At 41.2% G+C, this 57,671-nt stretch carries 57 protein-coding genes (2 of these 57 cut by a window edge); 27 read left to right on the top strand and 30 right to left on the bottom strand.

Annotated features, from left to right (window positions below):
- The 4 genes in view from CH352_RS13780 to CH352_RS13765 are tightly spaced (at most 48 nt apart) and all read left to right on the top strand, a layout consistent with a single transcriptional unit that may run on beyond the window.
- Window positions 1–743, top strand: the 3' portion of a protein-coding gene (locus tag CH352_RS13780; protein WP_100707717.1) for an MbnP family copper-binding protein. It extends 166 nt beyond the left edge of the window; the window shows 743 of its 909 coding nt (coding positions 167–909); its start codon lies beyond the left edge, outside the window; its stop codon occupies window positions 741–743.
- A gap of 48 nt (window positions 744–791) precedes the next feature.
- Window positions 792–1,940: a methanobactin export MATE transporter MbnM gene (locus CH352_RS13775; protein WP_100733516.1), complete on the top strand. Its 1,149-nt coding sequence runs from the start codon at window positions 792–794 to the stop codon at window positions 1,938–1,940.
- Window positions 1,941–1,954: 14 nt separating this feature from the next.
- On the top strand, window positions 1,955–2,824 hold the full coding sequence (locus CH352_RS13770; RefSeq protein ID WP_243396403.1) for a hypothetical protein: 870 nt from the start codon (window positions 1,955–1,957) through the stop codon (window positions 2,822–2,824).
- Window positions 2,815–3,846 carry an LIC11086 family outer membrane transporter gene (locus tag CH352_RS13765; RefSeq protein ID WP_100707720.1) on the top strand — a complete coding sequence of 344 codons (1,032 nt, stop codon included), beginning with the start codon at window positions 2,815–2,817 and terminating at the stop codon, window positions 3,844–3,846. The genes CH352_RS13770 and CH352_RS13765 overlap by 10 nt, the downstream gene beginning before the upstream one ends.
- 71 nt (window positions 3,847–3,917) lie before the next feature.
- Here the strand turns inward: CH352_RS13765 and CH352_RS13760 are convergent, their stop codons facing one another.
- Entirely contained in the window at window positions 3,918–4,199 is a 282-nt protein-coding gene (locus CH352_RS13760; protein ID WP_100707721.1) for an LIC_11321 family protein, read from the bottom strand.
- Between the two features lie 145 nt (window positions 4,200–4,344).
- On the opposite strand from CH352_RS13760, the gene CH352_RS13755 reads away from it, so the two are divergent.
- The gene (locus CH352_RS13755) at window positions 4,345–5,331 is read left to right on the top strand and encodes an LA_0442/LA_0875 N-terminal domain-containing protein (RefSeq protein ID WP_100707722.1); all 987 of its coding nucleotides are present in this window, start codon (window positions 4,345–4,347) and stop codon (window positions 5,329–5,331) included.
- On the opposite strand, the gene CH352_RS13750 is transcribed toward CH352_RS13755, so the two are convergent.
- From CH352_RS13750 to CH352_RS13740, 3 genes are all read right to left on the bottom strand, one after another.
- Window positions 5,328–6,308, bottom strand: coding sequence for a cysteine synthase A (locus CH352_RS13750; protein ID WP_100707818.1), 981 nt, complete (start codon window positions 6,306–6,308; stop codon window positions 5,328–5,330). The genes CH352_RS13755 and CH352_RS13750 overlap by 4 nt on opposite strands.
- A 168-nt stretch (window positions 6,309–6,476) precedes the next feature.
- Window positions 6,477–7,532: a class I fructose-bisphosphate aldolase gene (locus CH352_RS13745; protein WP_100707819.1), complete on the bottom strand. Its 1,056-nt coding sequence runs from the start codon at window positions 7,530–7,532 to the stop codon at window positions 6,477–6,479.
- Window positions 7,533–7,648: 116 nt separating this feature from the next.
- Window positions 7,649–9,142: an ATP-binding response regulator gene (locus CH352_RS13740; RefSeq protein WP_100707723.1), complete on the bottom strand. Its 1,494-nt coding sequence runs from the start codon at window positions 9,140–9,142 to the stop codon at window positions 7,649–7,651.
- Window positions 9,143–9,492: 350 nt separating this feature from the next.
- On the opposite strand from CH352_RS13740, the gene CH352_RS13735 reads away from it, so the two are divergent.
- From CH352_RS13735 to CH352_RS13730, 3 genes are all read left to right on the top strand, one after another.
- Complete coding sequence (locus CH352_RS13735; protein ID WP_020767934.1) at window positions 9,493–9,933, top strand: CBS domain-containing protein; 441 nt, start codon at window positions 9,493–9,495, stop codon at window positions 9,931–9,933.
- A gap of 235 nt (window positions 9,934–10,168) precedes the next feature.
- Window positions 10,169–10,345 (top strand): hypothetical protein, encoded by a 177-nt coding sequence (locus CH352_RS19055; protein ID WP_165780197.1) that lies wholly within the window; start codon window positions 10,169–10,171, stop codon window positions 10,343–10,345.
- A complete protein-coding gene (locus CH352_RS13730; RefSeq protein WP_100707724.1) occupies window positions 10,342–10,851 on the top strand; it encodes an LIC_12238 family plasminogen-binding lipoprotein in 510 nt (169 codons plus the stop codon). The genes CH352_RS19055 and CH352_RS13730 overlap by 4 nt, the downstream gene beginning before the upstream one ends.
- A gap of 32 nt (window positions 10,852–10,883) precedes the next feature.
- On the opposite strand, the gene CH352_RS13725 is transcribed toward CH352_RS13730, so the two are convergent.
- The 8 genes from CH352_RS13725 to CH352_RS13690 all read right to left on the bottom strand — a co-directional run bounded on the left by CH352_RS13725 (window position 10,884) and on the right by CH352_RS13690 (window position 17,847).
- Window positions 10,884–12,824, bottom strand: a complete 1,941-nt coding sequence (locus CH352_RS13725) for a tetratricopeptide repeat protein (protein WP_100707725.1) — start codon at window positions 12,822–12,824, stop codon at window positions 10,884–10,886.
- Window positions 12,821–13,285 carry a chemotaxis protein CheW gene (locus CH352_RS13720; protein ID WP_100707726.1) on the bottom strand — a complete coding sequence of 155 codons (465 nt, stop codon included), beginning with the start codon at window positions 13,283–13,285 and terminating at the stop codon, window positions 12,821–12,823. Before CH352_RS13720 ends, CH352_RS13725 begins: the two co-directional genes overlap by 4 nt.
- A 10-nt stretch (window positions 13,286–13,295) precedes the next feature.
- Window positions 13,296–14,027 carry a hypothetical protein gene (locus tag CH352_RS13715; RefSeq protein ID WP_100707727.1) on the bottom strand — a complete coding sequence of 244 codons (732 nt, stop codon included), beginning with the start codon at window positions 14,025–14,027 and terminating at the stop codon, window positions 13,296–13,298.
- 281 nt (window positions 14,028–14,308) lie between these two features.
- The gene (locus CH352_RS13710; protein WP_100707728.1) at window positions 14,309–15,370 is read right to left on the bottom strand and encodes a mannose-1-phosphate guanylyltransferase; all 1,062 of its coding nucleotides are present in this window, start codon (window positions 15,368–15,370) and stop codon (window positions 14,309–14,311) included.
- Complete coding sequence (locus CH352_RS13705) at window positions 15,371–16,246, bottom strand: hypothetical protein (RefSeq protein WP_100707729.1); 876 nt, start codon at window positions 16,244–16,246, stop codon at window positions 15,371–15,373.
- Window positions 16,247–16,498, bottom strand: coding sequence for an RNA chaperone Hfq (hfq, locus tag CH352_RS13700; RefSeq protein WP_100707730.1), 252 nt, complete (start codon window positions 16,496–16,498; stop codon window positions 16,247–16,249). It abuts the gene before it with no gap.
- A 6-nt stretch (window positions 16,499–16,504) separates the two neighbouring features.
- Window positions 16,505–17,386 carry a tRNA (adenosine(37)-N6)-dimethylallyltransferase MiaA gene (gene miaA / locus CH352_RS13695; RefSeq protein ID WP_165780200.1) on the bottom strand — a complete coding sequence of 294 codons (882 nt, stop codon included), beginning with the start codon at window positions 17,384–17,386 and terminating at the stop codon, window positions 16,505–16,507.
- Window positions 17,387–17,409: 23 nt separating this feature from the next.
- A complete protein-coding gene (locus CH352_RS13690) occupies window positions 17,410–17,847 on the bottom strand; it encodes a TIGR02300 family protein (RefSeq protein ID WP_100707732.1) in 438 nt (145 codons plus the stop codon).
- A 113-nt stretch (window positions 17,848–17,960) separates the two neighbouring features.
- On the opposite strand from CH352_RS13690, the gene CH352_RS13685 reads away from it, so the two are divergent.
- Window positions 17,961–18,707, top strand: coding sequence for a pyridoxine 5'-phosphate synthase (locus CH352_RS13685; RefSeq protein ID WP_100707820.1), 747 nt, complete (start codon window positions 17,961–17,963; stop codon window positions 18,705–18,707).
- On the opposite strand, the gene CH352_RS13680 is transcribed toward CH352_RS13685, so the two are convergent.
- Window positions 18,700–19,614 carry a hypothetical protein gene (locus tag CH352_RS13680; RefSeq protein WP_243396405.1) on the bottom strand — a complete coding sequence of 305 codons (915 nt, stop codon included), beginning with the start codon at window positions 19,612–19,614 and terminating at the stop codon, window positions 18,700–18,702. The two genes, CH352_RS13685 and CH352_RS13680, sit on opposite strands and share 8 nt — an antisense overlap.
- A 97-nt stretch (window positions 19,615–19,711) precedes the next feature.
- On the opposite strand from CH352_RS13680, the gene CH352_RS13675 reads away from it, so the two are divergent.
- Entirely contained in the window at window positions 19,712–21,532 is a 1,821-nt protein-coding gene (locus CH352_RS13675; RefSeq protein WP_100707733.1) for a S41 family peptidase, read from the top strand.
- 38 nt (window positions 21,533–21,570) lie between these two features.
- Complete coding sequence (nadB, locus tag CH352_RS13670) at window positions 21,571–23,187, top strand: L-aspartate oxidase (protein ID WP_100707734.1); 1,617 nt, start codon at window positions 21,571–21,573, stop codon at window positions 23,185–23,187.
- Here nadB and lsa25 (CH352_RS13665) read toward each other — a convergent pair whose 3' ends face one another.
- From lsa25 (CH352_RS13665) to CH352_RS13630, 8 genes are all read right to left on the bottom strand, one after another.
- A complete protein-coding gene (lsa25, locus tag CH352_RS13665; protein ID WP_100707735.1) occupies window positions 23,188–23,874 on the bottom strand; it encodes a surface adhesin Lsa25 in 687 nt (228 codons plus the stop codon). It abuts the gene before it with no gap.
- Window positions 23,875–23,884: 10 nt separating this feature from the next.
- Entirely contained in the window at window positions 23,885–25,402 is a 1,518-nt protein-coding gene (gene omp85, locus CH352_RS13660; protein ID WP_100707736.1) for an Omp85 family outer membrane protein, read from the bottom strand.
- A 242-nt stretch (window positions 25,403–25,644) separates the two neighbouring features.
- On the bottom strand, window positions 25,645–26,331 hold the full coding sequence (lsa25, locus tag CH352_RS13655; RefSeq protein WP_100707737.1) for a surface adhesin Lsa25: 687 nt from the start codon (window positions 26,329–26,331) through the stop codon (window positions 25,645–25,647).
- Between the two features lie 10 nt (window positions 26,332–26,341).
- Window positions 26,342–27,865: an Omp85 family outer membrane protein gene (gene omp85, locus CH352_RS13650; RefSeq protein ID WP_100707738.1), complete on the bottom strand. Its 1,524-nt coding sequence runs from the start codon at window positions 27,863–27,865 to the stop codon at window positions 26,342–26,344.
- A gap of 226 nt (window positions 27,866–28,091) precedes the next feature.
- On the bottom strand, window positions 28,092–28,571 hold the full coding sequence (locus CH352_RS13645) for an acyl-CoA carboxylase biotin carboxyl carrier protein subunit (protein ID WP_100707822.1): 480 nt from the start codon (window positions 28,569–28,571) through the stop codon (window positions 28,092–28,094).
- A complete protein-coding gene (locus CH352_RS13640) occupies window positions 28,568–30,043 on the bottom strand; it encodes an acetyl-CoA carboxylase biotin carboxylase subunit (RefSeq protein WP_100707739.1) in 1,476 nt (491 codons plus the stop codon). The genes CH352_RS13645 and CH352_RS13640 overlap by 4 nt, the downstream gene beginning before the upstream one ends.
- A complete protein-coding gene (locus tag CH352_RS13635) occupies window positions 30,040–30,837 on the bottom strand; it encodes a 1-acyl-sn-glycerol-3-phosphate acyltransferase (RefSeq protein ID WP_100707740.1) in 798 nt (265 codons plus the stop codon). The genes CH352_RS13640 and CH352_RS13635 overlap by 4 nt, the downstream gene beginning before the upstream one ends.
- 197 nt (window positions 30,838–31,034) lie before the next feature.
- A complete protein-coding gene (locus CH352_RS13630; protein WP_100707741.1) occupies window positions 31,035–32,144 on the bottom strand; it encodes an LIC11274 family protein in 1,110 nt (369 codons plus the stop codon).
- Between the two features lie 134 nt (window positions 32,145–32,278).
- On the opposite strand from CH352_RS13630, the gene CH352_RS13625 reads away from it, so the two are divergent.
- From CH352_RS13625 to CH352_RS13610, 4 genes are read left to right on the top strand one after another with little or no spacing between them, the layout of a single operon-like run.
- Window positions 32,279–33,160 carry a DUF2225 domain-containing protein gene (locus tag CH352_RS13625; RefSeq protein ID WP_100707742.1) on the top strand — a complete coding sequence of 294 codons (882 nt, stop codon included), beginning with the start codon at window positions 32,279–32,281 and terminating at the stop codon, window positions 33,158–33,160.
- Between the two features lie 58 nt (window positions 33,161–33,218).
- The gene (truA, locus tag CH352_RS13620; RefSeq protein ID WP_100707743.1) at window positions 33,219–34,046 is read left to right on the top strand and encodes a tRNA pseudouridine(38-40) synthase TruA; all 828 of its coding nucleotides are present in this window, start codon (window positions 33,219–33,221) and stop codon (window positions 34,044–34,046) included.
- Window positions 34,043–34,864, top strand: coding sequence for a hypothetical protein (locus CH352_RS13615; RefSeq protein WP_100707744.1), 822 nt, complete (start codon window positions 34,043–34,045; stop codon window positions 34,862–34,864). Before truA ends, CH352_RS13615 begins: the two co-directional genes overlap by 4 nt.
- Window positions 34,861–36,126 (top strand): LIC11270 family surface protein, encoded by a 1,266-nt coding sequence (locus tag CH352_RS13610; RefSeq protein WP_100707745.1) that lies wholly within the window; start codon window positions 34,861–34,863, stop codon window positions 36,124–36,126. The genes CH352_RS13615 and CH352_RS13610 overlap by 4 nt, the downstream gene beginning before the upstream one ends.
- Here CH352_RS13610 and CH352_RS13605 read toward each other — a convergent pair.
- The 4 genes from CH352_RS13605 to CH352_RS13590 are packed head-to-tail and all read right to left on the bottom strand — an operon-like array spanning window position 36,123 to window position 40,504.
- Window positions 36,123–37,118, bottom strand: a complete 996-nt coding sequence (locus CH352_RS13605; RefSeq protein WP_100707746.1) for an adenosine kinase — start codon at window positions 37,116–37,118, stop codon at window positions 36,123–36,125. The two genes, CH352_RS13610 and CH352_RS13605, sit on opposite strands and share 4 nt — an antisense overlap.
- Window positions 37,119–37,149: 31 nt before the next feature.
- Window positions 37,150–38,064 (bottom strand): 50S ribosomal protein L11 methyltransferase, encoded by a 915-nt coding sequence (locus tag CH352_RS13600; protein WP_100707747.1) that lies wholly within the window; start codon window positions 38,062–38,064, stop codon window positions 37,150–37,152.
- Window positions 38,061–38,828 carry a PrsW family glutamic-type intramembrane protease gene (locus CH352_RS13595; protein WP_100707748.1) on the bottom strand — a complete coding sequence of 256 codons (768 nt, stop codon included), beginning with the start codon at window positions 38,826–38,828 and terminating at the stop codon, window positions 38,061–38,063. The genes CH352_RS13600 and CH352_RS13595 overlap by 4 nt, the downstream gene beginning before the upstream one ends.
- On the bottom strand, window positions 38,825–40,504 hold the full coding sequence (locus CH352_RS13590) for a TonB C-terminal domain-containing protein (protein ID WP_100707823.1): 1,680 nt from the start codon (window positions 40,502–40,504) through the stop codon (window positions 38,825–38,827). Before CH352_RS13590 ends, CH352_RS13595 begins: the two co-directional genes overlap by 4 nt.
- Before the next feature lie 114 nt (window positions 40,505–40,618).
- On the opposite strand from CH352_RS13590, the gene CH352_RS13585 reads away from it, so the two are divergent.
- Complete coding sequence (locus tag CH352_RS13585; RefSeq protein ID WP_100707749.1) at window positions 40,619–42,016, top strand: glycine--tRNA ligase; 1,398 nt, start codon at window positions 40,619–40,621, stop codon at window positions 42,014–42,016.
- Between the two features lies 1 nt (window position 42,017).
- Here the strand turns inward: CH352_RS13585 and CH352_RS13580 are convergent, their stop codons facing one another.
- The gene (locus tag CH352_RS13580) at window positions 42,018–42,833 is read right to left on the bottom strand and encodes a hypothetical protein (RefSeq protein WP_100707750.1); all 816 of its coding nucleotides are present in this window, start codon (window positions 42,831–42,833) and stop codon (window positions 42,018–42,020) included.
- 128 nt (window positions 42,834–42,961) lie between these two features.
- Here CH352_RS13580 and CH352_RS13575 point away from each other — a divergent pair, with 128 nt between their 5' ends.
- A complete protein-coding gene (locus tag CH352_RS13575) occupies window positions 42,962–43,444 on the top strand; it encodes a GNAT family N-acetyltransferase (protein WP_165780198.1) in 483 nt (160 codons plus the stop codon).
- A 211-nt stretch (window positions 43,445–43,655) separates the two neighbouring features.
- Here the strand turns inward: CH352_RS13575 and CH352_RS13570 are convergent, their stop codons facing one another.
- Window positions 43,656–45,770, bottom strand: a complete 2,115-nt coding sequence (locus tag CH352_RS13570) for a sodium-translocating pyrophosphatase (RefSeq protein ID WP_100707752.1) — start codon at window positions 45,768–45,770, stop codon at window positions 43,656–43,658.
- Between the two features lie 101 nt (window positions 45,771–45,871).
- Here CH352_RS13570 and CH352_RS13565 point away from each other — a divergent pair, with 101 nt between their 5' ends.
- Window positions 45,872–47,053 (top strand): hypothetical protein, encoded by a 1,182-nt coding sequence (locus CH352_RS13565; RefSeq protein ID WP_100707753.1) that lies wholly within the window; start codon window positions 45,872–45,874, stop codon window positions 47,051–47,053.
- A gap of 78 nt (window positions 47,054–47,131) precedes the next feature.
- Window positions 47,132–47,686, top strand: coding sequence for a hypothetical protein (locus tag CH352_RS13560; RefSeq protein WP_100707754.1), 555 nt, complete (start codon window positions 47,132–47,134; stop codon window positions 47,684–47,686).
- A 1-nt stretch (window position 47,687) separates the two neighbouring features.
- Here the strand turns inward: CH352_RS13560 and CH352_RS13555 are convergent, their stop codons facing one another.
- Both CH352_RS13555 and CH352_RS13550 read right to left on the bottom strand, forming a co-directional pair.
- Window positions 47,688–48,824: a hypothetical protein gene (locus CH352_RS13555; RefSeq protein ID WP_207766714.1), complete on the bottom strand. Its 1,137-nt coding sequence runs from the start codon at window positions 48,822–48,824 to the stop codon at window positions 47,688–47,690.
- 163 nt (window positions 48,825–48,987) lie between these two features.
- Complete coding sequence (locus tag CH352_RS13550) at window positions 48,988–49,413, bottom strand: TRL domain-containing protein (protein ID WP_243396406.1); 426 nt, start codon at window positions 49,411–49,413, stop codon at window positions 48,988–48,990.
- Between the two features lie 383 nt (window positions 49,414–49,796).
- Between CH352_RS13550 and CH352_RS13545 the strand changes: the two genes are divergently transcribed.
- The 4 genes from CH352_RS13545 (at window position 49,797) to CH352_RS13530 (ending at window position 53,738) form a co-directional block, all read left to right on the top strand.
- On the top strand, window positions 49,797–50,291 hold the full coding sequence (locus CH352_RS13545) for a DUF3015 domain-containing protein (RefSeq protein ID WP_100707756.1): 495 nt from the start codon (window positions 49,797–49,799) through the stop codon (window positions 50,289–50,291).
- A gap of 11 nt (window positions 50,292–50,302) precedes the next feature.
- Window positions 50,303–50,782 (top strand): DUF3015 family protein, encoded by a 480-nt coding sequence (locus tag CH352_RS13540; RefSeq protein ID WP_100707757.1) that lies wholly within the window; start codon window positions 50,303–50,305, stop codon window positions 50,780–50,782.
- A gap of 189 nt (window positions 50,783–50,971) precedes the next feature.
- Entirely contained in the window at window positions 50,972–52,897 is a 1,926-nt protein-coding gene (locus CH352_RS13535) for an Lnb N-terminal periplasmic domain-containing protein (RefSeq protein ID WP_243396408.1), read from the top strand.
- On the top strand, window positions 52,863–53,738 hold the full coding sequence (locus CH352_RS13530) for an alpha/beta hydrolase (RefSeq protein ID WP_100707759.1): 876 nt from the start codon (window positions 52,863–52,865) through the stop codon (window positions 53,736–53,738). The genes CH352_RS13535 and CH352_RS13530 overlap by 35 nt, the downstream gene beginning before the upstream one ends.
- On the opposite strand, the gene CH352_RS13525 is transcribed toward CH352_RS13530, so the two are convergent.
- Window positions 53,735–54,274, bottom strand: a complete 540-nt coding sequence (locus tag CH352_RS13525; RefSeq protein WP_100707760.1) for a hypothetical protein — start codon at window positions 54,272–54,274, stop codon at window positions 53,735–53,737. The genes CH352_RS13530 and CH352_RS13525 overlap by 4 nt on opposite strands.
- On the opposite strand from CH352_RS13525, the gene CH352_RS13520 reads away from it, so the two are divergent.
- The 4 genes from CH352_RS13520 to CH352_RS13505 form a co-directional block, all read left to right on the top strand.
- Window positions 54,273–54,716, top strand: a complete 444-nt coding sequence (locus CH352_RS13520) for a hypothetical protein (protein ID WP_100707761.1) — start codon at window positions 54,273–54,275, stop codon at window positions 54,714–54,716. The two genes, CH352_RS13525 and CH352_RS13520, sit on opposite strands and share 2 nt — an antisense overlap.
- A 3-nt stretch (window positions 54,717–54,719) precedes the next feature.
- Window positions 54,720–56,063, top strand: a complete 1,344-nt coding sequence (locus CH352_RS13515; RefSeq protein WP_100707762.1) for a class I SAM-dependent RNA methyltransferase — start codon at window positions 54,720–54,722, stop codon at window positions 56,061–56,063.
- Between the two features lie 60 nt (window positions 56,064–56,123).
- Window positions 56,124–57,245: a SpoIID/LytB domain-containing protein gene (locus tag CH352_RS13510; RefSeq protein ID WP_100707763.1), complete on the top strand. Its 1,122-nt coding sequence runs from the start codon at window positions 56,124–56,126 to the stop codon at window positions 57,243–57,245.
- Between the two features lie 171 nt (window positions 57,246–57,416).
- Window positions 57,417–57,671, top strand: partial view of an ABC transporter ATP-binding protein gene (locus CH352_RS13505; RefSeq protein ID WP_100707764.1) — the start only. 453 nt of this gene lie beyond the right edge of the window; the window shows 255 of its 708 coding nt (coding positions 1–255); it begins with the start codon at window positions 57,417–57,419; the stop codon falls past the right edge of the window.

Below are 57,671 nucleotides of genomic sequence, written 5' to 3'. Positions count from 1 at the left end.
GAGATATTACAGGACATGGCGATTCTGTCGCAATCCAACATGTTGCGGGAGTAATGCCGATCGGGCTCAAGGATCTTAGATTCTATGTGTCAGAATTCGAATTGGTGGATCAGAACGATAATATTATTACTTTAGATGTTCCTAATACTGGCGTTTGGCAATACAGTGGAATCGCTCTTTTAGATTTCGAAAATGGAAAAGGAAGCTGCAGCGGAACTACCGAAACTAATAATTTTGTACAAGCTGCTGTAGAGAATAAAACCTACAAAACCCTTAGATTCACCTTGGGAGTTCCAGAAAGTTTAAATCATATCGATTATAGTGTGGCTCCTAGTCCGCTCAATGTTTCAGGGCTTGCTTGGAGCTGGACCATGGGATACAGATTTTTCGTTGGAGAATTTTTATCCAACGATCCTGCAACAGTCGGAAATGCAGCAGTTTTGCATATGGGTTCAGCAGGTTGTTCCGAGTCAGGAGGAGTTTATACCTGCACAAACTCCAACCGTGCCAGGATAGAATTAACTCCTACAGAAGGATTTAATCCATTCACCCAAAAGGTACAGTTTGACCTGAAAAAAGCTGTGACCGGCTGGGATATCAGCACTGGAAGCAAATCTTGCCATTCTATGGGAGCTATGGACAGCGGGACCTGCTCCTTAGTGTATCCGAATTTCGGTTTGGATTATTCAACCGGAAATGCCGGTTCTGCCACTCAGACAGCGTTTGGGATTATCTCCAAATAGGAACTATAACGATGGTTTCGGTCGATTTGGCCGAAGCCGGATTATTTTATGAACAGATATATTATATTTTCATTATTCTTCTTTCTATATTTCCAATGCGCACAATTGGGATTAGAGAAGGAAAAAAGTTCCGGATCGGAAGGGTTATATTTGCTGTTAGGCACAAGCACATCGGAAGGAACTCCTTATGTTTGGGATCTTCCTGCGGGATTTCCCACTCCGAAAGTCCCGAGTGATAATCCGATCACTTTGGAGAAAGTAGAGTTAGGTAAGTTTTTGTTTTATGATATAAGATTGTCAGAAAATGAAACCCAATCTTGCGGCAGTTGCCATAAACAAGAGAATGCGTTTACCGACGGACAGACTGTTTCTTTAGGTTCTACAGGCCAATCTCATCCAAGAAACGCACAACATCTTTCTAATGTGGTTTATAATCTCAGACAAACTTGGGCAAATCCACTGCTGAAAAAATTAGAAGATCAGGCAAGAGTTCCAATGTTTGGAGATAATCCTGTGGAACTTGGAATGAAGGACAGAGAAGATCTTTTGTTGGAAAGACTTTCGAATGATCCGGACTACACTTCTAAATTCAAGGCGGCATTCCCGAGCGATCAAAACCCTTTCAGTATATTAAATATTACAAAAGCTCTGTCCAGTTTCCAGAGGACATTTATTTCCGGAAATTCAGCTTATGATCGATATCAGGCCGGGGATTTTACCGCCTTAAGCGCTTCCGCGATCCGAGGTAAAAATCTATTTTTTGGAGAAAGAGCGGAATGTTTCCATTGTCATGGTGGTTTCAATTTTACGGACACGATCCTGCATACTGGAACCGTTTTCGAAGAAGTTACATTTCATAATAATGGATTGGATTCTTCAAGATTTGTAAGTCCGAATGGCGGGTTATACGAGTTCACCTTTCAGGAATCGGATCGTGGAAAATTCAGAGCCCCTTCTCTGCGTAATGTAGACCTCACTGCCCCATACATGCATGACGGTTCCATTCCGGATCTATTGTCTGTGATCAACCATTATGTAAACGGTGGAAGCGGAGATGGAACTAACAATCCAAACAGAGACGTTTTCGTAAGAAGTTTTTCCTTAAGTGAATCGGAAAAGCAGGACTTGGTGGAATTTTTAAAAAGCCTTACGGACACCGAATTCACGACCAATCCTAAATTCCAAGATCCGTTTTGAAATTTTAGAAAAATATGATGAAGAATAGAACAAAATCCAAATATATCTTACTTTTCCTATTTTCCTTTCAGGCATGCACCTATGGGACTTTAGGAAATTCGACAGAAGAAAGGTCCACGGAATTACAGGCGTTATTCCGTATCATGGACGAAAGAAGGGCGATCATTTCTCCCTGGTTGTATTACTCGGATGACCAAGGAGACTCTGATATCGGGTCTTTTATATTGACCGGAAGTTCTTCCTACCAGATACAACTCACCCAAAATGAAGTTGTCTTGGAAAGTATTTCCATGTTATTCAAAGCTCCTGAAAATTCTTTTTCAGTTTCCTCGTCCTTTGCGGACGGAAAGATCCATGCATTCCATTCTGGAGGTTCGGAAACTCCGACAACAGGAACCGGTTCCTACTCAAAAAAATATGGGATCACAGGAAGTTTTTCTCCAGGCGATATTTCAGTTTCCGATTTTACTACCCTAACGGGACCTGTGAAGAGACAAAGTTTATCACCTTTCCCTGCGGTTCCATACGGGACTTTGGAACATATTTATGGAGAATTTTCGGACCTTCTTCTTACATTCGAAATCTTTAATGGATCTACTACAAAAACGGTTCACGTAGAATTAAGAGAGGCGGAATTCCAAGTAGAGGCTTCCTGCGAATTGGAAATTCCTTATAAAAAGAATGTTCCTTTTTCCATAGGATTTAGAACGGACGGTTTACTCTCTCAGAGAGCTGGATCTTCCTTTTCTATCTTGGATGGGATCTTTGCACTCTCCGGTTCAGAGATCACGATCAACGATTTCGAAAATACGACGCTTTACTCCGAAATCCTCGAGAATTTGGATACAAGCGGCCAGGTCTTGGTATTATATTCATGTTTCTAATATTTCAAAAACATACACTTTCGTTCTTTATACGAATCTTTACATTTCTCTTCTTTATCTTTTTAGGAGGAGAAATTTTTGCCCACCATGCAGGAGAAGGACAGAATATGATCTCTTCCACAAGATTCGTGGATCCTTTTACCGGCAAAAGAGAGAAACCTTCCGATTATTTTCTGATCACTCAGGATTTTCAAAAAGGAACAATTGATAATTCTAATCTTCATACGACTACGGTTTTCGGTGAGCTTAACTTTGCGGGCGGTAAATTTGCGGCGAACTTCAGCGCTCCTTGGACCTATTATGAGCAGAAGGATAGAAGTGATGCTGCTCGTTACGGTAAGGCATTCGTGGGAGCCAAATGGAATCCTTTGATAGATACGGGCTGGCCATTCTTTATTATTTTAGAAGGTAGACTTGGTTTTCCTTCCGGTGGTGATACGGATAAATTCGCTGGTGGAGATTATTATTCAGGGATCGCGAATCTTACCCTAGGCGCTACTTGGAAACAATTCCTATTTGTACTTAGAGGTTCAGGTATTTTTCCACTTTCTAAGGATCATGCGAATTTGGATACTCAGTCAGGTCTTCCCTATTGGGCGCAAAGTTCAACAACTCAGAACACGGAAGAACATCCCGAGATCCAAAAGATCACACAATGGTTTGCATACGTTACTTATTTTTGGTCCAAGGATTTTAGCGTTTTCGGCGGACTTTTATACAGGACTCCTTATGTGAACGTGATCGGTGGTGGTAGCCTTTTGGAAGAAGATTCAGAAACCCAGAAAAAATTCCCGAAAGCATTCAAGGAAGCTAGTTTAGGTTTTAATTATACTCTTACAAAAGGAACTTATCTTACGATCGCGGGTCGTCTTCCATTAATTAGAGATCCTGAGATACGGCTTTATGATTATGCGATTACTACTTCTATTTCTTTTGAAATTCCGGAATGGAGAGATTCTTCAAAAAAATCGGAGAAAGAAGCGGAAGAATTCGAGTCTGAAGATGACTTAGAGAAGAAGTAGCTGCCGTTTTCACGCGAGGCGCCAAGACCGCGAAGGATTTTGGCTTTGTGATTTGCGAGGGACGCGGCCATTTAATCCCAGAGAGACTGGAAACATAGTGCTGAATTTTTTTCGAAACTCTGGAAGCCCGACTTAGCTACACATTCTTCCTCGGTGGAGGGAAAATAGTCGATCCCTCCTCCTTCGTATTTGATCCGGCAACACCCTTGGATCTTAGAAGGTTTTTCCTTTTTGGGTGATGGCTCTTGGTTCTTTGTATCTTTAGAAGGTTCAGGAGAAACTCCCGAGACAGAACTAGAGACCCAACAAAGACAACTAAATGCAAAAACCAAGATCGGAGTTCTGAAATTCATCCTAACTATTTTATCTATAGAATTAGTTTTCAAAGCAAGGAAAAATCCCTGAATTCAAAATCTGAAGTCGAGTTTTTACGTTGACTCGGCGGCCTTATGAAGGTGACAAAGGGAGAAAAGTTCAAAAGACCGAATAGGAATTCGAATGAAAAATCTCCGCTCAATTCTACTAGGATCAGTATCCGTTATCCTCATTACGATCGCATTCAGCCAAGTTTCGGCGGAAACGATCCTCTTAAAAAATGGTGAAAAAACCTATGGAACTGTAATCGATCAGTCTACAGACACGGTTACAATTCTGAAAGAAACCAAAAGGCAAACCTTAGCCAAGTCCCAGATCTTAAAGATTATCTTCAAGGATATCAAAGACGAGGCAGAACTTGCAAAATTATTCGACGCTGAAAAGAAAAAACTGAACAAAGACGGCAAGAAGCCAGAAAAAGAAGAACAATTGGACACTGTTCTTTTGGAACAGATGATCAAGGAAAACAGTTATAAGGCGGTGCAAAAACGTCTGGCATTGATCGAGAAGTACATAGACGAACAAGATTCTAGTTGGGAAGAATATATTTCCGCCAATCGAAATCCTTGGGAGCCAGTTTGGAAATCCGCAATTCTCCCTGGTTGGGGACTTTCCACAATGAAGCATGATAACTATGCCAGAGCCTATCAAATAGGAATCGGTCTATCTATCCTTGTTGCGATCGGTGGAAGCCAAGCTGCAACGGAACAGCATAATAAAGCGGAGAATCGACTGAGTAAAATTTTATTCGAAGATCCAGTTACTTACGCACAGATCCAAGGTTCAGGTATTACAGGCGCCTCAGTTCTCGTGACTAAACTGCAATCGGATAGTATTTCAGAATATAATTCCTTCAAGAGTAAAGAAAACCAATACGAGACTTATAGCAGAACCGGACTTTATATGGGTGTCGGTTTGTATTTAGTCCAATTGGCTCAGAGTTATTTCTTAGGCCAAAAATGGGCCACTCACAATATTATCCAAACTCCTTCCGGAGAAGCAGTTAAAGAAGGATTCAATTTTAAAAGTAATTATATGCCTATCGCAGCAGGTGGTGCGAGTAATCTTTGGGAATACCGCACCGACTTAAGGTATGTAAGCACTTTCTAAACTTCCGGAATAGAGTATCCTTTCGATTTCAACCAGTCCTGGTCATATAACCTGGACTGGTATCTCGCTCCACTGTCCGCAAGAATCGTAACGATTGTATGTCCAGGTCCAAGTTCTTTTGCTAGTTTTACCGCGGCACCTACATTGATCCCACTAGAACCTCCCACAAACAATCCGTCTTTACGGAGAAGTGTATAAATAAACTCTAAACATTCTGCGTCAGTGACTCGGATCGCATCATCAAAAGGTGCGTCTTTCATATTCTCTGTAATTCTACCGTTACCGATACCTTCCGTAAAAGAATTTCCTTCGGAGCTTAGTTCTCCCTTCTTTACAAAATTATAAATTGCTGATCCGTATGGTTCAGCTGCAATCGTTTTGATCTTAGGATTTTTTTCCTTTAAGAACATAGCTGTCCCGCTGAATGTTCCTCCTGTTCCTAAAGATGCAAGCCAAGCGTCCACTTTTCCTTCTGTTTGTCTCCAGATCTCAGGTCCTGTAGTATGATAATGCGCTAAACGGTTTGCGACGTTGTCGAATTGGTTGGCCCAAATCGCATTAGGAGTTTCTTCTGCGATACGAGCGGAAACTTTTACGTAGTTTCCAGGATCTTTATAAGGGACTGCAGGGACCGTTCTTACTTCCGCTCCAAGTGTTCTAAGTAGATCTATTTTTTCTTTGGATTGTGTGTCTGGGATCACGATCAGACATTTGTATCCTTTCGCATTGCAGATATGTACTAGGCCAATTCCCGTATTTCCCGCAGTGCCTTCGACCACTGTCCCTCCCGGTTTTAAGAATCCTTTCTTCTCCGCTTCTTCAATGATGAATAATGCTGCTCTGTCTTTTACCGAACCTCCAGGATTTAAGAATTCCGCCTTTCCTAAAATTTCACAACCTGTTAGATCCGAATAATAATTCAAACGGATCAGAGGAGTGTTCCCGATAGCATCCGCAAAACCTTTTTTGATCTCCATATGAACCTCTTTATTATAATGTTTTAATATATCCCAATAAAAAAAGGAAAGCAAACCCACTTTCGTGAATCCGCTTTCCCCCTCGAATTTTTCCGATTTTGTTTTTTGTATCGGAAAAATGATCTATGTTTGAAGCCCGTTTACTCGAGCGTCAAGAGCCAGAGTCTCTTACGCGATTGTTACATCCTTAGACAAATAAACATCCTGGATCGCGTTTAATAGGGCAACTCCGTCTTTCATCGGCTTTTGGAATGCCTTTCTTCCAGAGATAAGTCCCATTCCACCCGCTCTTTTATTGATAACTGCAGCTTTTACAGCATCACCAAGGTCATTAGAACCGGAAGGTCCACCGGAGTTGATCAGACCGATTTTACCCATGTAACAGTTTGCCACTTGGTATCTCGCCATATCGATCGGATGATCGGAAGAAAGATCAGTATACATCTTATCGTCTTTTTTACCGAATTTCAGATCTCTGAATCCGCCTAAATTGGTTTCAGGTAATTTTTGTTTTACGATATCTGCCTGGATAGTAGCAGCCAAATGGTTTGCTTGTCCGGTAAGGTCGGTAGCAATATGATAATCAGCCTTATCATTTTTGAATGCATCATTTCTAAGATAAGCCCAAAGAATTGTTACGAGTCCAAGTTCATGAGCTCTGTGGAAAGCTTCGGAGATCTCCTGGATTTGTCTGGAACTTTCGTCAGAACCGAAATAGATAGTAGCTCCAACTGCAGCTGCTCCCATATCGAATGCCTGCTCTACGTTTGCAAAGAGGATCTGGTCGAATTTGTTTGGATAGCTTAGAAGTTCGTTATGATTGATCTTTACTACAAAAGGAATTTTGTGAGCGTACTTGCGAGACACGAGTCCTAAAACTCCAAGAGTGGAAGCAACTGCGTTACATCCGCCTTCAATAGCGAGTTTTACGATGTTCTCCGGATCGAAATAAGCAGGGTTTTTAGCGAAAGAAGCACCCGCGCTGTGTTCGATCCCTTGGTCCACAGGAAGAATGGAAAGATATCCTGTTCCAGCAAGACGTCCAGTGTTGTAGATGGATTGGAAATTTTTAAGAACAGAGTTGTTTCTGTCAGTTTTAGCAAAAATTTCGTCAATGTAATTCGAACCAGGGATGGTCAGGGTTTCCTTGGGGATGGTTTTAGAGACATGATTTAAGAGAGAATCCGCTTCCGCACCTAATGCGCTCTTGATTTTATCTAACATTCCAGTTATACCTATTGGTTTTATCGATCTGATGACTAGTTTTGGGGCGAAGCCCAAAATTTCCATCGATTTTCGGCGAGAAATCCAGAGGCAAGGAAAGTCCTAAGGCTTGGTCACTATTTAGTCTGCACCGGAAGCCGAATATGGAAGTCAGTACCCGAGCTGGATTTTTGGACATCCAGTTTTCCCTGATTGGATTGGATGATCCCATAACAAACGGAAAGGCCCATCCCTATCCGCGAATCATCCGATTGTATCCTCTCGAAAGGTTGGAAAGCATTCTCAGGGTCTAATTCTCCATCCAAGGTTCCGGAAAGTCTGAGTACCAAATACTTTCCGGAATCAGTTTTAGTATCTTCCAATCCTGCGTTAAAATGGATTGTACTTCCTTTCAAGTCTGAGCCGACTCCATCCGCATAAAAATACAAAAGATAATATAATACTTCTTTAATTTGATTCTGTTTTAAGAATACATCAGGCAGATCGGCTGGAATATTCTTGGAAATTTCCAAGTTCTTAGACTTCAATAATTCGGAGATAATGCCCTCTACCCCCGCCAAAATATCATCCAGTTTACACCAAGTAGGTTCTTCGTTATCTGAACGGGAGAATGAGATCAAATTCCGGATAATACCCGAAATCCTTTCTCCTTGTTCTATAATGACTCTGGCGTAATTTCGAATATCAGCAGGAAGGTCCTTTTTGTTCCGGATAATATTTCCATAGTTGATCACACCCATAAGAGGATTATTGATCTCATGAGCGATACCTGCCGCCAATTTCTGGATGGATTCCAATCTTTTTTCGGATTGGATCACCTTCTCCATTTCTGAGATCCTTTTTTCGGATACGGATAAAAGGTCCAATTCGGAGAATGTTACGATACTTCCTACAATACGATTCGCCTCGTCTCTAATAGGAGAAACCCTGAAGCCTACTCTGATCTTTCGATCATCCTTTCTAACTAAGACCGCCGGGATGTATCTAAGGTTATGACCTAAATTATCAGGATGCTCTCCCGAGCCGATTTGGGTTTGGATAAAAGAAAGAACTACATCTCCCGGTTTTCCAAGAGCCTCTTGTAAGGTCCAGCCAGTCAACTCCTCTGCGGAATGATTTAGAAATATAATATTTCCTTCCGCATCTAAAGAAACAGCGCCTTCCGAAATACTTTGGATCACATTCTTAAATTCTTTTCCACTTTCCTTAACGATTCCCAAACGTTTTTGTTGGCGAAGTGCGATCTCTATTGAAGACTTAAGTTGGTGGTTCTGGAACGGTTTAGTAATATAAGCATAAGTAGAAGCAGCATCCATCGCTCTCATAAATGTGGAGTCGTCGGTATACGCGGTCATAAAAACGATCGGAACGTCTTTGATCCTTTGTATATGTTGTGCTGTTTGGATCCCATCCATATCCCCTTCGATGGAGATATCCATGAGAACTAGATCCGGATCAGTTTCCTTAAAAATAGATTGAGCGTCCAGACCGTTCGCAGCGACTCCCGCAACCTTATAGCCTAAATTTTGGAGAGTCTTTTGCAGGTTGAAAGATAGAAGCCACTCGTCTTCGACGATTAGAATATTCGGTTGTTCTGAAGAAGAACTCATGTTCGCTAATAACATATTCCTGAAGTGGTAAAAACTGCGGCTCTTAGAGTTATGCTCCCACGTTAGGAGTGAATTGGGAAATCCTTTTTTAGGAATATAATTGTTTCCGCAAAATTTTCAAAACTTCTCCTTTAATCTATTTTAGCATTTTGAGATCCAGGAAGAAATCACCGAATTTTTCAAAGTCGTATACAGTCCTATTTTAATGTTTTTTTTCCAATTTTAGTGCCCATTTTTCCGCGCATTCGACTAAAAGAACCAAAAGCTTGTCATAGTTCCGACCTCTTTTTTCCAAAAAAAGTCCTTGAATCGAAGCTCCCTCAAAACTAAACTTTGGGCCAGAGGTAGCCATGCTGGTAAAAGATATCTTGGAAAAAAAGGACCGAAAGATCCTCTCGGTGGAACCCAGTACTACCGTTTGGGAAGCGATCCGATTTATGACCAAGTATGATATAGGTTCCGTGATCGTGCTCAAAGAAGGGAAACTCGCCGGTATATTTACAGAAAGGGATTTACTTCATTTCGCCTCCACAGATCGGGAAGCAGTATTCGAGAAAACAGTGGCGGATCTAATGTCCACCACATTGACTACTATGCAACCGAACGACCAAGTGGATGAGGTTCTTTCCATTATGCTGAAAAAAAGGATCCGGCACATGCCCATTCTGGATGGGAACCGATTGGTGGGGATCGTCTCTATCGGAGATGCGGTAAAAGCCAAAATCGCAAAGACGGAAGAAGAGAATAAAAACTTAAAAAATTATATATATAGCGAATCCGGATTTATCTGATCCTTTTTATTCCTTCTGATATCGGGAATCCCCGCAACATCGAACCTTTTAGAAACGTATAGAAAAATGCCCACCTGGACTATATCCAGGGGGCAAGTGGCTCACATTCGGGTATTCCCGTTAATTCCTAAAAGGTAATACCATTACCCAAATCCGCAACTCTGTTTTTTGGAAATCGGGTTGCCGGAATCACTTTTCCGGCAAGTATAGACTAAAGCCAGGCCTCAAACAAGAGATGAAACTCCTTTTAATTATATTATTCGCATATTTAACCTATCGTTTTTTACAAAGGCTTATGTTTCCACAAAGAAGCGAAGGCTCCGGCTTTAGAGTGATATATCCAGACAGAGAATATTCTTCCGGAGAAAAAGATATTTCCGATAAGGGAAGAGTTGTAGAAAAGGGAGAATGATCCAAGGAATGAAGGTCCGGTTTTTCTATTTTATAATTTTATTATACTTCTTCTTTGTTTCTTGTTTGGGAATGAGCGGAGAATTCGGCTGGGCTTTGGTGGATGAGACCAAACAAAGTTTGCTGGAGAAAAAATTCACTACCGTCCAGGAATTCACTCTTACAAGAGAGAAACTGATCTTCCCCACTAACAAAACCCTGGTATATCTTTACAAATTTTCGAGAATTCCTAATCCGGAAGCAGAGATCTATGTGAGCCTTAGCAGATTCCAAGTGGGTTTTAACGAAATAGAAGTTAATCGTAAAAGGCCTGAACTTTCTAGCTCCAGTATCACCGGACGTTTCCAAGAACTGACCGCAGGCAAATATTTAGTCAAGGTCTCCTACGAAGGAGAAGTAATCGATCAGGTAGAATTCAGAGTAATAGAACCGGAAGAAAGGGAAGAAGAAAAAGAATCCGGCGACGATGTGGAAAAATACACTAAAGCCAAGAAAACTCTGAATTAAAAACCGCTTGTAGGAACTCCTACAAATCGATTCTAATAAGTATCTCCGGAAAGCGGATCTCTTGGATAGGGATCCCTCTGCATTCCGTCTTCTAAAATTTTATTGATCCTTTCTATATTTTTTAGAGCAAGATTGATCTCTGTTTGGTTTCCTACTTTCAGGATCTCTTCATTCATTTTTTTGGATTGTCCATAATCCTTTTCGAATTCGTATAATACGGATAATCTTTGCATTGCTCTTGGACCAGGAGATGTATCCAGCTTTGTACGGATAATATCCATTTTTTCTTTGGATTCTTCCATCTCCAGACTTTTGAGTCTATATTGCGCCATGTCTTGGTCGTTTGTTCTTTCTAAGAGACCTTTTTTGATCTGCAGTAATTCCTTTTTGCCTTGAGAATATTTCTCTTCTTCTAATCTCAAATTTTCTCTAAGTCTATCATAGGCTTGGATCGATCTTATAAGTTCTTCTTTTTCTTTAGGAGGTTTTTTCTCGTATCTATATAGTTTAGAGATCCCTAAATAAGCAAGGACCTCCATACGGATCCTTTCCTGTGAATCCGTAAAAGATAGATCGGAAGCAGTCGCTTTTTCCTGTTCTCTGATCTGCAGCCAATCTTCGTAGTATTTTTTGCCCGATTCTAAATTACCCAGTTTACTTTCGAAAAAATTCCCAAGTTCAAATGCATAGATCCCTTTTTTCTTAGGATCAGGTTCCGATAGGTAATATTTTTCGTAAAACTCCGCAGCCAAAACATATTGTTTGAGTTCCGTATGCAAAGAAGCGATCGCGCGATATACAAAAGCCATCTCTGCGGGAGCTTTATTTTCTTTTAAAGCAAGTGCCAGATATTTTAAGAAGAAGTCTAGAGATTTGGCTTTTTTACCGGAAGCCTTTAGTTCTTCGGCCAATGCTAAAACCACTTGGGAATATTCTGGGTCTAAACGAAATGCTAATTCAAGTAGCGCCGCATATGCAAAAAAATCGGTATTTCTTTTATAATCAAATAGGACGAAGATACCCTGCCCGCTTACCGAGGTTTTGTTGACTACTTTCAGTCTTTCTTTATTTTCATTCTCCGAATCTTTTACGAACTTTGCCAAAGTTAAGACCGTGTCCGCGTCTTCTCTGGACTTTCTTTTAAAAAATGGATAATAATTATTTTCGAATGAATCTTTATAAGCGTTAGCGGCCCTTTTAAGCGAATCATCCGCATTTTTTACACCTTGTTTTGCAATGCTGATATCGTTTGCAGTAACTTTGCGTGCATTACTTGGAGGATTTGATTCAAAGATCAGGTCCTTCTCCCTTGCGGAAGCAGCTTCTAAAAGATGGACTCTATCCTTTGCACTTTCCAGATCTACATTCGCTTTTTCTAATTCCTTTTTGGCCTTAGCATGTTGCCTAGCTCTTTCCACTTCGTTTGTATCGTATAATTCTCTCAGTCTTTCTTCTTTGGAGAATGATTCTTCTGTGTGAGAAAAGTCCCTGTATCTAAGTGCAGCCAAGGCTTCTTCTAACGCCTTGAAGTTCTGCTTCTTTTTAGAATATTCTTGGCTAAGTAACCAATGTAGCTCGAAAAGGATGGGAGAATCACGGAGTTGTTGGCCCCCTGTGATCTTGCCTAACATTTTTAAGATCAATAGACGAAGAGAGTTACGATCCGTTTTTTCAGTAAAGATACGGCCTAGTCTTCTTTCTTCTTCCGTTCTTTTCGGATCCACGAATTGAGCATAATAAGGATCCATGACCTGACGGATCGTTGTGATCGGATCAGAGGCAGCGTCGGAAGAATTAAGTAAGTTCTCCTTTAATGTGCGGAGATTTGCAGGAGGGATTACCTCATGAGGAAGTTTATAAATACCTGCAGGATCTAGTCTTTGGTCCTGCTCATCCGCCTCGGTTCGGACGTTTACTCCTAACCCAAAGACGATCAGGAGTATCACGCCCAGTTTCAGGCGGGTTTGTTTCATTTCGCTCCGGCACCCAACTCCGCTAATTCTTCTGATCCTAGAATTTTTTCGATATCGATCAGGATGATGAACCTATCGTCCTTTTTACCGACACCCGTAATATAACGGGAGGAAATTCCTTTGATAGAAGGAGGAGGAGGATTGATTGTTTCCGGAGGAAAGAGTGCTACGTTAGCTACCTTATCTACTATAATGCCGACGGATTCTCCGCCTATTTTTACCACGATTGCGCGGTCGTAATCTTGCTCGTGGGAATGGGGAATATTGAGTTTCACGCCTAGGTCTACCATCTTAACTACTTTGCCTCGGATATCCATGATACCTGCGAAGTAATTTTTGGACCTGGGAACCTTGACCAGGTTATGGATCTTGATGATCTCATCCACAAGAACGATTGGAAGAGCGTATTCTTCCTCTCCCAAGCTAAATAGAATGTACTGGTGTTCGATTTCGGCGGACATTCCCCCTCCTTTAGAAACGGGTGAATCCGTAGTAATAAAAATACGATCCAGAACCTAAAAAGATTACAACTTTCGAGAAAAGCGGATCGCGTTTCCTCAGTATCCAGTCCAATCCGCCAAAAAGCAAACCGAAAACAGCGAGCGAAAATCCGAGCAAATAAAAATCCATGTAAGCATACCAGATCCCGAGAGCAGATGCGAGACCTAAGGAATAGTCTTGTAGATCTCCCCAAATCCTTCTTTTGATCCTGGTCCATAAGGGCTCTTTTTGCTCCCTTTGGAAAAATCTTTTCCAGGATCTAGGATTGCGATCTATTCCGAAAATATGATCGTACTTGGTGGAAATTTCCCAAGGTTTCGGAGTCCTTCTTTCCGGTCCCCCTAAAGGTTCCGGAGAAACTCCATAAGCCCCACCCAAAATCTGCAAAGCGTCCTTGTCAGGAAGAGAGGACAATAAGTCCCTAAAAGGTGCGAACCTAGAATAAAGTGGATAAGATCTACCTGTGGTTAGGTCGGTCTCTTTTAGGATGGATCCATCCCGAATCGTGGAAACATAAATGCGGCCATTCTCTCCGGCGACTTCCAAAGTTAGCCTGATCTTACGATCATGAAAATGAAAGTCGGCTTGGAGAATGTCTCCATCCGGAGTTTTAGCTTGGTAGGATTTCGTATATCCTTTGGCTGGAGGAAACTCAGGTTTCCACCAACGTCTTAAAAGAGAATAGTCCTGGAAGGAGGCCATACAGCAACATGATCGGCCAATTTCGAATTTTGCTTTAGGCTTTGATAGTTGCTAATTTCGATTCGGGAGAGTTCCCGATGAGGATGGCGGGCGTAAAAGACCGGGTCTTCGATTCGATTTCCCGGTCTTTAGATATTATAAGAATATCTTATTTGCCTTTCTTCTTATGACGATTCTGTCTTCTTTTTTTCTTCCTCTTATGAGTCGCGATCTTTCTTCGCTTTCTTTTTTTACCGGAAGGCATTCGGTTCTCCTGATTTTGTTCCTAACCTGCCAGGAAATTATTCAGTGTACTTTTGTAAACCTTTATTTTTACGGATCTCGGCAACCATATTCTTGATATCACCTATACCTTCTTTAGAAGCGATGAAGAGAACATCTTCCTCTTCAACAACTACGATATCCTGGACTCCGAGTAGTGCGGTGAATTCTTTTCTAGTTTGAGTGACGTTATTTCCGGATTTATAAAATAGAATTTCTTTACCGATATGGCGATTGCCTTGGTTATCTCCGGGCAATACTCTCTCCAACGATAGCCAAGAACCAACATCGTCCCATGAGAAGCTTGCCTCCACCATTCTGATACGAGCGCTCTTTTCCATGATAGCTATATCAACAGGTTCGGAAGGAAGAAGTTTGAATGCTTCTCCCAGATCTCCCATCTTCTTGAATGGAAATCTATCCTTAAGAGGTTTTAGTATTTTAGGAGAATGTTTTTCAAACTCGTCCAGGATCAGACTAGTCTTCCAAAGAAAGATGCCCGGATTCCAATAGAAGTTTGCTTTTTTAATATACTTGATCGCCGTTTTTACATCCGGCTTTTCGAAGAATGATTTTACTTCGAATCCGTGTTTAGTCGGTTTCCCTGAAGCGATATAACCATAGCCTACTTCAGGACGATTCGGTTTGATACCGAGCAGAACTAAATGTTCGTCTGCTTCTTTCAAAGCCTTTTGGATACTCTTAGCAAATTCTTTGTCTGAATTTACCCAAGCATCCGCAGATAATACCACCTGAACCGGATCTCCGAATTTTTCTTTAAAATATAAAGACGCGAGAGCTATGATTGGTGCGGTGTTTTTTCCTTCAGGCTCTATGATAAAATTATTTTCAGGGAAACTTCTTTCCTGAGCTAAGATCGCTTTTTTTAAAGTAGCGTTTGTTCCGATAAAAACTCTATCAGGACTTGTGATCGTATAAGCACGATTTAAAGTCTCTTTTAGAAGAGTATTTTTAGAATATACTTTCTGGAGTTGTTTAGGAGTGGAAACTCTGGATCTTGGCCAGAATCTTTCTCCTTTTCCCCCCGCCATAATGAGTACTACGGGTTTGTCTTGTGTCATTTATTCCACCTCTTTAGGTTTGGGGGCGGACTTTTTCTTACTCAAAGATTTAGGATCTCCAAAAACTGTATCGGAAGGAAGAAGTAAAACATCCACATTCTCTCCGATATTATCGTAAAGTAGGAACTCTTTCATATCCGGATTCTTCTTTAGAAAATCCTTATATTGTTCCCATTTCTTTTTGGAAACTGCAAGTTTTGCTTCTTCTTGTATGGAGTAAGATTCCGCCTTTTTTAAGGCTTCTATTCTTTCTAACTTTTTAGCCAAAATATAGTTAGGATTACGGAATATATTCGCAATGAGTATCGGGTCAGGAATATCCAGACTGATAATGCGAACCGATTCTATCTTAAGCCAAGGAAGTTCAGTGGAGAGAATTTTCACCATGTCGTTCCTTAGGAAAGTGGAGATAGAATCCTTGTTTAAGTTGATATTTTTCTCATCCTCTATCCCAGCTCTCAATTTGGACTGAAAGATATTGGAGAGATATTTTGCTCTGCCTTGGTCTGTCTTTCCTCCGGAGAGAAAAAACTTTTTAGATCCTTCTTCCTCTAAATGAAAAGATAGATCCAGTTTCGCTCTGATCTTACCTTCTTCCGATTTTTCGGAAAATAATCCGGAAGAAAGATCGTGATGAATATCCAACTCCAAAGCCAAAGAGTTTAAGGATTCTTTACGAACAGACTTGTCCCAGAACTGGATTACGGCCGGTTCATAGGCAAAGCCAGGACCACGAACGAAGGAAACTAACTTGGAATCTTGTTCCCAGACAAGCAAAGCCTCTCCTTCTTTTATAAAGAAAAGCGGATAGGATACCAGTAGTATCCCCGCTAATATAAATAGAATGAAAAGTGCCCGGCCTATCTTTCGGAACATTTAGGCGGAAGGAGCTTCTTTTGCTGCTTCTTCTGTATAAAGTTTGATTACTTTGGCAGGAATGATCGTTGAGATCGCGTGTTTATACACCAAACTCTGCTTATTTTCCTGCTCAAGGACTATAGTAAAATTATCGAAACTTACCACTTTACCTTTTAGAGGAACTCCGTTTAGAAGATAGATGGTCAATTCTAGTTTTTCTTTTCTAGCCGTATTGAGCAGTTGGTCCTGTATATTATTTTTAGCAGACATAGATTTTTATCCGTTTATATTTTTTATCTTTTTATACGCTTCACTCGGATGGACCTGTTCCAAAATCTTTTGCTTTCGAAACCAAGTAATCTGACGTTTGGCGTAATTCCTATGAGACTGGCTTAAATTCCCAAAGAATGTCTCAAGATTGGACGTTCCTTTAATATTTTCAAGCGCGAAATTATAACCTAAGGACTGAAGACCGGGACAATCTTCCCCGTATTTATCTGAGACCCTTTTCGCTTCTTCTGCCATTCCGGATTCTATCATTTTTTTGGCCCTGGAATCGATCCTTTCGTACAATTCTTTTCGATCCAGATCCAAGAAGAAGGCCCCAAGTATATTCAATTTTTTGGAAATTAGGGCTCCGCTCCCTTCTTCTACTTTTAGTTCGGACCAAAGAGTTCCCATCCAATTCACTTCCAAGGCTCTTCCGTATCTGTAGTTATCGTTCGGAAAGATTTTTTGGAGAGCTTTAGGGTCCACCTTTTGGAGTTCCCTAATCCTTTCTTCCATACTTAAGGATTCCACTTTCAATTTTATATCTTCAGTGATTTTCGGAACAGGAAACATACCGTACAAAAAAGCATTCAAATAGAACCCTGTTCCCGCTGTTAAAACTGGGATTTTGCCTCTGGAAAGTATATCATCCAGCGCTTCTTCTGCCTTTGTAACAAATTTTGCTGCGTCTATTGACTCTGCGGGAGAAAGAAAAGAAACCAAATGATGGGGGATTTTTTCGCAGTCTTCGGGGCTGGGAGCTGCCGTGCCGATACTTAGCTCTTTATAGATCTGTCTGGAATCGAAGGAGATAATTTCAAAACGAGAAGGATCTAATTCTCTCACCAGAGCCGTTTTTCCGGCCCCGGTGGGAGCGGTGATGATCAGAATGGAATTGGCGGCGGGGGGAATTATTCCTCCTCCTCTTCCTCGTCTTCTTCCTCTTCCAGAGGTTCTTCTACGATACCACCTTCTTCTTCTTCGAAACCAACTTCGGAATCGTAATCTAAGTTTTCTTCTGGAAACTCTTCTTCTTCCACTCTAGCGACACGAGACCTGGATTTGGAAGGAGGACGTTTGCTTTGATCCGCTCCACATTTAGGGCAGATTTTTACTTCTTTGTTTAGATCATAGAACTTGGTTCCACAAGTATGACATGTGAACTTTTTGCCCAAAGGATTGAGGGAAGATTTGGATGCAGAAGACTTTTTAGTCCCCGCAGGCTTGCTTGTACTAGCAACTTCCTTCTTTTTTGCCGGAGGAGTTTTTTTCTTCGGAGCGCTTTTTTTCACCGGAGGTTTGGACTTCGGTGCAGCTTTTTTCTTAGCCGTTTTCTTAGCTGTTGCCATCGGAATTGACCATGCTGGAAGACACTTATTCCGATTCAAGCAGAAAAAGCAGTCAGAAATCTAGTTTCCGCTATTTTGCATTTTCTAAGAATTGGATTCGGAATACGAGGGTTATGGTCCATCTGAGCGTAAATGTAAACAAAATTGCTACTTTGAGAAATTCCAGAGGTGGAAATCATCCGGACCTGATCTATCTTTCAAAACTGATCTTGGATTCTGGTGCTCATGGAATTACTGTTCATCCCAGAGAAGACGAAAGACATATAAGAAAGAAGGATGTATTCGACCTGAGGGAGTTCTTCGTGCTCTACAATCGGGATAAAAAGAATAAGATAGAGTACAATATGGAAGGAGAACCCTCTCCCCGATTCTTAGATCTTGTTCTGGAAGCCAAACCCGACCAGGCAACGTTAGTCCCTGTTACCCCAGGTGAGATCACCTCAGATCACGGTTTCGATCTGAAGAAGGACTCCTCCGAGCTGAAAACTTATATCCGAAGGATCCAAAATGCGGGGATCCGGGTTTCCATCTTCATGGAAACGGATTTAGAGAATCTTAAATTAGTAAAAGATACCGGCGCGGACAGAGTTGAATTTTACACGGGTCCTTACGCACATGCTTTCGACCAATCTCCGGAAGAAGGTAAAAAAGCATTCGAATCTTTTAGAAAGGCGGCGGAGTTCCTACAGGCTCAAAAAATAGGGATCAACGCAGGGCACGACCTGGATCATTTCAATCTTCCACTATTTTCCAGTCTCCCAGGTTTAGAGGAAGTATCCATCGGCCACAGATTAATGTCTTATGCCCTCGAAGTCGGTTTAGAAGCCGCAGTGAAAGAATATTTAAAGACTCTTACTTAATTTGAACCGGCGGATCCGAGAGTTCCTTCGCGAGTTCTTTGAATGAAGAATAATTCGAATCTTCAGAGAGTAATAAAAAAGCTGCTTTTTTTAAATTTGCGGAAAGCATGGATGCTTCTGAGTTCGTTTTGGCTAATTCTTCTAGATTCGATCTAAAACTTAAAAGATGTTTTTTAGCGGAAACCTGATCCTTCGTGGAGACCGCTTTTTTGAGTTCTTTCCAGGATTGGGTGACCTTATTTCCGGAAACCATGTCCTTCGGATTCCTACCGAATTCTCCACTCAAATCCCATACCTTTTTGTAAGGATGGTTCTTCTCCAGAAATTTATAATATTCGGAAGAAGGTTTGAGTGCGTTCGGTTTTGCTTTTGAGACCAATTCTTTGTCCAGCCCACATTCTGCAAATATGCCTTTGGTTAAGGATTCTTTTGAAATGGACTGAATTTCTATCAGTTTAAAAACAGATTCGGAAGCTTCTGCAATATTCCCTTTTTTGCATGCGGAGATTGCGGTTTGATACAAAACTTCTTCCTGGTCCGCGAGTGCGGATTTTTCGGATTCCCATTTTAAAGAAGAAGTGAATGCAAGCTCTTTGTAGAGTGGATCGTTCGGATCTGAGTTTTTTGCTCTAACCGCATATTCCCAAGCTGATTGATTTTCTCCCAAAGAATCGTATAAAATGGATAAATTATAACAAGCGAGTCCCCTATCTTTTCTCAGGGATCTGCAGGAAGATTTTAATAAATCTAAAGAAGATTTTCTTTCTTCTTCCGTTCCATAAAAATCTAGGATTGCCTGCTCTTGTATGAGTTCCGACCCGAATCTCCCGCCGCCAGGGACCGAAACAGAAGTGCAGTAAAAAGTTCCCACAAAGCAGAAAAAAGGAAAAATACAGAACTTTTCCAAACCTTTATAGAATGAGAGATTTCGGGGGAATAGATTGACAATGCTTGTTCCGGGTGGAAAATGATCGAAAATCAACCTTGCAAAAAGAGGACCCGATTTGAAAAGCTTGAGATCCTTCTCCTTATCCTTTCTCTCCGTTATCTTATGTACGAGCATCTTCTTCTGCCAACCTTCTTCCGGAAATTCCAAGACCACGGCAGATTTCACTCTCAAAGATTTTGACAGCGTAGTCAAGACCGTTGAGGGAAACTATATAGATAAAAATATAGATAAAAACCGCGCTTACAAGGACGCAGCGGTTTTCGCACTTCTATCTTTGCCGCATGGCCTTTATCTGTATCCGGAAAGTTATTTCACGGATCGAGAAAAATACGAAGAAGCGGATGATATTTTTCCAGGTAAATCTTTCAAACTTTCTCCGGAGGACAAATTTGTCCTATTCGATCCGGATTATAAAGAAGTGGAGAAGATCCGAGATAAAAAACTGAAAGAAGAGGCTAACAAACCTAAACTTTCAAATGACGAGGTCCTTAAACTTGTAGAAAGGGAGAAGGTTCGTAAAAAAGTACTCACCGCTAAATGGGAACAGACCAACTTCTCCAAAAAAGACTTCGATAGAGTTTTGGCGTATCTCGAAAAAAACCTGCAAAACTACATGACTCCTCCACTCAAAGATCCGTTTGGAGAAGAAGATCCTAAAGAAAAAGAACCTTTTAGTATCAAGGATGTGTATTTAGCTGCAGCTAACGGTTATCTTTCTTCTTTAGACCCTCATAGCCAAGTATTCCTAAAAGCCGCCTGGGAAGAATCTATGGCAAAGATCGAAGACGGAAGTTTCGAGGGAATTGGAGCAATCTTAAGCGGTGGCGGTAATAAAGAAGTTATCGTAGAAAATCCTCTGGAAGGAAGACCTGCAGTCACCGCAGGTGTTCGCGCTGGAGATATAATCCTGGCAGTGGATGGAAAATCCACAAAAGGAATGTTACTCGACAAAGTAGTAGAAAGGATCAAAGGAAAAAAAGGATCCAAAGTAGTTCTGACCATCCGTAGAAAAGGAGTGGCGGGAACTTTGGCGATCGAAGTGATCCGAGACACGATCGAGATCCGAAATATCACAAGCAAGTTGATAGACAATCATCCTTATATCGGATATATCAAGCTGACCGGTTTCGTTAAATCGGATCCTTCCGTTGATAAAGAATTCGTACAACATTTCAAAGAATTAGAAAAACAATCTACTTCTAAAGGAACCAAACTCAAGGCGTTAGTTTTAGATCTAAGAAATAATCCTGGAGGTTATTTAGATCTGGCGATCGATCTTGCGGATATGTTTGTGACTAACGGACTTATTGTTTCCGTAAAAAGTCCGAATAGAAGCCCTGAAGATTCGAATGCAGGCAAAAAAGATCTTACCGATCTTCCAGTCGCGGTTCTAATCAATGCAAAGTCTGCTTCTGCTTCTGAGATCGTAGCTTCTGCGCTCAAACATCATGGTCGCGGTTTGATCCTCGGAGAGAGATCTTTTGGAAAAGCAACCGTCCAAAAACTCCAAGAGTTGAGAGGAAACGGAGCTTATTATATCAAACTTACTCAATCCAGATATTATGCACCTTCCGGGAATACGATCCAGGTAGTCGGGGTCAAACCTGATGTGGATGTTTCTTCCGAAGAAGATGGCAGTTTCCCATTTCATTATCGTGAAGAGAATATGTGGAATCACCTTCCTGAGTTACCTTCTTCTGCAGAAGAAAAAGGTCATTTCGATGTGAAAAAACTGGAGGCTTACGTAAAATCAAACGGACAAGCGGAGAAGTTCATACAAGAACATAAGAACGATCCGATCAAACCTGACTTCCAATTGATCCGTTCCATTGATTACGTAGAAGCCCTTTTAAACACCGGCACAAAACGTAAATAATCTAATCTCGGCGGCGTAAAGCCGCCGAATCTGTACAAATGCCAAGAATTAAAACCGATTTTCTAGTCATTGGGAGCGGTATTACCGGCCTTTTCCAAGCATTAAAACTTTCTAATGTTGGTCAGACTGTGATCGTGACTAAGAAGTCGGATTACGAGTCGAATACCAATTATGCGCAAGGCGGGATCGCTTCAGTTTTTGCTCAGGGAGATAAATTCGAGGATCATGTAAAGGATACCTTGGAATCCGGAGCAGGACTATGTGATCCGGAAGCAGTCCGAGTTCTGGTGGAAGAAGGTCCTCCTCTAGTCAAAGAACTTTTAGAATACGGAGTCCCATTCAACCTGAATCAAGAGGGAGAATTCGATCTTCATAGAGAAGGTGGACATGGAACAAATCGTATTGTACACGCTCATGACAGAACCGGCCATGAAATCGAAAAAACACTCTTAGAGATCGTAAAACAAAACCCGAATATTAGAATATTAGAATACCATACTGTCGTAGATCTGATCACCCCTCACCATCTTAAAAAGAAGGGATTGATCTGTTTCGGTGCTTATGTTCTTTCGAGTCATACTGGAGAGATCATTCCCATTCTTGCGAAAAAAACCATCATCGCAAGCGGTGGATCCGGACAGGTTTATTCTCATACTACGAATCCTAAGATCGCAACCGGGGACGGAGTTGCATGTGCATATCGTGCAGGAGCGGAGATCCGAAATATGGAATTTTACCAGTTCCACCCTACTTCTCTCTATCATGAAAAAGGAGATTCATTCCTGATCTCCGAGGCAGTTCGAGGAAAAGGGGCAGTATTACTTGGAATGGACGGGGAACCGTTCATGAAAAAATACCATCCAATGGCAGATCTTGCCACAAGGGACATTGTCGCAAGAGCCATAGATGCAGAAATGAAGAAGTCCGGAGATCCTCACGTTTGGTTGGACATCTCACATAGACCGGCGACAGAGATCAAAGAATCCTTCCCTTCTATTTATGCAAAATGTTTAGAATTAGGGATCGATATCACAACTGATCCTATCCCAGTCGTACCTGCGGCCCACTTTATGTGTGGAGGAATAGCTACAGACCTTTGGGGAAAAACAAGAATAGAGAATCTATTCGCCGCGGGAGAAGCCTCCTGCACAGGAGTCCACGGCGGAAACCGTTTAGCTTCCAATAGTCTGTTGGAATGTCTTGTGTTCTCCAATCGGATCGCAGAAGAGATACGCAAAAATCCGCCTGACTTCTTACCGGAACATGAGCAAATTCCTGCTTGGGACAAAGAAGGCCTAGTAAATACGGAAGAATGGGTCTTGATCTCCCATGATCTTTCAGAGATCAAAAACACGATGTCCAATTATGTGGGGATTGTACGCTCCAATCTTCGCTTAGAAAGAGCAAAAAGAAGAATGGATCTGATCTATGCGGAAGTCAGAGACTATTATAACAGGACAATAGTAACAAATCCTTTATTAGAACTTCGTAATTTGGTTTTGGTAGCTGAGTTGATTATTCGTTCTGCACTTGCCAGACACGAAAGTAGAGGTCTACATTACTCGACTGATTATCCGGAGAATAGATCCCCATCCAGACATGATACAATTCTGATCAATGACCTGGTCCATGGGGACCTACAAGCGCCTCTTTAATTACCTTACGCAGCGAACAAAGTATCTGCTGGTCTTGCTAAAGGAATCGTCGTCTCCGAATTTATCTCTCGAAAAAGATACTGATCTAGCTGTTTTACCCGACGCATCTTGTTCGTTCGCTGTCGAACTCCAATAGAAAGACTCTATTGTATCCGGAAATTTCAGAAGCATGAAGTTGCGACTATTTGAACTTAAATATTTTAACTCCAAGAAACTAGCTACTCGCCAATCCGTATGACCTCCTGTGTTATCGTTCGCACAAGAATCATATGCTTCCGAACTGCCTGCAATTCCTATCGGAGAGACATTTGTAAGTGTCTGAGGAAGTCCCAAGGTATTACAAGAATTCAGATCTACACTGCAGTATTGTAACTCTGCTGCTCCGAAGGAACTAGGATTGGCAAGTGTTCCGTTGGCGCCTCTACAGTTATAGCTAGTCGCATTTCCATTGAACACCTGACCCTGGCTACAAGTCTTCCACATCAAACCGCTTGTACTGTCTGACGTTGTTCCATCTCCATTGTTCGTAAAACTCTGGAAGAAGATCGCTCCCGCAATTAAATCGCTATTATCTTCTTCTGCAAAGCCGTAAGGACTATGATCTAATTTCTCTTCGCAACCCATCGCGAACATACTAAACGCGAATAAGGTAAATAAGCATCTTATGATATAATATATTCTTCTCATTTCTTTTTCCTTAGAACGCGTGGCTGAAGTTTACGAATAATTGTTCGTCTTCTTTTGATTTTGCCCAGTCGATCATAATGATCGTAGCCTGGTTCCAAGCGATCCTGAGTCCGATACCATGTGAATATTTATAACCCTTGGTTCCGACTTTATGCTCATCGTCCCAAACTCGTCCGAAGTCCATGAAAGGAACTAAGTTAAATGCAAAGTATTCATCTCCTACTTTTAAGGATCCGAATTTCCATCTCACCTCGATATTACCCCAGCCCATCATTCTTCCTACGAAGCGGTCCTGTTTATAACCACGAATAGTACGAATACCTCCGAGTCCTCCGATCAAACCTTCTGTTCCCCACATATTACGGTATTCGAAGAATGGAACATCACCTTCTGATAAGCCTGCTCCAAAACGAGAAGCGATAACAAGTTTTTCGAAAACTTTCGGGAATGGACTCCAGAAGAATTTTCCTTGAGCAAAGTATTTTTGGAAATTGAAGTCTGACCCGAAAGCCTTGCTGTTCTTTTCGAAGGTTCCTTCTAAGAATACCCCACTATTCGGATCCGGTTCGAAGTCACGAGTATCATATACTAAAGCAAGACGAACTGCGTTTACATATCCACCGTGATATCCTAAAATTTTTCCAGCTTGTGCATCTTCAGTCAGACGGGTTTTGGCGTTAGGCACATATGCCCCGTAATCCATACCTAAAACCGGATCATAACCCTGCGCTTTTCTTCCATCAAAAGTCCTGATAATATTTTCAGAAATTTTCATCCCGGCAACTAAACGAACCGTTCCACCGAAGAATGATCTCTCAGTACTCGTATTGATCATTGGAGTTTCGATAATGTATCCGTTGTACATTCTATTGGTCACAACGAATCCAGGCTGGCTTGGAACTCCGTAGTAGGTATTCCCGCCGAAGTTGACCGGATCCTGGGGACCTCCAGGTCTGTAATAGCTATTATTTCTCTGTTGGTCCGCAAAAGTTGCGTTCGTGAAATAATCACCGCCCGGCTGGTTACGGTCATAATAATTCAGAGTTTTTAGGGAACCTTCCCCTATTCCAAAGTAGAGAGTGGTAGGAGTAATCGTTAGAAACGCATCCGCGCGAAGACGCCATTGGGTATTCGCAATAAACGGCATATCCAAACTGAGCTGATGGTATTGAGCATTCTTACTCGTATTAAAATACTGAGCAAAAAACCTTACTCTATAAGGAGTATAATCAAATAACGGATCAGATTTCAGACCATTATTATAGGCATATGCGCGAACACCAAAACCCACTCCTTCAAGCGGATCAGAATTGATAAGAGGAAGTCCGGTTGGATACCAGCCTTCCCTTTTGACAGCCAGGTCTTTTGAACAGAGCTGTTTAGAAGTATCCATATGAAACGGTAAATTTTTACGAGGAGCAGGCTTCTCGCATCCCGGTTCAGGAATAAAATCTTGGGCGTTTAATTCTAGAACGCCTCCCACAAAACAAATCGCTAGCACCAACGATTTAATTTCCTTAATCCTCATGTACACCCCGGATTTAAGATTTTAAGTTCGTTAGTTATTGAAGTAGCAATAGCTTATGTCAATTGAAAATTTCGGATCAGAGTTTTGATGACCCCGTTCATCACGCAAAAGTTCCCTTTCATCACAATGGTTATAAAAAAACCAGCAAACTATGCATTAGTTAAACACGATTTCGACCCAGATATAAGGGATATATAAGTATGCCCCCGTTTAGCAAAACGAGGGCATTATGAATTTGTAAACTACCTTACGCAGCGAACAAAGTATCTGCTGGTCTTGCTAAAGGAATCGTCGTCTCCGAATTTATCTCTCGAAAAAGATACTGATCTAGCTGTTTTACCCGACGCATCTTGTTCGTTCGCTGTCGAACTCCAATAGAAAGACTCTATTGTATCCGGAAATTTCAGAAGCATGAAGTTGCGACTATTTGAACTTAGATATTTTAACTCCAAGAAACTAGCTACTCGCCAATCCGTATGACCTCCTGTGTTATCGTTCGCACAAGAATCATATGCTTCCGAACTGCCTGCAATCCCTATCGGAGAGACATTTGTAAGTGTTTGAGGAAGTCCCAAGGTATTACAAGAATTCAGATCTACACTGCAGTATTGTAACTCAGCTGCTCCGAAGGAACTAGGATTGGCAAGTGTTCCGTTGGCGCCTCTACAGTTATAGCTAGTCGCATTTCCATTGAACACTTGGCCTTGGCTACAAGTCTTCCACATCAAACCGCTTGTACTGTCTGACGTTGTTCCATCTCCATTGTTCGTAAAACTTTGGAAGAAGATCGCTCCCGCAATTAAATCGCTATTATCTTCTTCCGCAAAGCCGTAAGGACTATGATCTAATTTCTCTTCACAACCCATCGCGAACATACTAAACGCGAATAAGGTAAATAAGGATCTTATGATATAATATATTCTTCTCATTTCTTTTTCCTTAGAACGCGTGGTTAAAGTTTACGAATAATTGTTTATCTTCTCTGGAAACCGCGTAGTCCAATATGATAATTGTTGTTTGGTTCCAAGCAATCCGGAATCCGATACCTCGAGAAAATTTATAATCTTTAAGACCAGCCTTATGCTCGTCATCCCAGATCCTTCCGAAATCCATAAACGGAACTAAGTTCAAAGCGAAATGTTGTCCGGCTACGCTGAATTGCGCAAACTTCCAACGTAATTCGATATTCCCCCAACCCATTGCGCGTCCCACGAATCGGTCTTGTTTATAACCTCTTAATGTAGTACGTCCACCGAGTCCGGAGATCACACCTTCTGTTCCCCACATATTTCTATATTCGAAGAATGGTGCGTCACCCTCTGTAACAGAGAAACCGCCTCGTCCAGCAACAACTAATTTATCGAATACCCTTGGGAATGGGCTCCAGAAAAATTTTGCCTGAGTGAAATACTTGGAATAATCGAAATTTGATCCGAAAGTTTTTGCGGATCTTTCGTAGGTTGCTTCTAAAAACACACCTTGGTTTGGATCAGGCTCCAAGTCCCTGGTATCGTACACTACCCCCAGACGAAGTGTATTTACCATACCGCCATGGTAGCCTAAGATCTTTCCAGAGTTATAATCTTCGGTAATTTTAGTAGTACCGTTAATCGCCTTTCCGCCTGAATTGATCCCGAATCCATCTAAGTAAGGATCTGAAGCGTTCGCAAGAGTTCCATCAAATGCCCTTATGATGTTCTGGGACATACGAAGTCCGGCAACGAGTCTAACAGTTCCTCCCACATAAGATCTTTCTCCACTAAGCATCGCTGTAGGAGAGATCAAATTGTATCGGTTATACTGAGAGTCGGTCACTCTGAATCCGTTTTGAGCAGGGAATCCGTTATATACGGAACCATTAATATCTACCGGATCTCCAGGACCTCCTGGCCTTGTGTATGCCAAGTTCCTTTGTTGATCCGCAAAAGTTGCGTTCGTGAAAACTTGGCCTCCGTCTTGGTTACGATCCGTATAACTCAAAGTTTGGAGAGAAGATTCTCCCAAACCGAAGAATAACGTATTCGGGTTAGCATCGTAGACACCTTCTCCTCTCAAACGCCACTGTGTTCCGAACACGTAAGGAGCATCGAAAGCGATATCCTGGTATTGGCGTTGTTTTGTGGTATTGAAGTATTGAGCGTAAATCCTAAATTTGTAAGGTGTATATTCGAAAAATGGATCTTCTTTCTTTCCATTATTATATGCGAATACACGAACTCCGTAACCGATACCTGTATTCGGATCCGAATTCAAAAGAGGAAGTCCTGTTGGGAACCAACCTTCTTTTTTCTTTTCAAGATCTTTTTTACAAAGCTGTCTTTTAGGACTTATGTAAAACGGTAGATCCGTTCTTTCGGGCGGTTTTTCGCAACCATCCAAGAGCCCTGGATCGGCGGAGATATTTTGAGTCGAAACAAAGGCCAATATAGCAATTATGCCTATGCGAATAAGGAAATGCTTCATGCAGTACCTGGAATTTTTTATGGAATTCGCAATGTATAATAGCGTCTAAACCGATGTCAAATTTATTCCGGGAACCTTTTCTTTTGATCTAGGGTCATCGGCTTCGACTTGAACCGCATTCCAAAATTATCATATCGCTTGTTCGAAATAAGAATTTTATTTTTAACAATACTGAAATGTTTCAGTATCAGAAAACATTTCAGTGTAAAACTTACTTGGAAATTTATTATTCTGCCAATCGGATCAACAACTGGTCTTGGGAAACGATATCACCTGGGCCCGCGAGTACTTCTTGTACATTTGCATCCGCTCCAGCCTTTAATGCGTGCTCCATCTTCATTGCTTCCACTACTGCAAGTGTTTGCCCTTTTTTCACAGAGTCACCGGACTTCACTTCTACTTTGATGATCTTTCCAGGCATAGGGCTTTTAATCTCTAAGGAAGCAGCTTGTGCATCCGAAGCTTCTCTTCCTTTGATCGCAAATTGGAATGTTTTTCCTTTAGTGTGGATGAAAAGTTTTCCACTTCTAAGTAATGCTACGCTTCCATCAGGCAAAGAATAAGAACCATCTTCTTCTCCAGTCCAAGAATAATGAGTGAGAAGTGACTCCCATTTTTTTTCAGGACCGAATAATCTGGAAGAAGAATCCCCCAGATCTAATACATATTCTTTTTCTTTCCATTGAAGTCGAAACAAACGGTTCAAGATATTTCTCCCCAAACTCCGTTCGGCCCGACGGCCTCCCATACGGAGGAAGTTTTCACTGTACGGTTCGCGAGGAAAGAAGCGGTTCTCATGAGCGCTTCTTTTTCTTCTCCGGATTCTTCCCAAACTATTTTATGTTTTTCTAAAAAATGAGTATTGGTGTTGCCTTTTACGAATTCAGAATGTTCCAAAATCGCTTTTAGATAATTCAAGTTTGTGATCGGCCCGAATACGATCGTTTCTTCCAGGCCTGCGATCAGATTTTTACGCGCTTCTTCTCTTGTTTTTCCGATCCCAATCACTTTCGCAAGCATCGGATCGTAATAGAGGGAAACTTCGGAGCCAGTCACTACTCCAGAATCCACTCTTAAGTTTTGGACCTCTGGGAATCTGGCGAGTTCTATCTTGCCGATAGAAGGTAGGAACTCATTCTCTGGATCTTCTGCATATAATCGAACCTCGATCGCATGCCCGCTCTGAGTTGGAGATTTTCCACCTGTGAGTTTTTCAATACTCACACCTTCTGCAATTCGGATCTGCCATTCCACCAAATCAAACCCGGTTACAGATTCAGTAACTGGATGTTCTACCTGTAATCTTGTATTCATTTCAAGGAAGTAGAATGCTCCATCTTCTCCCAAAATGAATTCAACTGTTCCAGCACCAATATAACCAATGGAAGAAGCGGCCTTAACAGCTACTTCACATATCTTTTGTTTCAGTTCGGAAGGCAAATTAGGTGCGGGAGATTCCTCCACTACTTTTTGGTGCCTTCTCTGGATGGAACATTCTCTTTCGAAAAGATGGATCACTTTTCCGGAAGAATCCCCGAACACTTGGACTTCTATATGTCTAGGATTTATAATATACTTTTCTAAGAATACTCTTGAGTCCCCAAAAGCGTTTCCTGCTTCTCTTTGAGCGGATTCTAATGCAGGCAAAAATTCTTCTTTGGAAAAGACACGTTTCATTCCTTTTCCACCGCCGCCGGCACTTGCCTTGATCATGATCGGAAATCCGATCCTCTCTGCTTCTTTTAGTAAAACTGGATGTTCTTGGGAGTCCCCTTCGTATCCTGGGACAACAGGAACTCCCGCCTTTTCCATAGCAGCACGAGATCTGATCTTGTCTCCCATAAGATCCACAGTTTCGGGTTTAGGACCTAAGAAAGAAATCCCTGCCTTAGAGAGTTCTCTTGCGAATTCGGCCTTCTCGGATAGGAACCCATAACCGGGGTGCACAGAATCTGCCCCGGTTTCTTTAATTGCTTTTAATATATTAGGAATTACTAAATAAGATTTAGAAGGTTCCGACTCTCCTAAATAAAAAGAAAAGTCCGCACCTTTTACGAACGGAGCATCTTTGTCCGCATCCGAATATACCGCCACGGTCTCGATGCCCAACCTCTTGCAGGTTTTCTGGATGCGGAGAGAGATCTCTCCTCTGTTTGCAATAAGTAGTCTTTTAATCACTTGGGTTTAGAAGAGACAGGTTCCCGCACTATTCCGACCTCGGAGTCCAATGCGATCTTTTCCTTGCTCATGGTTTCGTATAAGAAATCCCTAAAACTCTCCCAAGTCTCATGGGTCCAGGGTTCGTATCTTCCTATAAACTTGTATCCTACTTTAGCATACATAGGTTCCGTCTGGTAAGTTGTTATACCGGATTTTAACACCACCGCCACAGGGATCTTATTCTCAAAGGCGAGTTTAATCATCCCTTTTTGCATAGGTTGTATAATTTCAGAATAAGAATTATGACCTTCCGGATAAACTATATAAGAAGTTGTAGAAAGTCCTTTTATCAAATTACGAACGGAAACTGCGATGGTTGCTGCCTTAGAAGTTTCAAAAACCTGTGAACCCATCGCCTTCATCCACCAATAAGCGACTAAAGTTTTTTTAATCACTTGGTTTGCCAGATACGGTTTATTTACTACTAGGCAATCATAAGGAAAATCTATTTCGTTTATGTGATTTAAGAAGATCATATGACCCTTATCAGGGATCTGCATCTCATTCTTTATCATCAGATTCGTTTTGGTCATCTTGATCACTGCCGATCCCCAAGTTTTAGAACCTTTTAGAAAAGCGATATATTGCTTTTCTCTATTGCCTATGAGCGCATAAAAAATCCCTGCGATCATATTAGGAAATGCTACCGTAAGTACCAATCTTAAGGTTACGACATAGGTGCGTAATACCAGTTTACGATACTTCGGGGAAAACCTGCCCAAACGGCTTTCCATAAACTTGAGTGGATTCATGCGAACTATGCTTTAGTACCTCTCCGAACAAGGAAAGCAAATTCTTAGAAGTATTCAAAAGGAGAAACACGAATACAATAAGTCTTCTCGGACATAACTTACGATGTTCGCTTTAAGAAGAATAGGAATAGTAAATAAAAAAGCCCGTTCCCTTTTGGAAACAGGCCTTTTTATTTTTTCAGAAGAATGGAAAGATCTTATTTATTCGGCTGGCTTGCAGCTGCAGCTTGTTTTCTCTTTTGAGCTCCCGGAGGAATTTTATCTCCCAGAAGTTTTTTACGAGTCTCAGCATCCCAACGCAGATACAATTTATTGTCGATCTCGTCATCATAAACTCTACCTAAAATATCCACAGCGTCTCTACGATAATCGTCCGGAATTCTTTTATCGAATACAGGACTCATTCTATTATCCGCACGGACAAGAGGGTTGGTAGAGAAATCATAAGTAACTCCTTCTACGGAAACAACTTCACCTGGGGTGACCTCTCCAATCTCGTTGCGGGTCTCTTCAGTCTTAGCATCGGATCTTTGCAGATAGTAGTTATCATAAGGATACTTGAGTTTGAAAATATTCATCGCATTAGATCTTGCGTCCCTACAAAGATTGATCGCTCCTAAATACATTTCGATACGATGTTTTCTGTGCTCAGGCTGGAGTTTTTGGTGTTTCTCCAAATGTTTTTCTATCTTAAGTGCGTTATTACGAGCTTCCTTGGCTTCTCCCAAGAATTGATAACCTAACTCCATATTTTTTTCGATAGTGTATTTATTCACAACGTAATGGAATTCTCTCGGGTTGTACATCCTGCGGGTAGTAGGAGCTTCTCTATTCTCCTTGATATCCGCACGGATGTAACTTGTTTTTCCATATTCTACGGAAATATCCACAAGCGCTCTATCCATAGGATTGTTCGGATTTTTCTTTTCGATCGCAGTTTTTAGGATCTCTTCCGTTCTTTCCACATACGCTTGCGAAAGTTCTTCCAGAAGAAGTTCCATTCCAAGTTGGGATTCCAAAAATCTACGATAAGAATTTACGAAATTTCCTTCGAAGAAATACAGAAGACCTTCTTGGTACAATCTTTTTAGTTCTTTATATTTCGCGAGTCTCTCCCCATCCGCCTGGGCCTGACCCGTTCCGGAAGATTTTACCTCTCCCGGATAATTTTTTACGACCGGCTCTATCGCTCTTAAATAGGTTAAGAGCTCTATCCTCTTCTTATACGATTTCATAGAAACGGCTTCGCCGTGTAATAGAACTGGGGCGACTAACATCGCAATCATGAAAACGAGAAGTTTTTTCATTGGAGGACCTTTTCCTTACTATCTTCCTAAGAAGACCGGGTTCAACCCGAAAATCGTGCTTTTCTTCTTAGTCTATCGGTTAGAATACGGTGAGAATTGACGCTTCCGGCTCGATTTTTCCGGAAATTCTTCATATGACAGCAAGTGCATTAGCCCAAGGCAAAAAAATCTCGTTTAGGAACAAAGAGGATACGGTCTGCCCTATTTGCAGCGAGGTCCACCAAAGGGAAAGTATGTTCCAAGGGGGAGGAAGGCTAATTGCAGGCAAACTCACTCAGGAATTACGTCGCTTATATGAAAAAAACAAAAAATTCGGTAGGGTTTCCCCGAATGATTACGTTCTAAATGTTTGCCCCCGTTGTCTTTATACTGCATTTCCTAAAGATTGGTCCGGCCTGGATGCTGACGAACTCGCAAAATTGAGAGAATCCGCAGAGATCCGACGTAAAAATATTGAGTCCATCATGGGACCTACTGATTTTTACCAGGAAAGAAACCTGATCTTAGGTGCTGCATCTTATCTTTTAGCAATTGAATGCTACCAGTCCAGAAAAGTGACAGTAGCTCCTACACCTAAAAAGGCTGTCTGCGCAGTCAGAGGTGCCTGGTACTTCGATGACGTGAACACTGAGTTTCCAGGTATGGGTTACGACAAGATCCGGGACCTTCTCTACCAAAAATCCGCAGGCTGGTACACGGACACAATGGAAATCATGCAATCCGGTTCAGAGCCGGTGGATGCAGCTTCTTATCTACTCGGACCAGATACGGACAAAAACTGGGGATTTGACGGAGTCATCTATCTTTCCGCTTATCTCACAATGAAGTTCAAGGAAGAACTCGCATCGGATGCAGCCTCTAAACTGAATCTTCTGATCCGTGCCAAAAGAACTCTTTCTAGATTGTACGGCTCAGGTAAGGCGTCCAAGTCCAAACCGTCCGTCATCATCGATATGGCCAAAGAACTCTATGACGAATACAATAAGATCATAGAGGAAATGGGCGGAGAAAAATAAGAGAATTGTCTCTATCTTCTCCCCTTAGTCTTATTCCATCCCACTTTCTTTCCAGACTATGACAGAAGATCCTAGAAACTATGCCCTACTGATAGAATTCGATGGTGGATGTTTTTTCGGATACCAAAGCCAGAAACAATCTCCCACAGTTCAGGAAGAAATAGAAAAGGCGTTGGAAGTTCTTCTAAAAAAAGAAACCAGGATCTGGGGCGCGGGAAGAACAGACACTGGAGTTCATGCAAGGGGAATGATCGTAAACTTTAAGACTGATTCTCCTATTCCCAACCTGTCGAAGTTCCTACTTGGAATGAATGCGCTCACCGACCGGGGTCTGGCAATTCATGAGATCACAGAAGTTCCCTTCAATTTTAATTCTCAGTTTTCCTGTACTGCAAGAGAATATGAATACCTTTTAGTGAATGCAAGGTTCCCAAGACCTGTTTGGAAAAACAGAGCATTCTGGTACCAACATCGGATTGACGTTTCCCGCTTAAGAGAAGAACTGGAACTACTAAAGGGAGAGCATGACTTTAGAAGTCTGGCAAAAGCCACTTCGATGCGGAACCGTAGGAGCACAACTCGGGTCATCTATGATGCGAGCCTTTTAGAAAGTGAAGAAGAGCCCGGACTTCTTCGTTTACGGATCAAGGCAAACGGTTTCCTCCATAATATGGTCCGGATCCTGACCGGAACACTTTTTGAAATAGCGATAGAGAAGCGCAAAGAGACGAATATATTGAAAATACTTTCTTCCAAAGATAGAACCATAGCAGGGATCACCCTCCCCCCTTACGGATTGTATTTTCTAAAAGCGTACTACGATTCTTTCCCTCAGATTGATCGTATGTACCAAAGCAGGAAAGAATTCGGCGGAGTTTCCAGATGAAAAAACTACTGCCGATCGCATTTTTACTTTTTCCATGGGCACAAACATTCTCTTATCCCGACCAAGTGGATAATAAAGCTGTAAAATATCTGGGAGGAAACCCGGTTTCTCCTCCTATGGATTTTAACAAGATAGGAAATAGTTTTAAGAATGGAGAATTGATCCTTGCACAGGCAGGCGGAAATTTACCTTCTTCCGGACTTTCTCGCTCCGACAAAAAAGACGGCACTGACGACGAAGAATTAGAGGAAGAACTTCCTACATTCTATGATAATAGAAAACCGGAAATCGGCGCATGGGTTGGCGCTTCTAATCCATTCCCTGGATCAGAGGCTCAGAAATATTTGGATACCACCTTGGGTGGCGGATTTTTCTATAGAGTTCCTTGGCCATGGATCTTTTATGTGGAAGTAGGAGCCTCTTATTCCAATTATTTGTCCAGATCGGAAAGAGCGCTTACAACCATCCCGGTATATTCCGCTCTTTGTTATAAACTTCCTTTCGAACTTCCGATCACATTTATGTTAAAGGCAGGATTCGGAGAAACCTATGTGGTTGCAAGACCTGCAAACACTTCCCGCTGGAACGATACATTATACGCAGGATTCGAGGCAAGTTTTGTGGCAGGGAAGAAGATCCGGATCGGGATACGACTGGATTATAATAAAATTTATGAATCGGATTTGAATTCTCCTGCGGAAACAAAGTATCCTTACATAGGTCCTACTGTAGACCCTAGGTTGAATAACCCGTATTATTACAATAAAGTAGATACTGAATTTTTCCATTTCGGTTTAATGGTGAGCGTATTCTTATGATTTCCAAAACGAATCGTCTTCTATGTCTTTCTGCCTTTTTGTTAGCATTCGTTTCCGATTGTAAGGTAGGACATTGGGAAGGAAACGCCTCCGACAATCCTGTAGTCAGTACTCTTTTCAATAATAGAATGTTACTTCTGTTGAAAGGTACTTACGCAACAGATAGTCCTCTTGAATTTTCCGAATACAATAACGGGACTGGAAATGCGTATGAAGATCCGGCAGGTGATCCTACTTTCAACTTAGCAGGCCTTCCTAAGATGGCAAATCTTCCCATCTATGTAGATATAGGCGAGATACGTATTTCTTCCAAATACCAAGACGGTCTGAACAATCTTTCTCAGATCAGGACTGTTGCAGCCGCAAAAGCCTTCTGGGATAATATTGCTCCTAACAGAGAAGTATATTGTACCCAACCTTATACATTGAATGCAAACACCTGCCGATCTCTAAACGGCGAATTCAAAATGATCCAGTTCTTAAATGGAGAAGGAGCAGAATTCCCTTCTAACGATCCTACTTCAGGGACTTCTTCCGGACTTGCGAGTCAGTATTATTATACAGGAACTTATATCCGTTCCTTGGTTACCGGTTGGGGAAATTCACCTGGTGTGGACCTAACAAAGGTTACCTTCTTTGATAACTATGGCGTTTATGGATTTAATATAGTTCCAAGACTTGCTTATGCAGCCGGGACTACCGACAAGTCGGGTTATCCATTAGTATTCCCACTTCTCTATTCAGTCCAAGCCGGAGAAGCGGATATGGATTTTAAACCCGGATTCGAACCTTATATTTTCGAAGTAAGAATGAACCTTAAGGAAAACTTAATGGTGCATTCCATTAAGGCTGCAGACGGAAGTACTGCCGCGACTTTGATCTCTATCAGCGATTGGAAAGTGAATCACCAAGGCCAAACTGATATGGGCGGAGGGATTTTGTCCAGATCCAGGACAATTTATCCGAGTGGTGCATCTTCTTTGTCGATCACAGGCGGTTCTGGAAATTTAACTCATTACTTTGCGGTTTTCAGAGAAAATGAGACCAATATTCTAAGCAAACTTCCTTTAGCTGCAACTCCTGCAAGAAATGGTACAGTAAAGATAAAATACATCAATTCCGGAACTCATAAGTTGTATTGTCTGGCAGATACAGGAAACCTGAACGGTTTTCCAGATACGATCGTAGGAACTCCGCTCACATTTTCCGTTCCTGAGAACGGAAATATGAGCACGATATCTTTGTCTTATTCTTGTCCTTAAACTTTTCCTAATATTTCTTCCTGTCTTCCCATAAGTCTGACAGAAAGTCTAGGTCCGATCTCTTGAACGATCCTGGATGCAACGTAATTTCCCCATCTTGCCGCATTATCCGGAGAGAATCCGTGAGTAAGTCCATAGAGCACACCTGCTGCAAAACAGTCCCCTGCTCCCGTTGTATCCAGCAAGTTCTGAGCTGGAAATCCACCCACATGAATGATTGTTCCGTTTATCGATACAAACGCGCCGTTAGCGCTATCAGTCATCATAACATTTTTACAAAGTGAAGAAATAAATTTTAAAGCATCTTCTTTGGATTCAGTAGCAGCAAGCGCTTTTGCTTCCTCTGCATTACAAAAAACTAAATCACAATATTCTTTTGTAAGTCTTAAAAAATCCTCTCTCGAACGATTTACGCAGAATGGATCGCTGAAAGTAAATGCGACTTTCACTCCCGCTTTTTTAGATTCTTCCATTGCGAGAAGGCAAGCTTCCTTGGTAGAAGGTCCGTCCCAAAGATATCCTTCCACGTAACTATAGGAAGAAGCCTTCAGTTTATCCAAATCCAAATCTTGCTTGGTCAAAGTGGAAGAAATGCCCAGGTGAGTGAGCATTGTTCTTTCAGCGTCAGGAGTTGTGAGAATTACGCAGGTTCCGGTATGTCCTTCTTTGGAAGGAGGAACTTCAAATAAGATCCCGGCCTTCTCCATGTCCTGTTTGTAAAATTCTCCGTAAGTGTCCTCGCTTACTTTTCCGGTGTAAATTCCAGTTCCTCCGGAATTGGCGAGAGCGATCATTGTATTTGCGGCGCTTCCACCTGATCTTAATTCTTTTTTATGCCCGTCTAAAGCGGTAAGAACCCCACCCTGCACTTCCGCGTCCACCAGGGTCATAATCCCTTTATTCCAGCCCATTTTTTGTAAAAAAGAATCTTCGGTAGGGATTAGAATATCCACAAGTGCGTTCCCTATTCCGAATACGTCGTAATGTCTCATTTTTTCTCCGATATTAAATATGAATAAAACGTTATGGGCCTTTGCGTGTCCATTCTATCAATTCCCATCCATTCCAGGAGGTCTCATATACAGATTTACCTCCTACTTGAGAAGACAGTAGTTCCAGAAATTCTTCCTTTCTTTCTGTGATCACGCCGCTAAATAAAAAATGATCCGTATGAAGTCCTGCGATCTTTTCCATATTCGCCTTTAAAACAGCGAAAGTAATATTTGCCACGCATAGATCGAATTTTTCGGAAGAAACTTGCGGATGATCGAATCCTCCTTCTTCTACCACTAAAACTTGATCCGAGATCCCGTTTTCGTCCCTATTAAATGTAGAAGAACGTACTGCATTAGGGTCTATATCCACAGCTATAATTTTAGATGCGTCTAATTTTGCCGCTGCCACGGACAAGATCCCGGAACCTGCGCCAATATCTGCGACCTTCTTTCCTTTCAGATCTATGGAGCCTAGTCTGGACAAAACCAAACGAGTGGTTTCGTGATGTCCTGTTCCAAAAGCAAGCCCTGGGTTTATATATACTGGAAGAGAACCTTCTTGTTCTAACTTTTTGTTTTTTTCCCAATCTTCTTTTTCCCAGGTAGGCACTACCCAGAAAACTCCGACTGAAAACGGTTTGTAAAATTCTTTATAGGCTTCTTCGTATTCTTTTGTTTCTATCCATCTGGATTCAGCAAATGAATCTCCAGGGGCGACCGTTTGTAAATAGATCCAAATTTTGGCTTCCGATTGAATATCGTCTTCCGCCAGATACACTCTGATCGGAGTATTGTCAGAAATAATTTCTTCGCCGGGCTTTCTGGGTTCTTCTCTATCGAATAGGATCTCGTAATATCCTGCAACCTGCCATTCGTCCAAGTACGCGGAAAACTCTTCCGCAAAATCTTTCGGAATGGAAACTCTGATTTCTTTATATTTCAACGGATTATCTCTGGAACCGATTGGGGATGTTCTTCTTTATTTATTTTATAGATCTTTTCTTCTTTCATATACACTCTTCTGTCTCTCACGATCCAGACCCAGATCCCTACGAATAGTGCCGTCGCCGCCCAATGTCCGAAACGTCCAACAGGGATCACAAAAAAATCGAACAGCCCATGTTGAACCACTGCGAGTAAAAATCCGGAAAGAATGTACCAATACTTTTCCGGGATTTGTCTTTTATTACTTTTGATCAGACAGAGCGCAAAACAAAGATTGATGAGCAAATGTGCATTCGAAGATTTCAATGTTCTTAAAATAAAAGTGTGGATCCGATCATCTTCTTTCGCGGTTAGAATATAATGATAGTTTTCTATTCCGGCAAAACCTAATGCTACAAATCCACCCACTAAAAATGTTTCCGGAAGGAATTCCTTCTTCTTCCAATCATAAGCTAATGTCAGAGATAATGCTACGATCAGAAGAGATTTACATAATTCTTCCATCATTCCTGCTTTCACAAATGCGAGAAATGCGGTCTGAGATAGAATCGATTTTGCTACCTTAGTGTTGATCTCGGTTTCGGGCCAAATCCAGGCGCTTGCTCTAAGTACCAATTCAGTAGAGATCCAACCCAAAAGTAATGCGAAGAATATTATAAAAAAGAAACGTTTTTCTCTGCCTGTATCAGGTTGAGTATAGATAATATAAAATCCCCAAGGGAAAATACTTGCGATCGCAAGAAGAATTACTTCTAAACTCATAATTCCTCCATATAACGACCGTCGAACATATTCACAAGTTCTTGTTGTAAAGGAGTCGGCATCGCTTTTGCATCCAAAGGTCCGTTCCAGAAAAGTTCGGTGACTCGGATATATCCTTTAGTTCCAGGAGGAGGCATCATTGGAGATAAGTTCTCTATCAACTCCAAGGTTCTTTGGTCTTGTTCAGGATAAGGAGAATTTTGTACAAGTTCCACATCCACAACTTCTCCGTCAGGAGTGATCGTATAAGCTACAACACAGGAATAATTTCGAGGAGCGCTTCTCCAATAATCCATAAAAGATTCGAACGTTCTCATCTTCGCGGAAATATAATTAGAATATGTAGGAGGAAGTTTTTTACCTTTGATCTTTTTAACTTCTCCCTTCACTCTTCCTTCGTCAGAAGGTTTTTCCTCGGGGATTTTTTCACCTTGAGTGCTATTAGGCGTGTCCGTTCCGGTAATGACCCCACCGTTCAGTCCTTTCACCTCGTCCGGAAGATTCGGATCTATAAAATAAAATTCAGCATGATTCTCCGGCGTAAAATGATCTGTCGGACGGGACTTACTTTCTTTTTGGAAAGCGATCGTCGTTGGCATAAGTAAGATCAAACAGATCACTATTAAGTGAACAAGAACACTCAATCCAAGATTGTTTTCGAAGCCTGGGCTCAAACCCAAGAGCGGAGTTTGAGAACGGAAGGATTTCCGAAGTAACCATCCGGAAAATACGTTAATTAAAACTAATGTAGTTAGGATCGCAGACCAAACCCAAATAGAAGAAGCAACTTCGAAAAACTTTTTATCTGAGAGCCCAGGCTTCAGACCTAAACTTGCCAAAAAGCGGATCCCCAGAGCAGGTTCCCACCAGGAAAAGAAGAATGTAGCGAATAATAATAACCCGAGCAAATACACGAACAGGATCGGAAATCCTTTCCATAAACGCCCGGTGTAAATGTGTCCCCAACCGGCTAAGATCCCATCTCGTACTTTCGCGTTCTTACGTTTTCTGGCAGAGGTAGGCAGATCACCTTCTTCCTCCGCAAACGAATCTCTAGTCTGTCTTACAAACCAAGCCCAAGGTCTGCGGAATAAGAAGAATGGTCTTTTGCCGGATAAAAGTTCTGCGAGTCCGATCGCAGTAAAAAAGAAGATCCAGACACTTTCCGAAAAGACTGCGAATGTAGCCATCTTCGCCCGGAATGTATCTGAATATGTTAAATAATGAGTGAATAGAATTAAACAGAATACTGTTAGAAAGACTATGACTGGATTTAAAATAAGAGGTCTCGGATCTTCCGGTCTTAATCTTTCTCGAATATGTTTTGCCTGAAGGAAAAATACAGCGAGCCCTAGGAAGAACATTAGGGTCAATACAGTAAAGCCGAATGCACTTGAATCTTCGGAGCTGAGCAGAACAAATGCGGAAAATATCTCTTCCGCTTTGGGGAAAATTAGAAATAGAAGTTCGAGAGAGAATAAAAATAGTCCTAAGACCACTTGTAGAAAAACGGAATGGAATGCCGGCCTCCGGACCCTATCCTCTTTCGGGAATAGGAAGATGACTCCCAAAGGAAAAAAAATGCCGAACCCAATCATGGAAATAGGAGAGGTCCAAGAGAGAAAATTGATCCCCCAAAAGACTAATTTTTCCTTCTGCGAAATTTCCTTTTTCATTCCGAATATCCTTGTCCATTGGACCCTAGCTAGTTCCGGAAGCAAACAAGAATTGAAGGAATTCCTACGAATTTAATACTTTATCACGAATCCTATTCGAGAATCCTTGGACCTATGGAGAAAAAAGAAACCTTAGATTCCTCTCTCAAGGATATTGTATCCGTTTGTAAAAGAAGAGGATTTGTTTATCCCGGATCTGAAATTTACGGAGGACTTTCCAACACCTTCGACTATGGCCCTTACGGAGCCGAACTTCTCCATAACTTAAAAAGACTCTGGTGGAAACATTTTGTCCACTTGAGAGAAGACGTTGTCGGATTGGATTCTTCTATCCTTCTCAACCCGAAAGTATGGGAAGCATCCGGACACGTTTCTAATTTTAACGACCCACTCATTGATTGTAAAAATTGTAAAACTCGCATCAGAGCGGACAAATTTTTGGAAGACCAAAAAGGAGAAGGTGCCGCAACAGGATTGACCCTGGAAAAAATGAACGAGGTCATCAAGGCAGGAAATTTTGCCTGTCCGAATTGCGGTAATAGAGGTACATTCACTGAAGCAAGGGACTTCAATCTAATGTTCAAAACTTCTCATGGAGCTTCCGCAGAAGATTCACAAGATATTTATCTTCGTCCGGAAACCGCCCAAGGTATTTTTATCAATTTTAAGAACGTTATCTCCACCACCAGGAACAAGATCCCATTCGGTATCGCTCAAATTGGAAAATCATTCCGCAATGAGATCATGGCAAGACAGTTCGTATTCCGTACGAGAGAATTCGAACAAATGGAGATGGAATTCTTCTGCGAACCAGGCACCCAAAAAGAATGGTTCTCTCATTGGGTGGACTACTGTGTTAAATTTTTAACGGATCATCTGGGTTTAAAAAAAGAAAACCTGAAGATCAGAGAACATGAGAAGGAAGAACTTTCCTTTTATAGCGAAGCCACTTCCGACATAGAATACAAATATGGATTCGGATGGGGAGAACTTTGGGGAATCGCTTCCAGAACGGATTATGATCTTTCCCAACATGAAAAATTCTCCGGAGAAGATCTGAAATACCAAGACCAAGCTGCTAACAAAAAGTATATACCTTATGTGGTAGAACCTGCACTCGGCTTAAATCGTTTATTCTTAGCGGTTGTTTCTGACGCTTATGCAGAGGAAAAATTGCCGGATGGAGAAACAAGAACTGTTCTACGCTTTGCTCCTCAGGTCGCTCCTGTGAAGATAGGGATTTTTCCACTCATGAAAAAAGACGGACTTCCTGAACTCGCAAAATCGATTTATGCAAATCTATCTTCTTTAGGGAATTTAGAATACGATGAAGGCGGCGCTATCGGAAAAAGATACCGCAGACAAGATGAGATCGGAACTCCATATTGTATCACAGTGGATTATGATTCTTTGACGGACAAATCCGTTACTGTAAGAGAAAGAGATAGTATGTCTCAAGAAAGAGTTTCAATCGATTCTTTGAAGTCTTACTTTGCAAATAAAATCCTTTAATTCAAGGATTGTAGTTTCGAATATCGTCTCTACATTCTTGTCCGAGAATTAAAGGACTCGCTGGATTAAAATTATCGACCTTGGTGTCGCTTAAAGCCCAGAACATTCCACAAGTTTCATTCGTGCAATGATTTCCATGTTCCGTATCTTGGTGGGAAGAATATAACGGGATCCCGGCGTTCACGAGTCCAAGCGCATGCCCAAGCTCATGAGTCACAGTCATTTGCTCGGCCTTTTTTACCTTATCCGGTGAAATACCTGCAAACTGCTCTATCATATCTTTGAATACAAAGATCACCGGAGGCCCGATCCCTAAAGCTCCTGAAATTGTGACTGCAATCACGCCAGGCGCATCGGCCAACTGCCCTCTGATATAAACGATAAAGAAACTAGTAGATTGAAAATCGGAAGATTTCTTTCTGTATTTTGGCACCAGATCCAAGAGTTGGTTCACACTCCAAGTGGATCTGTTTTGGTTCGGGATCTCATTCATCTCGGAAAGGTCGCTAGGCACAGTGATCGAAACTGAATAACCTCTGTCTGCAAAAACGTCCTGCATATTGCTATCTGTCACATTCCAAACGCTGGTACCACCGATCGTATAATTCCCGGTAAAAGGTTCCGCATCCGTTTCATAAGCAACTTCCAAATCCAAAGATCTGACTGTGGAAAAATAAACGGAAGAACGATCCGGGTCCGTTAGAATGAGATAATCCAAAGTGATATATCCCAAAACTGCAGGTGGCAGTTCCGATTTACCATTTTCGCAATTGATAAATGAGAAGAAGGATAGAATTATAAGTGCTCGAAAGATCATTTTGCCTTCGTATTAATAACAACCGGAATCGTTTCTTTTTTTATTTATTTGCAAAAAGAAGAGAAACTTCTCTTCTCAACTATAAAAAATACTCCACAAACTCCGGTCATTTGCAAAGTTTTATTTTAATGTCTGAGAAACTTTTGGAGATACGACCAATCCTCCCCCAAAATAGGGAGGCTGCAATTGAATTAGTAAATCAATTTTTCAGAATGGTCAATAAACTCCCCTTAGATGGAATATTTAAGATCCGTCCTAGAGCCGCCGCTAAAATGGTGGACATCTACCTAAAACTCAGAGCCACAGACAAAGTATTATTTATCGGCGGATTTGTAGAAGAAGAACTTGTCTCTCTCCTAATCGCAAGAGTGGAAGAAAAACCATATCTTATTGAGGAGAAGAACTTATTCATAGACCTGGCTATTACCAAACAAGGTAAAAGAAAGTCCGGCTATATGAAACCTCTCGTAGAAGAAACGTTCCGATATGCAAAAGAAAAAGGTATCTTAGCTGTAGAATTAAGAGCAATTTCTGAGAACGAGGGCGCGGTTGAATTCTGGAAGAAAATGGGATTCGATCCGTTCTATGTGAGATTCAGGAAATCCGTGTAGGAACTCCAACATCGAACAAAGATCGCCCCCACCCTGCATTGGGATTGGGGGGAGTGGCCCGTGGGAAAGCGCTTTCTCTCTTATCACGAAATCCTACCTCAGTCAACAAAATCTTCTTCTTCAAATCCGTGTAGGAATTCCAACATCGATCCCTAAAATGAAAAAGGGATCCTTTCAGATCCCTTTTCTACTTTAGAATTTTAGAAAATTCTTATTGGAATAAGCGAAGCAATAATCCGCCGTGTTGTACGAAAAATTCCGCAAACACTAAGCTTGTGATCGCCATCAACTTAATCAAAATATTGATAGAAGGACCGGAAGTATCTTTTAAAGGATCTCCTACGGTATCACCTACAACTGCGGCCTTGTGTTGGTCTGAACCTTTTCCACCGGCAGCTTTTTCGATATATTTTTTAGCGTTGTCCCAGCCACCACCAGAGTTTGCAGAAGAGATTGCAAGAACCACACCTGCTACCAATGCTCCAGCTAAAACACCGGACAAAGATTTAATTCCGAATAAGTAACCTACTACGATCGGAGTTAAAAGAACTAAAAGTCCAGGAAGGATCATTTCTCTTAACGCCGCAGTGGTGGAAATATCCACACATCTTTTGTAATCAGGCTTTGCTTTTCCTTCCATGATCCCTGGGATCTCGCGGAATTGTTTTCTTACTTCTTCTACCATGTCTACAGCAGCTTTACCTACTGATTTCATAGTCATAGCAGTGAAAACGAATGGAAGCATAGCTCCGAAAAGTAATCCGCCGAAAACTTCCGCGTCTAGGATATCGAGACCAGTAGTTTTAGTTCTGGTAATGAATGCAGCAAACAATGCTAAGGAAGTAAGAGCAGCAGAACCGATCGCAAATCCTTTTCCGATAGCAGCAGTAGTATTACCGGCAGCATCTAAGGTATCCGTACGATTACGAACTTCTTTTCCGAGTTCCGCCATCTCAGCGATACCGCCCGCGTTATCCGAAACCGGACCGTAAGCGTCGATAGTCAATCCGATTGCAATAGTGGAAATCATTCCGAGAGCAGCAATTGCGATCCCATACATTCCCGCCAAAATATTAGCAGTAACGATCGTGATAACGAGAAGGATCACAGGAACCACAGAACTTTGATAACCTAAAGCAAGTCCGTAGATGATGTTTGTAGCAGCTCCAGTTTTAGAGGCATTCACCACTTCTCTTACAGGTTTATAAGAATGAGAAGTATAATACTCAGTGATCAAACCGATGAACATTCCCGAGAACAAACCTACAACCAATGAAATGAATACATTCCATTTACCGATTGTTTTGCCCGCGATCTCGAAAGAATCCACCATGTATTTATCAGTTACAAAATACATGATCACACCTACGATCAGAGTAGAAACCCAAAGTTGGATCTTTAGGACCTTCTCCACATTTCCTCCTTCTTTCACGGAAGCGATGAAGGAAGTTAAAAGAGAAGCTGGGATCCCGAAAGCGGAGATCAAAAGTGGATATAAAAGAGCGTCAGTATTTCCGGAAAGAGCAGTAGCAGTCGCACCGATCACAAGAGCGGCACAAGTAGCCTCAGCGCAGGAACCAAAAAGGTCAGCACCCATACCGGCAACGTCTCCCACGTTATCTCCCACGTTATCCGCGATAGTCGCAGGGTTTCTAGGATCATCCTCAGGGATTCCCTTTTCTACCTTACCAACCAGGTCGGCACCAACGTCGGCGGCTTTGGTGTAAATTCCTCCGCCCACTCTTCCGAAAAGAGCCACAGCGGAACCACCCAGACCGAAACCGGCCAGAGATTCCATAAGGAAAAGAGTTCCTACGTTTTGGAATAAATGAGTATAAAGCAGGAAAAGTCCGATCATTCCGGAAACTGCAAGACCAACCAACCCGAAACCCATTACCGCGCCAGAATCGAAAGCAACTCTGAAAGCCTTGGTCATGGAAGTTTTAGCAGCTTGCGCAGTACGAACGTTTCCGATGGTCGCGATCTTCATTCCGATAAAACCGGAAAGGCAGGAGATCAGGGCCCCTGACACGAAAGCAATCGCAGTAAACAACCCGTCGTTAAAATCCGGAGTTTCCGGATTGTCCAAAAGGAAGAAGATCAGAACTGCCATAAAGGCGATGAAGAGAGAAATGGTCTTATATTCTCTCACTAGAAAGGCCATAGCGCCTTCGGAGATTGCGGAAGAAATTTCGATCAATTTCTTGGATTCTGCATCCTTTCCGCCCTCAGTTCCGATTTGGATCCTGGTGACCTTCAATGCGTATACTACGGCGGTCAAAATAGCCAGGAAGGCAAAAGCCAGAATAATGGTTACCGAATTCATTCAGGGAAACCTCTTGTTTTTTTTTAAAATTTCCGATGGATTAAAAAGATGGGAACTGTGTTAGCCAAAGCTAAGGAGAAGACCACAGGGGGCTGCCACTGATGACACGTACACTTTCCATTTGGTTCTTTTTAGTTATTTGCACTATAAAATCGGTCCTGGCCTTGAGTTCAACCTTTTCTTGGGAAGAGCTGATCCAACAGGCAGGGGAAGAAGCGGCAAGAGGCAGATACCAACAAGCGTTAGAAAAATTACAGATCGCTGACGAAACAGGAGAGCCGAGAGACTTCCGTTACTATTGGATTTTAGGAAAATCCCAAAAAGGAAAGGGGGAAGAATTAGAAGCACTCAAAAGTTACGAAACAAGCCTTCGATTCAATCCGGACCAAACCAAATTATTGGAAGAAATGACGGATCTATATGATTCTCTCAGATTTCCGGACAAGGCGTTGAACACTGCTCGGGTATTATTATCCAGAGATCCTGAAAATAGAGATCTCAGATACAAGGCATTACTTTGGTCTTCTCGCATCGGAGATTTAGAATATTTTAAAGCAACTTTAAAAGAATTAGAATCTACCAATCCATACCTAGCGGAAGAACAAGCTCTATTGGATGAGATCTCAGGTTTTCAAAAAGCGGGAAAAATAGACGACTCTATCGCAAGATGTAAAAGATTCCTCCCCTACTTCCCCAGAAACAAAAACCTGCACAGGCTTTGTGTCTTATCCTATAAATCTAAAGATTCCAATTTATATGAAGAAGGACTACTCCAAAGAGCGAATATTTTTAGAGATGAACCGATCTTTCATCATATCTTAAGTATGGAATATCTGGACCAGAGAAGATTCATTGAATCTGCGGCATTAGCAAGAAGAGCGCTCCTACTTTCTCTCAGAAAAAATCTTTTTCCGGATAAGGACTATCTTCTTCCTTTAAGAAGATATTATATACAAATAGGATCAGACTCTGGGATCTTAGGAACGGAACTTTTAGAAGATATTATCCGCACCAAAAAAAGCCCGAGCTTAGAGGAATGGAACGTACTACTCAAACATTCTTCTTTCAGTTGGGAAGTATTGGTATTTGCGCTCAGATCCGTCGCTGAAACAGAACCAGAGGAATCTGCACTTATCATTTCCAAAGAATGGAAAGACATGTATAAGAATCTAAAAGTCGGGGAACTGGAGAAGGACCTTTCCAGATATGCGGGACCTTACAGCCTGGACAAAACTTTTCAATTCTATTTGGAAACCGGTTATTCTCTCTCGGAAATGGAATGAGTTTTCAAATAGAATCCTTGCCTCTCTAAACCCGGACATTTCTAATCATTTTCACATCAGGAAAGACGCATAACTTATATGAGAGCATTTATTTTTATCCCAGCGATCCTTCTACTTTTCTCAAATTGTATTATTAACTACACCGATTTTCCTAAAAGAGAATTGAAGGAATTAAAATCGGATCCCTCTATCCAAAAAGACCAAGATCGTATCCAATTTTTGATCAGCAGATTTCCAGGATTGAGCAGAAATGAACCTGAGGTCAGAAAAGCACTTTCCGAAAAAGGCTGGAAGGAAGTCGAAAATTATCCTCCTGAAAATGGATACTATATAGATATGAAATCTTCCCAAAAAGATCCATCTTTAACTGCGATGATCTTTTTGTATCTATCCTACGCTACTTTTACTATTCTTCCTTCTTATAGCGGAAAGGACGGAGCAAATATTATATTTACCGTATATAAGGATAATGTCGTCTGGAAAACTTTCGAATATGAAATCACCAGAAAAGCATTCGTATGGATACTTACTCTGCCTGTTCTGTGGTTAAACTATACATGTCCTACAGAGCTGGAAGCTTATCAGGCAGTGATAGATCAGTTCGAGTCCGATCTATATTCTTCCAAACTATAATTTAAAGTGCAGGAGCGTTAGGGTCCAAAAGATATTCAATCATCGCAAGTATCCTTTCCGGAGGCATAGGTCTAGTAAAATAATGATCGTTCCGAAAGGAAGGATAGACCAAGCTCCCAGGTTGGATAGTATCCGACAAAAGAATGATCCCATCATTCGGGCCGTAACTCATTAAGAAATTATAATACGGACGAGCCCGTTCCGTAACATGACGAAAAAGTGGAACTCCCACTAAATTGATCATTTTGATCCCAGAAGGAAGTTTCCAATCCCTATCCAAAGGTGCATCTTGCCCTTTTCTGATGGATAAAAATCCGGCCCAATCATAACCTTTGAAGAAAAAATAACTTCTAACTTCCAATTTGGTCCAAAAATCATTTAGGATCCCTTCTATCATTCTGGAACCTTTTAAGATCCCGCCAATACTATACCAACCCTTGACTTTCTTAAAATAAGGCTCGTTTCCACACCTTTCGATCGCCATTCTAAAATCGGATGAACCTTTGCTGGGAGAAGCAACAATTACAATTTCTTCCGGGTTAGAAACTTCTAAGTACTCGCAGATGATCTTTGCATTCTCACGCACATCACCAACCTGCCCGATCGGGATCAGATCGGAACGTATTCCGACAGAAGCGACCATCTTGCGAATAGAAGCCCCATCAGCTCCCACACTTGGATTGTCCGCATAGAACATTCCAGGCACCATCGCGAGCACTATCTTTTGGGAAGAAAAGTCGGGACGTTTCGCGGAGAATTCCTTTTCCTTCTTATCCAAATACTCTAAAAACTTTTTATTCTTTGGATCATTGATAATTCTATGATAAAAAATCGCAGCACCCTTATCAATATCCTCAGTCTCTTCCGAAACTTTTAAAAGATTTTCCTCAGTCAATTTATCTAGTGAGCTTAACTCAAGGTACGACTTCGAGGCCCAATCCAAGTATGCCTTTTCGTCCTCGCAAAGATTTTTGACACGATATGCAGGAGTATCGCAGGAAACTTTTTTCATTTCCGGACCTCCATCGGAAACCTTCAGATCTCCGTCTGCCCTTCCGCTACAAAAGTTAGAAAAAACGAATATAGAAAATAATAAAAATACTTTAGAACGCCAGCGGATCATATTTTGGGATTTCATCTAAGAAGGAAATACGAAGGGAGAAAATTTAGGAAATAGAAAAAAGGTCGCATAAAATTAAAATTTACGCGACCCTTAAAAACCGTTTCCCTGAACGATCCAAATGGATCAATTCGGAAACAATTCGATAGTTTTGTTCGTTATAAAACGAACTAAGAGATGATTAATCTCCGTAAGCTATCGTACAGTTGGAAACGTAAACGGATCCAAGAACGTTGGATCTGTTGAAATCAATGGATTTAACCACTTTGATCCCGCCTTTTTTAGCAGCAGCTTTAATACCTGCATCACCTGTAGCGATCAATGCTAAAATAGAAGATGCACAAGCTTCTCCTGATTTTTCACCGATTCCATCTTTTTGAGAGTTGTCTCTGTTGAAGATGGTCGCGTTGTCGGTTACGTTGGTGTATAAAGATCCGTAAACAATTGGAAGGCAATTGGATACAGAAACCAATACTAACGCAGCAGCTAATAACATGATTTTTCTCATCGAATCTATCTCCGTGACTATATTACTTTTTTGTTTATTTTCGCTTAGTTTTGCGTGATGTTTTTGATCCGAAAATTTTTCGGCAAGATATAAAAACATAAGAAAGGAACGTCATACCTTCTTTAAAAAATTTTCAAAGGTAAAAACTTAAGAGAGGATCATCTTTTTGAGAAGATTCGAGTCAAGATTTAAAAAAAGAAAAATAACAAAAAAACTACAGAAGTAGTATTCCAAATGGGTGACAAAAATCATGCAAAAAGTTTTATCCTAAGTTTCCGCAAATACGGACAGAGACTTCCAAAAATTTTTCCGATTATCCGCGATTTTGCGAGCAAACAAACCACAAAGCAAAAAATTCTTTCCAAAGAGAGAACTTTTCCGTTATCGCGAAGGTGAATATTGCGTTTTCTTTAATTCTGGTTGACATCTATTTCCGAAGGAATTTTATATTTTCCAACTAAAAAGGAAGGAGAGGTTCGTTTATGAAAAAAGAACTTCTATCGATAGGATTAGTCGGATTACTCTGCTTGTCCTCGGGAATTTCAGTCTCCGCCGCAGATTACGGTGTAGCCGGCTGTGGGCTTGGATCTCTGGTTTTTAAAGAGAACAAAGGCGGCCAACAAGTTTTAGCAGCCACTACCAACGGTACTTCGGCAAACCAAACTTTCGGTATCACCACCGGAACTTCAGGATGTGCTACCGACGGATTAGTCCATAAAGAAAAAATGCAGGAAGTATTCGTTTCTCTTAACTTCAATTCTTTGGAAACAGAAATGGCCCAAGGAAGAGGAGAGAAGTTAGAAGCACTTTCAGGACTTCTAGGCTGTTCCACAAACGGAATCGCTCAATTGGGAGAATACACTAAATCCAATTACGATGTATTGTATACCCAAGAGACCACTCCTTCTTCTTTACTCAGCGCGGTAAAAGACGGGATCAGAAAAGACTCAGCACTTTCTAAGAGCTGTAAAATTTAAGGAGATAACTCATGAAAAGAATATTAGCAGTATCTCTATTTCTCGCTTTAGTAGCTTCTCCACTTTACGTAGCTTCCGCTAAACACGGCGCTGCAGGATGTGGTTTAGGTTCCATCGTGATCTCCGAGAACAAAAAAGTTCACCAAGTGATCGCGGCTACCGTAAACGGAACTCTTGGAAACCAGACTTTCGGGATTTCCACAGGGACTTTAGGATGTGAAACCAGCGGTTTTACCCAAAAACAAGTCGAGCAACAGATCTTTGTTCACATGAACTTCCAATCTTTGGAGCAAGAATTTGCTAAAGGTTCCGGTGAAAAAATGGAAGCTTTCGCTTCTTTGATGGGCTGTTCCGATATGGGAACTTTCGGAAAAGTAGGAAAAGAAAAATTCTCCGCACTTTTCGACCAAAATACTCCGGATTCCTTTTTGGAAAAAATGAGATTCGAAGTAGCAACCAACTCCGCTTTAGTCGGAAGTTGCAAAATCTGATCGATATACACCTTTTAATTAAGGTTAATTCCCTTCTCCTTTCGGAGAAGGGAATATTCCTCCAATCTAAAACTTTAAGTGCTAGTTAGGCTCCATTCTTTTTTTATAATATTCTTTCTATTCTCTATCTTCGGGACTTTTAGCTCTGCCTATGCAACGAGTACGGAAAAGATCCAGGAATACCAAAAGTTGGCCGAGACCAAAAAACTTTGGGAAGATAGATACTGGATCCTTCTATTACATTATACTAAGACCACATTCGGGAACTGGGTGAGCGAAGCGGACTCTCCTTCTTTTTTTCTTTCCGGAGAAGGAAGACAAAATCCGCAAGAAGAGCTTCTTTCCTCAATCGGAGCTTTTATGACGGACATCTCCCCTCCTCCCGAGGATAAAAATTGGATGCATCCTGCATGTAAATTTCCGGAAAGAAAAAGATGGATCCAAGAAAAACTTTCCATTCCGGATGCCGATTTTGCAAAAGTAGATTGTTCAAGATTCGAGAAATGGTTCTCAACTTTGGACCCGAAGGGTGCGAAGATCATATTCGCTTCTTATTATATGAATGCTCCTGCTTCTATCTTTGGTCATACTCTTTTAAAATTGGACTCAGGAGATCCAAATCGAAAAGAAATTTTAGAATATTCCGTAAACTATGCGGCTAACGCAGATCCTGAGTCTACGAATGCAATTGTGTATTCCATATTTGGCTTGTTCGGCGGATATCCCGGAACATTCTCCTTATTTCCTTATTATGTTAAAATTGCAGAATATAACGATATGGAAAGTAGAGATCTTTGGGAATATGAACTGGATCTAAAAGAGGAAGAAGTCAGAAGAATGACAAGACATCTCTGGGAATTAGGTACCGCTACGTTCGATTATTATTTCCTAGACGAGAATTGTTCTTATCATCTATTTTCTTTGATAGAAGTAGCAAGGCCTAGTCTTCATCTCAGGAACAAAGCTCCGTTTGTGATCCCTGGAGATACTGTTAAAAAATATATAGAACAGGCTGGTCTTGTAAAGGATATCAAATATAGGCCTTCTCTACATAGTAAAATTATACAAAAACTCAGAAAGATGAACGAGGATGAAATAGATCTTTATAAAAATGTAATGAAGGATGGGAATATCTCTCTTTTGACAAATAAAGAACCTGATCCTAAGATCAGAAAGTCTTTTCTTTCAGATACTATCTTGGATTCATTTCGTTATAAAAAAGCGGAAGGTGATTCTCCTAAAGAATGGGACCAGACCTACAAACAATTACTCTTGTTCAGAAGTAAACTTCCGACAGACTATGAGGATTCCGGATATTCTCCGATTACACAAAGTCCTCATGTGGGCCACGGCAGTTCCGCATTGTATAACGAAGTCGGAACGTCTAACTTAGGAAATTTTATAGGCTTCGGTTATAGGGCGGCGGTTCACGATCTTTTGAATACGGACCAGGGTTATATTCCGAATTCCTCCGTGGATTATTTTTCTCTCAAGGCAAGATATTACCAAGATTCAAAAAAACTACATCTGGAAGAGTTCCATATAATTCGAATGCTTTCCCTAACTCCTTATAATTCTTTGGGTCGTTCCGTTTCTTATTTTGTGGATTCTGGAGCGGATTCTTCCGTGTATGAAAAAAAAGGGAACAAAGAAGACAGAAAACTATTGGAATGGCAGGCCCTACTCCGACCTGAAGATCTATCTTATACTCTTTATAGATTGGATGATGTTTCTAAATCGGAAAAATATGAAAGAGTCACAAATGCAAACGTAGAAACCACTTTCGGTTATAGTTTTCAGGACCAATTTTCAGATGGACCGAAACGTTTTTTATTTTCCGCTCAGGCAGGAGCAAAAGTAAGATATAACGGTAAATATGATACGAATGCAGTTGTGGCTCCTCAGATCGCGGCTTATTGGATCGCCAATTTCGATTCTTTTAAAGCGGTGCTATCTTTGCATTATTATACTTTTTCAGTCTATGGGATCCCGGACGATTATAAGGCACAATTAGGATTTCGTTATGCGATCCATGCCAATCACGAATTGAGATTAGAGGCAAAAGCCCAAAGGAATTATAATGAAGCCAGCTTCTCTTACGTATATCAATTTTAAATATATATTATATTCTATTTTTCTTTTTCTTATGTTAGGAAACTGCTCTTCCATGCTATTTCATCCAACAAGAGAAATGTATATTCCTCCTGAAAAAATGGGATTCCAGCCAGAAAAAATCTCCCTCCAAATGAAAGACGGTACAAATATTAAGCTTTGGATCTTCAAGCCTTCTAAGGTGAAAGCTAAGGCGAGTATTCTTCAGTTCCATGGGAACGGGGACAATATGTCCAGCCATTATATCACCCTTGTTTGGCTGGTCGAAAATGGTTACGAATTAGTGATCTGGGATTATAGAGGTTATGGAGATTCGGAAGGAGAAGCGGAGAAGGAACCTATATTAGAAGATTCTAAAGAAGTCCTAAAATTCCAGCAGAATAGAGCGAAAGAACTGGGAATTCCTTGGATTGTTTACGGGCAAAGTATGGGCGGAGCACTCGCGATAAGAGCCGTAGGAGAAATGCAAAACAAAGAAGGACTACTCTTGGTTGTTGGAGATGGAACTTTTGCGTATTATTCTCACGTAGCGAAAACAGTGGCAGAGAAAGTATTTTTCTTTCCGATAGGACAGTTAGTTGGATTCTTTTTCTCAGATCATTTAAGTCCCGGCGAAGTAGTGGATCAAATTTCTCCTGTAAAACTTTTAATAGTTCATGGAACAGAAGACCAGATCGTCTCCTATCCGAATGGTATGGAACTTTTTCAGAAAGCAAAAGATCCTAAAATTTTCTGGGAAGTTAAAGGAGGAGGACATGTGGACTGGATGGAAATGGGAAGATCCAAAGGTGCCAGAAATTTCCTAAAATTTCTGGATGAGATAATCTCTCATTGGACTCCTTAGTTTTCAGAAGGTGTCCAATACATTCTTTTACCTTCTAATAAATATCTAAGAGCATCTTCGGGTTTTGGTTCTTGGATGAATAGATCAGGCAAAGTGAAGGTCCCAGTATTAAAAAGTTCGATCGATAAGAAAATGATCTTACCTTCTTTCGCAAAAAATACTTTTTCGAAATCTCTACATTTCAGCGCATAAAATCCGGAAGCCAATTCCAAGATTTTATATTCTCCCGAATCCAATCCAAAGTTTTGGAATAATGTACGATTCCCTTCTTTGAAAGATCCGGGATATTTATATAATTCTACAGCGAAGGAAAATAAGGACTGAGCCTCTCTTTGTGGTCTAAGCACATACAATAATGCCTTATCTTCTTTTACTTTTCTTAGTTGGTCGAATCTTTGGGTGCTCGCGCAAGACACCAAGCCTGAAACCAGGAAAATACTAAATAAGAAGGTTCTAAAGTGGACAATGTCCTGAAAAAATCTGGTAGCTCCTTGGGCTCTCCGGTTAAAATTGACCTTAATTCGAGGATTTTTCATGAAAATTGAGTTCACACCCGAGCAGTACGAAACCTTACTAAAATCCATCGCGATCTCCAGTTGGATGATCAATGCTTTTAATGAAGGTGACGAGGAATTAAATTCCTACGCCGAACTCGAGCAATACATACTTTCCTTTGCAAAAGATTTTGGGAAGCAGGAATTCGTGGACTATGATGCCGCGGATAATGTGTATTTCCCTACACGCAAATTCGAAGACCAAACGGATATATTCGATATCATTTCAGATTACGATAATGAATTATTCTGGGACGAGCTGATCCACAGAATGGCCAGAAGAGATTTCCTCCAAGAGTATGGAGAAACAGGCGTGGCTTCTATGGCAATCGAAGAAAGGATCGAAAAAGAAGCTCCTTATATCAGCAAATACGAAGAGATATTTACCAACCAAGGCCTGGAGAATATAGACATTCGTCCTTAATCCATGTTTGACCAGGAACCTTTCGGAGTTTTAGAAATTGAAAACCTTCTACCCAACCTAAGAGGAGAAGGTACATTAGGAAAAAGAAAAATAGAAATCCCTTATTCTCTTCCTGGAGACGTATACGATGTATACAAATTCGGAAAAAGAAAGGTCTTCTATAAATGGAATCCTACTCATTTAGAACAAAGATCCTCTTCTCCCAGATGCCCAAGTTTTGGAGAATGTGGTGGATGCTCAGGCCAACACCTACCCTATCCTGACCAATTCAAATTAACTTCCGGGCCTATCTTAAAAGGATTAGAAAATTTTAATCCGATAAACAAAGGCTTATCTCCAGCAGAGTCTCCTTACTCTTACCGGAATCGTATGGACTTTGCCGTTTTTCCAGGACGGGTCGTTGGTTTAAGAATGTCCGGAAATTTCAGAAGGATTGTGCCAATAGGAAACTGTTCCATCCAAACAGATTGGGCAAATTCTGAAATGCCTCTTTTCCAAAAACTTTTAGAATGTTTTCCTGAATTGGAATATGACCGCAAAAAAGAGACCGGTTATCTGAAATATCTGACTCTTCGCAAATCAGTGTTTAACGATGACTCAATGAGTATTCTTACATTCACGGAAGATTTCAAGAACGAAGATCTGATGGGTCAAGTTGCAGAAAAAGCAAAAGAGTTACTAAGCGCCAAGAACATAGTATTCTGTTTTAATCGCAAAAAGGGAGAAATTTCCGCATCGGGAGAAGCGATTGCGATCCGAGGAAACGTTTATCTAATAGAAGAGGTCTGGGGCAAAAAATTCAAAATTCCTTTTGATGGATTCTTCCAACCGAATCCAAAAGAGTTTATTAAAATTTTAGAATTTATTAGATCTAAAATTAAACCTGCAGAGAATCTTGCAGATCTTTTCTGCGGGAGCGGTTTTTTTTCCATTCTATTCGGAGAAAAATTCTCTAGGATCTTGGGGATTGATATCGTATCTTCTTCCGTATCAGCTGGCGAGGAGTTCCTACAAGATATTTTCCCGGATAAAAAGATAGAATTCCTGGCGTTCGATCTATTCCACAAAAAAGGACTGGAGAAAATGTCCTCTGCAAATCTTCCTTGGAAGGATTCGGTAGTGATCGCGGATCCTCCCAGAAGCGGCCTTTCTCCTGAATTATGTACTTTCTTAAATTCTAACCCTGTTTCCCAGCTGATCTATATTTCCTGTAATCCTGAAAATCTACTGAGGGACGCCCACATTCTGGAAGAATCCTACCAAATGGAGGAGTTCCTACTTTGCGATCCATTCCCTCAGACTCCTCATTTGGAGGCAGTATCCATCTTCTCCCCTAAAAATCGCTGAAGGGAATCCGATTTTCATTCGATAGTAAGTACCAAAGGTATACGAAACCGACAGGTGCCTATGAAACGACTTTCTATCATCATTTTATCATTCTTAATTTTGGCGGTCTGGGGCTGTAATACAGTCATCATTCGTCCTTGGAATTCTCCGAACGCTCTTAAAACTTCCGAAAAGATCCGAGTCTTTTTAGGAAAGGCTGAATCCGATCTGATGATCAAAGCAGACGGTGTGATTTTCGTATACGATGTGAACGATCTTCTGATCAAACGTGCTTACGATGCGGTTTCTTTGGACGCTAAAAAATTGAAAGCACCCATCCGTTTCGTAGCGGACAATCCCGGTTTGGAATATAAAGGAAGAAAGTTCAGAGGAGAAATTTTACTCCAACCAGATAAGAATGGTAACGTTCTACTCATTAACAGAGTTCCTCTAGAAGAATATTTATATTCTGTCGTTCCATCTGAAGTTCCTGCAGGTTGGCCAACCGAAGCTTTAAAAGCGCAAGCGATCTGTTCTAGAACATATGCGATCAGAGAGATATTAAATAAAAAAGATACCGCTTACGACGTAGAATCCACTGTGAATTCACAAGCTTACTCAGGTATGGCGAAAGAAAATCCAAGAACTACCCAAGCCGTTCGTGATACGGAAGGAGTTCTTGCAGTTTATGAAGATGATCCGATTCATATGTTCTTTCATTCCAATAGCGGAGGAAGAACTGAAACTCCGGACCAAATTTGGGGAGGCAAAAGACTTCCGTATTTAGAATCTGTTGCTTCCAGATTCGATGAGGCCGGCGACAATTTCGTTTGGAAAGAAATTTTAAACCAAGACAAAATGGACCAGACCCTTTCTTCCTTAGGTGTCGGTTCTATTCAATCCGTCCAAGTGCTTTCTAGAACTCCTTCCGGTAGAGTCGATCTTTTGGAAGTGATCGGTAAACAAGGCACTTCTAAAATTAAAGGAAAAGAATTCCGCAATTTACTTGGAACTTCCGTGAAGTCTCTTCGTTTCGGTATCAAAAGAGAAAGTGAAGGATTTTTGATCAAGGGTATGGGCGCAGGTCACGGTGTGGGCTTAAGCCAATGGGGAAGTTTTGGTATGGCGAAGCAGAATTTTACTTATGCGGAGATCATTCGTCATTATTACCAAGGGATTGAATTCGCTAGGATTACCCGTTAATATTTTTTCGCACAGAGAACACGAGATCGCAGAGTTGTTTGCTCCCAAACTTATCTTTACTCTATAAAACTATTATATTATCTAATTATATCTCCGTGTTCTCTGTGAGCTCTGTGTGAAAATCATACTTCTTTTCCTTGCGTGATCTCCTAGAGGATGCAAAATAGGATCATGTCGAATCCGACAAACAAGATCCTAATCCGAAATTTAACCAAGTCCTATATAAACGGAAAACAAAACGTCCCGGTCCTAAAAGGGATCAACCTAGATGTTGCCGATACTTTCTTAACGTTGATGGGCCCATCCGGTTCCGGTAAATCCACATTTTTGAATATTCTCTCTGGGATTGACCAAGCAGATTCCGGAGAAGTTTGGATCGGCGGTAAAAATCTAAGTAACTTTACGGAACAAGAACTTACAGAATAT

Origin of the sequence: Leptospira hartskeerlii (assembly GCF_002811475.1) — a bacterium.
In the GTDB taxonomy this organism is placed as follows: Bacteria; Spirochaetota; Leptospiria; order Leptospirales; family Leptospiraceae; genus Leptospira_B; species Leptospira_B hartskeerlii.
The sequence above is the reverse complement of the archived record's forward strand: the minus strand, read 5'-3'. Positions and strand labels throughout refer to the sequence as shown.

Coding starts and splice junctions, on each gene's coding strand:
- CH352_RS13775 (WP_100733516.1), top strand. CDS start 792: ATGAACAGATATATTATATTTTCATTATTCTTCTTTCTATATTTCCAA.
- CH352_RS13770 (WP_243396403.1), top strand. CDS start 1,955: ATGATGAAGAATAGAACAAAATCCAAATATATCTTACTTTTCCTATTT.
- CH352_RS13765 (WP_100707720.1), top strand. CDS start 2,815: ATGTTTCTAATATTTCAAAAACATACACTTTCGTTCTTTATACGAATC.
- CH352_RS13760 (WP_100707721.1), bottom strand. CDS start 4,199: ATGAATTTCAGAACTCCGATCTTGGTTTTTGCATTTAGTTGTCTTTGT.
- CH352_RS13755 (WP_100707722.1), top strand. CDS start 4,345: ATGAAAAATCTCCGCTCAATTCTACTAGGATCAGTATCCGTTATCCTC.
- CH352_RS13750 (WP_100707818.1), bottom strand. CDS start 6,308: ATGGAGATCAAAAAAGGTTTTGCGGATGCTATCGGGAACACTCCTCTG.
- CH352_RS13745 (WP_100707819.1), bottom strand. CDS start 7,532: ATGTTAGATAAAATCAAGAGCGCATTAGGTGCGGAAGCGGATTCTCTC.
- CH352_RS13740 (WP_100707723.1), bottom strand. CDS start 9,142: ATGAGTTCTTCTTCAGAACAACCGAATATTCTAATCGTCGAAGACGAG.
- CH352_RS13735 (WP_020767934.1), top strand. CDS start 9,493: ATGCTGGTAAAAGATATCTTGGAAAAAAAGGACCGAAAGATCCTCTCG.
- CH352_RS19055 (WP_165780197.1), top strand. CDS start 10,169: ATGAAACTCCTTTTAATTATATTATTCGCATATTTAACCTATCGTTTT.
- CH352_RS13730 (WP_100707724.1), top strand. CDS start 10,342: ATGATCCAAGGAATGAAGGTCCGGTTTTTCTATTTTATAATTTTATTA.
- CH352_RS13725 (WP_100707725.1), bottom strand. CDS start 12,824: ATGAAACAAACCCGCCTGAAACTGGGCGTGATACTCCTGATCGTCTTT.
- CH352_RS13720 (WP_100707726.1), bottom strand. CDS start 13,285: ATGTCCGCCGAAATCGAACACCAGTACATTCTATTTAGCTTGGGAGAG.
- CH352_RS13715 (WP_100707727.1), bottom strand. CDS start 14,027: ATGGCCTCCTTCCAGGACTATTCTCTTTTAAGACGTTGGTGGAAACCT.
- CH352_RS13710 (WP_100707728.1), bottom strand. CDS start 15,370: ATGACACAAGACAAACCCGTAGTACTCATTATGGCGGGGGGAAAAGGA.
- CH352_RS13705 (WP_100707729.1), bottom strand. CDS start 16,246: ATGTTCCGAAAGATAGGCCGGGCACTTTTCATTCTATTTATATTAGCG.
- hfq (WP_100707730.1), bottom strand. CDS start 16,498: ATGTCTGCTAAAAATAATATACAGGACCAACTGCTCAATACGGCTAGA.
- CH352_RS13690 (WP_100707732.1), bottom strand. CDS start 17,847: ATGGCAACAGCTAAGAAAACGGCTAAGAAAAAAGCTGCACCGAAGTCC.
- CH352_RS13685 (WP_100707820.1), top strand. CDS start 17,961: ATGGTCCATCTGAGCGTAAATGTAAACAAAATTGCTACTTTGAGAAAT.
- nadB (WP_100707734.1), top strand. CDS start 21,571: ATGCCAAGAATTAAAACCGATTTTCTAGTCATTGGGAGCGGTATTACC.
- lsa25 (WP_100707735.1), bottom strand. CDS start 23,874: ATGAGAAGAATATATTATATCATAAGATGCTTATTTACCTTATTCGCG.
- omp85 (WP_100707736.1), bottom strand. CDS start 25,402: ATGAGGATTAAGGAAATTAAATCGTTGGTGCTAGCGATTTGTTTTGTG.
- lsa25 (WP_100707737.1), bottom strand. CDS start 26,331: ATGAGAAGAATATATTATATCATAAGATCCTTATTTACCTTATTCGCG.
- omp85 (WP_100707738.1), bottom strand. CDS start 27,865: ATGAAGCATTTCCTTATTCGCATAGGCATAATTGCTATATTGGCCTTT.
- CH352_RS13635 (WP_100707740.1), bottom strand. CDS start 30,837: ATGAATCCACTCAAGTTTATGGAAAGCCGTTTGGGCAGGTTTTCCCCG.
- CH352_RS13630 (WP_100707741.1), bottom strand. CDS start 32,144: ATGAAAAAACTTCTCGTTTTCATGATTGCGATGTTAGTCGCCCCAGTT.
- CH352_RS13625 (WP_100707742.1), top strand. CDS start 32,279: ATGACAGCAAGTGCATTAGCCCAAGGCAAAAAAATCTCGTTTAGGAAC.
- truA (WP_100707743.1), top strand. CDS start 33,219: ATGACAGAAGATCCTAGAAACTATGCCCTACTGATAGAATTCGATGGT.
- CH352_RS13615 (WP_100707744.1), top strand. CDS start 34,043: ATGAAAAAACTACTGCCGATCGCATTTTTACTTTTTCCATGGGCACAA.
- CH352_RS13610 (WP_100707745.1), top strand. CDS start 34,861: ATGATTTCCAAAACGAATCGTCTTCTATGTCTTTCTGCCTTTTTGTTA.
- CH352_RS13605 (WP_100707746.1), bottom strand. CDS start 37,118: ATGAGACATTACGACGTATTCGGAATAGGGAACGCACTTGTGGATATT.
- CH352_RS13595 (WP_100707748.1), bottom strand. CDS start 38,828: ATGAGTTTAGAAGTAATTCTTCTTGCGATCGCAAGTATTTTCCCTTGG.
- CH352_RS13590 (WP_100707823.1), bottom strand. CDS start 40,504: ATGAAAAAGGAAATTTCGCAGAAGGAAAAATTAGTCTTTTGGGGGATC.
- CH352_RS13585 (WP_100707749.1), top strand. CDS start 40,619: ATGGAGAAAAAAGAAACCTTAGATTCCTCTCTCAAGGATATTGTATCC.
- CH352_RS13580 (WP_100707750.1), bottom strand. CDS start 42,833: ATGATCTTTCGAGCACTTATAATTCTATCCTTCTTCTCATTTATCAAT.
- CH352_RS13575 (WP_165780198.1), top strand. CDS start 42,962: ATGTCTGAGAAACTTTTGGAGATACGACCAATCCTCCCCCAAAATAGG.
- CH352_RS13570 (WP_100707752.1), bottom strand. CDS start 45,770: ATGAATTCGGTAACCATTATTCTGGCTTTTGCCTTCCTGGCTATTTTG.
- CH352_RS13565 (WP_100707753.1), top strand. CDS start 45,872: ATGACACGTACACTTTCCATTTGGTTCTTTTTAGTTATTTGCACTATA.
- CH352_RS13560 (WP_100707754.1), top strand. CDS start 47,132: ATGAGAGCATTTATTTTTATCCCAGCGATCCTTCTACTTTTCTCAAAT.
- CH352_RS13555 (WP_207766714.1), bottom strand. CDS start 48,824: ATGAAATCCCAAAATATGATCCGCTGGCGTTCTAAAGTATTTTTATTA.
- CH352_RS13550 (WP_243396406.1), bottom strand. CDS start 49,413: ATGTTTTTATATCTTGCCGAAAAATTTTCGGATCAAAAACATCACGCA.
- CH352_RS13545 (WP_100707756.1), top strand. CDS start 49,797: ATGAAAAAAGAACTTCTATCGATAGGATTAGTCGGATTACTCTGCTTG.
- CH352_RS13540 (WP_100707757.1), top strand. CDS start 50,303: ATGAAAAGAATATTAGCAGTATCTCTATTTCTCGCTTTAGTAGCTTCT.
- CH352_RS13530 (WP_100707759.1), top strand. CDS start 52,863: ATGAAGCCAGCTTCTCTTACGTATATCAATTTTAAATATATATTATAT.
- CH352_RS13520 (WP_100707761.1), top strand. CDS start 54,273: ATGAAAATTGAGTTCACACCCGAGCAGTACGAAACCTTACTAAAATCC.
- CH352_RS13525 (WP_100707760.1), bottom strand. CDS start 54,274: ATGAAAAATCCTCGAATTAAGGTCAATTTTAACCGGAGAGCCCAAGGA.
- CH352_RS13515 (WP_100707762.1), top strand. CDS start 54,720: ATGTTTGACCAGGAACCTTTCGGAGTTTTAGAAATTGAAAACCTTCTA.
- CH352_RS13510 (WP_100707763.1), top strand. CDS start 56,124: ATGAAACGACTTTCTATCATCATTTTATCATTCTTAATTTTGGCGGTC.